Genomic DNA, 57,246 nt, shown 5'->3' with positions numbered 1-57,246 from the left:
TCTGTTACTCCAACATCAATAACTGCAGCTCCAAATAAATCAGGTTTTTGAATGATTGCCGCTGCTGTAATTAGCCCTCCATGAGATGCTCCTGTAATTGCAATCCTTTTTGGTTTTGTATATCCCTCATCAATCAAATATTCCGCAGCACTTGTAAAATCTAATATGGAATTTTTTTTATTTAATTTTTTTCCAGCTTCCCGCCACTTTTCTCCCAATTCTCCACCTCCTCTAACGTGAATATAAGCATAAGCGCCTCCATTTTCAATAAAATAAATTACACCAGGCTTATATGCAGGTTTTGCAATTTGTCCATATCCTCCATAAGTATTTAATAAAAAAGGGGTGTTGCCATTTTTAGGTAATGAATCTTTATAAACAATAAACATTGGAACTTTGGTCCCATCATGTGATGTGAAATTCTTTCTTAAAAACTTATATTTTTTGGCATCAAACCCAACTTCAACTTTTCCAAGATACTTAAAATTATAATTCTCTAAATCTAATTGACAAGTTACAGGTGGCACAGTGTATGAAGATAATTTAAAAAAGAATTTATTAAATTCTTTAGAAAAATTTAAACTACTTACGCTTAACCCTTCTGGTGTAACCACCTCCCCTAAAACTTTTGCATTATAATCTATTATTGAAATGAAAGATGATGTATTTGACTGATATGCAACTACAATCTTATCTTCCAGTAGTTCATAATCTGTAAATACTGCATTTTTATATATAGGGGTTAGTAATTTCCATTTTTTAGGTTGTTCTAACGGAAATGAAATAATGTATTTATTCTCTTTAATTTTAGTTAAGGCATAAACTGTATCTGATTTAAAACCAATAATATTAATATTGTACTTAATTTCTTCAAACATTGGCTTAAAATCATAATTTGATTCTTTTGGATTTAAATAATAAAAACTAAACTTTTCTTCAAACTTATTCGATTTTTTTATAATGAATAAGCTTTGTTTTGGAGTACCATAAATATTTAGCTCTTCTTGTTCACTATTTGTATTAAAAATTAATTGGTCTTCTAATTGTTCTGTCCCTAATTTGTGGTAATAAATACTTGGAAAATTTCTCTTCCCCAATGCTGAGGTGTATCTATATTTTTTATAAAAAAACCCTTGACCAAACCAATATATTTCCGACGTAATAATATGTTTTAGCGTTTCTTTAAAATAATGTCTATTTTTTAATTGCACTATTTTTAACTCTTTCCAATCACTTCCATTTCTATTGTATTGATAAGCTAAAAATCTTCCATCTTTTGAAGGGCTTAAAGATGTAAAAATTATATCATCTTTTTTTGAAATTGAGTTTGGGCTAATTAACCTTTCATATCCACCTTTTAAACCTTTAGAATAATAAATACAAGGTTTACTATCTGCTCCCGGATACATTAATGTAAAATATAATTTCTCGTTATCAATTGCTTTTGATTCTTTATCGTATTCCATATCGTAATACATGAATCTATTCATTTGCCTGTTTGCGCCAATTTTTCTGTTAATTTTATTTAAAAACTTTTCTGATAATTTATTTTGAAGGCGAACCCATTCTTTAACTTCAGGAGATTCTATTTCTTCTAACCACTGATAATCATCAACAATTTTTGTAGTATGATATTGGTTTTCAGTAGTTTTTTTTAAAGTATTTGGATATTTAATTTGAGCATTTACTATACTAACACTTAAAACTAAAAGCGAACTAACAATATATTTCGTAATGTTCATTTTGCAATTTTTATTCTAGCTAAATTAATCTAATAATCAAGGCATAAAGTTATTATTAATTACTCAAATTCACTTTATTTATTAGAGGTTTTTCTTATCAAAAAGAAGAATTTACTTAAGCTCTTTAAAAAAAATTGAAAGAAGTATATATAATAGTATTACCAATGGAATTGCAATAAATTGCAAACTAATAACTAAAATAATTGTCAGTATTAAAAATACATATTTAATCCTGTTGTTTTTCCAGCTATAATCTTTAAATTTTAAAGAAAATAAAGGAATCTCAGCATTCATTAAAAAACTTAAAACAGCTGTTAAACCAATTAAAAACCACTTGTTTTCAATTAGAGTTGTTGCAAATTCTAATGAACTATAATTTAATATTAATGGTAGCGATAAAACTACCAACGCTGCTGCAGGAGTCGGTAAACCAATAAATGAACTTGTTTGACGCTCATCAATATTAAACTTTGCCAATCTATAGGCTGCCGCCAGTGTAAATATCAATCCTAAAAAAGGAAGCAATTCAATATCTTCAGTTTTCCAAGAAACTATTTCAGTATTAAAAATTTCAATAGACTTTTTAGTTTGCAATAATTTATAAACTACAATTCCCGGAACTACTCCACTTGTAACAACATCTGCCAAGGAATCTAACTGTTTCCCTAATTCACCTTCAACGCTAAAAATACGTGCTGCAAATCCATCAAAAAAATCAAAAAATATGCCCAATAAAACAAGATAAGCGGCTAGTTCTAATTCGTTATTAACTGCAAAAATGACTGCAATAGTTCCACAAAGTAAATTTAAGAGCGTTAATAAATTAGGAATGTATTTTTTAAGCATCATCTTTTTTAAATTTTTGTAAATTTAGCAAATTGTTTTCAGTAAATTAATTTATACTTATTTTTTAATAGTTCGTGTCTATGCCAATAATTGAATCTAGCTACAAACCTTCTCTACTTTTTAAAAACACACATATAAATACTGTTTATAAAACATTATTTTATAATGGAAATAATAACTACAAGAGAGAAAGAATTTCAACCGATGATAACGATTTTTTAGATTTAGATTTTTCTACAAATAATGCGGAAACGCTCGTTATTGCAATGCACGGTCTGGAAGGAAGTTCAAAATCTAAATACATAATTTCAGTTGTTAATCATTTAAACAACAATAACATAGATTGTGTTGCTGTAAACTTTAGAGGTTGCAGCGGAGAGGATAACAATCATATTTATTCATACAACAGTGGTAAAACAGACGATGTAACATTTATTATTAACCATCTTTTAAAAAAATATACATATAAAAATATTGTGCTTTTAGGATATAGTATGGGCGGAAATATAACCTTAAAATATTTAGGTGAAACTGATGAAATTCCGAATCAAATTAAAGGTGGAATTGCAATATCTACACCCTGCGATTTAGAAGGGTCTTCAAATTCTTTATCAAACTGGTACAATGCAATATATTTAAATCGATTTATGATAAGTCTTAAAGAAAAGACGTTGGTAAAACTAGAGAAGTTTCCAGACTGCAAACTCGATAAAGATGCAATTGCTAATGCCAAAACATTTAGAGATTTTGACAATGCAGTAACTGCTCCGCTTTTTGGCTATAAAAACGCAAGTGATTATTGGTCACAATGCAGTTCTAAACAGTTTTTAAAAGACATTAAACTTCCTACCTTAATTATAAATGCCTTAGACGATTCTTTTTTATCTAAAAGTTGTTATCCGTTTAAAGAAGCATCAGCAAATAACAACATAACTTTTGAAGTTTCAAAATACGGTGGACACGTTGGTTTTAACTCTTCCTTTTTAGGTAAAGATTTATTGTGGAGCGAAAACAGAATTTTAAATTATATTAATCATATTATTTCTTAATAGTGAACGTTACTTTATAAAGTTTTTTTACTTTCGTTTAAAAATAAATCATCTTGAAAAAATATTTATTACTTATTTTATTTTCAACCCAAATAATTTCAGCACAAACTGTTCGTAAATATTCCAACGAATTTTTAAATATTGGTGTAGATGCAGCTGCTTTTGGTATGAGTAAAGCTGTTGTTGCCGCCAGTAAAGATGTAAACTCAATTTATTGGAATCCTGCGGGTTTAGTGAATATTAAAAATTACCAAGGTTCTATAATGCATGCTGAATATTTTGAAGGAATTGCAAAATATGATTATGCTGCATTTGCAATGCCAATTGATGAAAAAAGTGCAGTTGGAATAGCAATAATAAGATTTGGTGTTGATGATATTTTAAACACCACAGAACTTATTGATAATGAGGGGAATATAGATTATAACCGTATTAGTTTATTTTCTGCTGCCGATTATGCTTTAAATCTATCGTATGCCAGAAACTTAAATATTGAAGGGTTGAATGTAGGCTTAAATACTAAAATTATTAGAAGAATTATTGGGGAATTCGCAACTTCTTGGGGTTTTGGTTTAGATGCTGGAGTTCAATATAAAAAAAATAACTATAAATACGGGTTAATGGTTAGAGACATTACAACTACCTATAATTCTTGGAGTTTTGATGAAACAGAATTTGATAAAATACAAGATGCTATTCCAGACCAAAATCAAGAATTACCCGAATCTACAGAAATTACACTTCCAAAAGCACAAATTGGTGTGGCTAGAAAATTTAATATTTCCAAAGATTTTAATTTACTTTCAGAACTGGATTTAAACATGCGATTTACAAAAACAAACGATATAATTTCTTCAGACTTTGTAAGTGTAGCTCCTGCTTTAGGTTTTCAATTAGATTATACAGACTTGGTGTATTTAAGAGCTGGTATTGGCAATATTCAAAAAGAATTGCAATTCGATGCAACTACTGAAACTTCTGTTCAACCAAATTTTGGCGTGGGTTTTAAATACAAAGGAATTCAAATAGATTACGCTTTAACAAATATCGGTAGCGTGGGTGCAGCACTGTACTCAAATGTTTTTTCTATAAAAGTTGATTTTGAAAATTTTAGATAATTATGAATCCTAAATACACTATATTTTTAGTTTTATTATTTTTTTACATACCTTTTAATGCGCAAATAAACCTTTCAGAAAAAGCAACTATAAGTGTAGTAACTTGTGGTCCTGGCAGTGAACTATATTCAACTTTTGGGCACAGTGCTTTTCGCGTTTTCGACCCCATAAATAAGTTAGATAAAATATATAATTACGGAACTTTTAATTTTAATGCGCCTAATTTTTATTTGAATTTTGCCAAAGGAAAACTAACGTATCAATTATCAACTTCAAGATATGGTTTATTCTTACAAATTTATAATTATGAAAAAAGATGGGTTAAAACCCAAGAGCTAAACTTAAATAAAGAACAAGTACAAGCAACGTACAATTTTTTAGAAAACAATGCAAAACCATCTAACAAAGACTATCAATACGATTTCTTTTACAACAATTGCTCTACCAAAATAGAAGAAGTAATAAAAAGTATTTTAAAAGATAGTGTAGCATTTAATAATAACCATATTTCCACACATAAAACGCACAGAGATTTAATTGCAGATTATACTCAAAAACAAAAATGGGGGAAATTTGGTATTGATTTAGCTTTGGGTTCTGTTATAGATAAAGAAGTATCAAAAGACGATTATAAATTTTTACCAGATTATATTTTTTACGCTTTTGAAAATGCAACAATTACTACTAACAATGGAACACAACCTTTGGTTAATGAAACTAAAACAGTGCTAAACCCTAAAGAAAATGAGGTTTTAAAACCATTTAGTTTTATAACTACACCACTCTTCGCTATTGCTTGTATCAGTTTAATTATACTCTTTTTAAGCTATAAAAACTTTAAAAATAATAGCAGATCCAAATGGTTAGACTTTTCACTTTTCTTTATAACAGGAATTATAGGAATTGCTGTTTTATTACTTTGGTTTGCTACCGACCATACCGCAACGTATAAAAATTTAAATTTTTTATGGGCATTCGCACCCAATTTAATAGTTGCTTTTTATCTATTAAAATCTAAACTCCCAAAATGGATGTATTATTATAATGTAGGTTTAATTGGCCTAATTGCCGTAATGTTACTCGTTTGGATTTTTAAAATTCAAGTTTTTAATACTGCAATGCTTCCTTTATTAGTTGCATTACTAGTGCGCTATTTATTTTTAACCAACTATTTGAAAACTAAATTTTAGATACCGATTAGCGTCAATTAGAACTTGTTTGAGTTCCACGTAAAATTTTATCCATTTTACGTCCTTTTGCTAATTCATCTATTAGTTTGTCTAAATATCTTACTTGTTGTGTTAAAGGATTGTCTATTTCCTCTATGCGATATCCGCATATTACTCCTTTTATAAGCGCTGCATTTGAGTTTAAGGTTGCTTGTTTAAAAAATGTTTCAAATGTTACTTGCTTATCAATTAATTCTTGTGTTTTCTCTTTACTAAACCCTGTTAGCCAGGCTATAACTTGATGCAACTCTTTCTTTGTTCTACCTTTCTTCTCTACCTTTGAAAGGTAATGAGGATATACTGAGGAAAATTTCATTGTTGCAATGCGTTCATTATGTTTTGCTGTAACTTTCATTTTTTATATTGCTTTTTAATTCTAAACACAAGAAGCGGGCTTCTTGTACTTCAAATATATTTATTTTATAGTATTCAAATAGGCTTTTTTACTGACATAATAACAAAGGTTATCACTACTCGCCCAAATTATCTAGGTGATTAAAAATCAGTTTTCCATCCTTTTTCAACTGTATGTCGTTGCCTTTTCCTCTCAATTCAAAATGGTCATTTACATACCAAATACCAGATGCCGCTATTTTTCTAATAAGTGCTGTTTGTTCTCCTTTAAATTCAATGGTTACAATACTTCTTGCATTGTCAAAAGTCATTTTAAGTGTGTATCCGTTTTTATCTGTCAGCGATTGGGTTATGATATTGTCCGAATCCATTGACATTGTTTCGGTTTTTGTTGATTCTTGATTTACTTTTTTAGTTTTTTGATTGCATGCTATTATGAATACCATTGCAACTAAAGCAATTGTTAAAAGTTGTTTTGTCATTACTTTTTTTAATTATATTCTTTCCTTACTAAGGCATTCACACCAAAACAAGTATATTCCTTATTAGGAAATGAAACATCAAATGTTGTTTCTATTTCATTTTGAGAAACCTTTTTAATTGTCCAACGTGCTTTCCCTCCTAGTATAAAGCTTTCAATAATTTCTGTTTCAAAAACTAAGGTTGAATCATTTGAGAGCTCATTGTTTAAAATGTATTGATTTATATAGCCTTCATTATTAAATTGTCTGAAAACTATTGTATTTCTACTTTTGTCAAAACTTATAAATCCCTTGTCAATATGATGTTCCCCCTTTGGGATTCTTTTCAGTCGGCTCAAACCAAGATTCATTTTTTACTTCAATGTATTGTTCATTCATGACTAATTGAAAACTTGATTCAATCTTTGAAGTATCATCTCCAAAACCACTTCCTATTCCAGTCCAATTTCCAATGGTAAAGCTTAATTTATCAAAATGGTTACTTTGTCCAAAGGACAATGCAACTGTTAGTACTAATCCTACTATTGAAAATGCTTTTTTCTCATGACTAGGTTGTCTTTTAAGACTGTAAATTTTGTGTTTTTATTTTCTACGTTCGATTAATGTGTAACTACTTTCAGTCCAATAATTGAGGTAATTAATGTTGTAATAAAAAATAGTCTCCAAAATGTTGCGGGTTCTTTAAAAACCAGAATTCCAACCAAAACTGTTCCTACAGCACCAATTCCTGTCCAAACCGCATAGGCAGTTCCTATTGGTAGTTCTTGAGTTGCTTTTACAAGCAGCAACATACTTATTCCTAAACAAATCAAAAATCCAATAAACCAATAAGTTGTTTCAACTCCTGTTGATTCTTTTGCTTTTCCAAGACAAGCTGCAAAAGCCACTTCAAATAGTCCGGCAATTATTAATAGTATCCAATTCATTTGTTATTAATTTCTTTTTAAGTCTTCTGTTATATATGTTCTGCCCTAAAAAATAGCTCAAGTTAAAATTTTATTTTGCAATGCGTTCATTTTACATATTGACTTTCAAATTATTAAAGTTAATATATGATTTAGCTGTGTTGTTTGGAACTAAGTTAGCAAATATAAAACGAATAGAAAATGAAGTTCACCCAAAAGACTAGACAAATTTATAATTAATTTTAATAAGAATGAGCTCGATATTCAATCGGGCTCATTCTATTCTTTCATTATTATAATATTTTATGTACACTTTAATGTCTTTTTTCAATTAAGATATCGACTTATATCTATTTAGATAAAATAATTCAGATTTTAGAATCATTTAAGAATGGAAGTTTTAGTAGTTTCTTAAAAATTTAAAACCGTTTCAATGTACTTATAATTATGAATGAGAAATTAATAATTTAAATAATTTATTATTATGCAAATTTTCAAAATGTTTTTCATTATGCAGTTCGTCTTGAAGGGTGTCAGACAGTTCAAGTGCCGTTTTTATATCTTTTAAAGCTTCATCTTGCTTATCCAGTTTTGCATAAGCACAAGCTCTTTGCCAGTATGCCAAGGCGTACTCATCATCATGCTCAATAGCACTATTTGAAAGATTTAATGCCCAGCGTACTTCTCCTATTTCTAAAAGTGTATCAGCCTTATAGGTCATTGCTTCAATATCATTCGGTTTTATGTTTAGTATCTCATCATATATTAATATTTTATCCTCGTCACTTTTTTCTAGACCAGCACGCAACCATAAGGAGTGTATCGAATTTGTTTCTGTTATATTTTGTTGGGTTTCTATTATTACTTTTGAACGTTCGGTCATCTTCACCTCAATTTGCTGTAAACGTTTTTCATAATCTAGAGTAAGCGTCTGTATCTTTTTTGACATATCAATTTTTAAGCTTTTTTTGATATCGTTTAGCGAGCGCCAACCTAAAAGCACAAGCAAAGAAGCTGCTGCAGTAATAATATAAAATATATTATTTATTGTACTTGTTGTATATTCTATTGCTCTGTCTGATGACTCTAATTTAGCTTCAGAAATTTGTTTTGTGACTTGAGCTCTCAAACTCAGATTTTCCTGCCTTAAACTTTTTATTTCGTCAAGTATATACCTTTCAATAAACGGCTTGAATAAAGGCTCTTGAATAGTGTCAGCTTTATTAGTGTTTTTTGAAAATAAAACAAAAGGCATGATTAAAAATGTTAATGCTAAAAACAATTTTGACATAATATTAGTGTATTTTTTACATTATTAATTTCTCTGCAAGTATTATACTAATATTTAACATAGCCAATTTTTTCACCTACTTTCTTATCAGATGTAAAAGCTATTTGTCACTATACTCAGTTCAATGAAGTGCCTTTACACAAAGCTAAGGATGAAAGCCAAGCGGCATGTCTTCAATTAATTAGATTGATATTTACTTCAAACAAAGCACCGCTATAAAGAATAAAATATACGGCGAAAAAACCTTAGAAATCTCTTCTAAAGTGGTGTATCGTTCCTTAAATCGTTCTTTAAAATCAATTAAAAAGGAAATAGGTTTATTAGAAGATCGTTTGAATTCATTAGTTAAAGATTATCAACAAAAGCAATTGACTTTATTGAAAAGCATTCCAATAATGGGTAACAAAACAGCTATAATGCTTATAGTAATGACTGATGGATTTAATCGGTTGGAAAATTCAAAACAGTTGTGTATTTATGAGATTATATCCCCAACAATCAGACATTCAGGCAGAAGTGTTAGAGGAAAAAGTAGGATTGGTAAAATGGGCAATCAAAAAATGAGAAACTTATTATTCTTATGTCGTTTTTCAGCCTGTAGATACTATAAGCGCTGTAGAGAAATTTATGAGCGAGTTGTATTGAAAGGAAAAAGTAAATATTAACAAAAAAGTCTATTAAAAATTATAATAGATCTTAAATTATAATGTCGAAAAAATAATGAAGAATTTACTTATTTTTTAACTCAGTTATTTGTTGTGGTTAGTGGTTTTTTAGGATATCAATTAGTTTCGAGTTTATATAAATAGTTACTCTTCCCATTAATCAGTCGTATTAACAGTATTCAATAATCTATAATATTCACATTTATTCTCATTAATATATGAACTTAAATAAAGTATTGGGATATCTAATAATTCATTGATTATCAAATATAATATATTTAATAATCTGCCAGTTCTTCCATTCCCATCATAAAAAGGGTGAATGCTTTCAAATGGATGTTTGTCAGTTTGTATTTAGTTTAAATATAAGCATAAGTTTTATGAGGTATTGTGTGTAGTATTTTAAGTTTTACTTTCTCAATCTACTCAAATTTCAAATTCAATATCTCCATATCCAGGAACACAGTTAGAATCATTACAAGTCATAAACTCAATTTCTCCAATTATTTTGAAACGATTCTTATTATTCAGTTTAATTCTCTGTTTAAATGTAGTTTTAGTATCAAAATACTTAATTTTTAATTTAAAAACTGGGTCATAAATCGTGTGTCCTTTTTCCTCAGTTGTACTTCCAATCAATTCATAATTATTACTTTTTTCAAATATAAAAATAGTTGGAAGAGGTCCATCATCTGGCACATTTTGAGAGTATAAATGATAATTTTTTTCAATCGTTGCGTTAATTATCAAATCGTATTCAGTATCTGATATTTTTTTTGCTTCGGTTGTCCATTTTACAGGTTCAAGGATCTGAGAATAACTAATCGTTGTTATTAAGAGTAATAAAGTAAGTGTCTTTTTCATTCAATTTTGGGTAATTCTATAATTGTATTCTAATTTCTCAATTTATGTTAAAATCTGTTTTCGTATTACACACGACATTCTAGTATATGAAAAGTCCGTCTTTTTGTGCACAATTTTTTCAGTCGTGACTGATTGTTAAAAATAGGGCAGAACTCTAAGATAGTCAAATCTGGAGCATTTTTTATATGTGTTTTTTTGGGGCGTATTCAATCATTCAAAATTTATACTTACCTCCAAAATTTTCTTATACAAAATTGCTATAGAAATCAATTTTAGAATCCATATTTCCTAAAAGTTAAATTAATTCTTGGTTTTTTACAATTTAAATCTAGCGGTAAGGCATGTTCATATCGATCCTGGCACCCCTCTCCCATAATTAATAAACTGCCATTTTTTAATAGGATTTCATGTACTTTCTTGGTTCGTTTTTCTCTCAAATGGAATATTCTTTCCTCACCAATACTTACTGACGCAATATTAGTAGTATCGCCAAATGCAACTTGGTCAGAATGATAATCAATACCGGTATTTCCATCGGGATAGTAGATGCAAACACAAGTTTCAAATTTATGTCCTGTAAAACTTTCTATACGATCTTTTACTAATGTCATTTTATCCGACCATATTTGGTTTGGTCCCCATATTGATTCTGGAAATCTCTTTTCTTGAATTAAGTTTCTGTCAATGAACATCATCTTGCCATAATTTTCCTGATACCGTTCTCCATTTGCCATTTCCAAAGTAAACTTGCTGGTAAGTTTATTGTATGTCAATAATTCATTGTACAATTCAATAGATTCAGAAATATTCATAAATGAATCAAAATACTCAGCCTTACAGTTTAAATCTAATTTCATTTTTTCAGCTTAAAAGGTTCTAAATACCGTCTAATTACTTTGTCATTTCTATACATAATTTTTAAAATTATGTAGCCTTATTTCAGGACGGGTCAATAAGTTTGCCAACGGTTTAGAATAACCAAAGTTGTGTTTTGGTTATCGCAATTTTTCGTTTTATAAAACTAATAAAATTAGTATTAAGAAACATTCTATTCTACTAAATGCAACAATTTTGGTTATGCATTGTTGTAGCTAGTATTTTTTTAATCTTCTTTTATTCAATCTAATTATAGTTTTTAGAGATAGATTTAAAAATATTTCAGTCATTTTATATTTAACTTTGTGTTTATTGGCATCTAGATATAATTTCCTCTCATTTTTATCAATTTTTTCCTTTTGCTTTTGAATATCATTTTTCCATTCTTTTTGTTTTAAAAGATTTCCATTTTTATTATTTCCTGCAGCGTTAGAAACTAATATTTCCGTGTTTAAATTATTTATATGATTGTAAAGAATTGATAAATGTAAATTATAGTATTTTAAAAAGGAAAAATACTTTTTTTCTTTAATTGATTCAATAATTAATTCTCTTAAAATTATAGTTATATCATCCAAAACACTATGAACGGTTAAGATGTAATTTGAATACGCACTGCTTATATTTTTGTAACTTGGTTTAGTTAAATGGGTTAAAACTATATTCGAATTGTGATTACTTAAGTATCGCTTAAAATATTCTTTTTCAGCGGTGTTGAATCCATTAAAAGAATTAATAATTGGAATTTCATTTTTTTTGGTTTCTATTAAAAAGAATTTATGGGAGTATTTCATTTCCAATTCAAGCCATCTATTTCTTACTTTTAAATAGTTTCTCGTAAATACTTTACTTAAGTTTTCAATATATTGATATTCTCTTAAGGTTTTAGCAATATATTTTTTATCATCAAAAACTAATGATTTTCTTTTAGATAGTAAAAATAAAAATTTCTCAAGCTTTTTATCCTTTCCTATTTCTTTCAATTGGGAATCAAATATTAAATCTGTAATCTCAACAAGAGTAGCCCAATTATGGTCAAGTCTATTCCTTAATTGTACTTCTATAACTTTATTATCATTTGGAACTTGTATGTATAGATGAAGAGATTTATAACCGTTTTCTTTCGGAGTTTTAATGTAATCTTTTCGTTTTCTAACAATAAATATTTTTGAAATAAGTTTTTCTAATTTATAAACTTCTCTATCATTGTCAACTATACACCGACATCCTGAGATATCCCACATTCTAGCAAATAGTTGTTTTTCTTTCGTTTTTTTCTCTCTATTCAATTTACCAATTATAGTTTCAATCCTCTTTATTCGGTAAGTTATAATAGCGTTTTTATTTACTCTCTTGCTTAAGGAACATAAAGAATTAAATGTGGTATTTGTTGAGTCTTTAAATGATATTCTGTGCTCTTGAATTTGTTCTTTTGTGGTATCCTTTATTTCTGGGAATTCAAGTCTAATTTTATCTCCGAGTCTATTTATATCTCCATTGGTTTTCAATGTTTTGTTCATTTATTCAATAATTTTCATAGTATTTTTAATATTAGCTACAACTTGTTATAAAATCATATTACATACGTTTATCCCCAAAAAATTATCGGGATGAGGTGTATAAAAGTTTAAAATATTTATTGTAAAATCCATAGCATTTTGGAGTAACATTCAAATATAAAAAATTTAATCTAATATTAACACAACTATTGTAATTTTATAAAGCGCTGGTTTCTTTTCAAATAGTCATTTTTATACTTATTAATTTTATATTTTTTGCAGTAATAAGTGAACAAAAATATGCTTTAATAGTATAATTATACCCTTGCCAATTATTTATACTATAAATGTTGTATATCTATACGTATAAACGTTGTCATCTATACTATACATTTTATAATCTATACTATAAACAACATTAAAAATACTGGTATTTTTTACAAAAAAAACTAATATAGCTTTATAAAGTATGCTTTTAAAAGCTTTTATATTGGTAAAAATTAAATATGGTTTTAAGCATTCTATGCAATTATTTATGAATAAAAAACCAGTACCGTTTTTAAAACACTTTTAAAAAACAAAAACTCTTTTTAAAGAGTTTTTGAAGTTTGTTTTATAGTATGTTAAGATTTTGCGGTACACTTATATTTAGCGTAATGTTGCACCCACATTTTTTTCAAATGTTTGTTGCAATTTCTGCATAACCTTGTCTATTTGCTTATCGTTTAAGGTTTTGTTTTCATCTTGTAATAAAAAACTAACTGCGTACGATTTTTTTCCTTCCTCTAATTTATCACCTTCATAAACATCAAACAAATCAACTTGTTTTAGTAACTTCTTTTCTGCTTGAAACGCTAAATTATAAAGTTCGTTAAAAGTAACTTCTTTGTCTAGCAACAAAGAAAAGTCCCGTTTTACTGCTGGAAATTTAGGTAAATTAGAAACATTAATAGATGATTTTCCACCAACTTTTAAGATATTCTCCCAATTAAAATCTGCAAATAATACTTCTTGTTTTATTCCAAATTCTTTATTTATAGCTCGCTTTACTACACCTAAATCTACCAATTTAATCTTTCCTAAACTTAAGGTAATTCCTTCGGAGAAAACATCGTTTTTTGTAGGTATTGTTTTAAACTTATCAATTCCTAAACGTTGTAACAATGCAGTTACAATTCCTTTTAAATAAAAGAAATCAGATTTTTTTTGAACAACATTCCAACGTTCTTTTGCTCTTGCTCCAGAAACAAATAAGGTTAAATGCTTTTGTTCAGCATAACCGCTTTCAAACTTATGGTATGTTTTTCCAAACTCGAAGAATTTTAAAGCATTGTTTTTTCGGTTGATATTATAAACAACAGATTCTAATCCACTAAATAACAACGACTGACGCATCACATTTAAATCGTTGCTTAGGGGATTTAACATCACTACATTATGCTCTTCATTTAACATTTCAGACAATGAAACATAGTCTGACTTTGTTAAAGAATTTGCCATAGTTTCATTAAAACCTTGAGCAACTAATTGGTTAGAAATAACGTTTTCTATTTTTACATCATCAAATTCAGAAAAAGAAATTGAAGTATTTAATTTGTGCGAAAATTCTACATTGTTATAACCATAAACACGTAAAATTTCTTCAATAACATCGGCTTCTCTAGTAACATCTACACGGTACGCAGGAATTGTTAAACCAATACCTCCTTCGGTTACGCTATTGAACTTAATATCTAACGAAGCTAAAATATTTTTTACGGTTTCTTTTGGAATTTCAGCTCCAATTAAACGGTTCATTTTTTGATAAGACAAGAACACCTGAAAATCTTCAAATTTTACAGGATAAAACTCTGCAATTTCAGATGAAACTTTTCCGCCTGCAACTTCTAAAATTAAATTAGCAGCACGTCTTAAGGCATATTTTGTAATTGAAGGGTCGATTCCTCTTTCAAATCTAAAAGACGCATCGGTATTTAAGGCATGTCTTTTAGCAGTTTTTCTAATTGTAATTGGATTAAAATAAGCACTTTCTAAAAATATTGAAGTTGTATTTTCCGTAACTCCAGAATTTAAGCCTCCAAAAACACCTGCAATACACATTGGTTCTTCATTTCCATTACAGATCATTAAATCTTCCTCGTGCAATTCGCGTTCAACTTCGTCTAAGGTTGTAAATTTTGTTCCTGTAGGTAAGGTTTTTACAATAATTTTATTTCCTTTTACTTTTGAAGCATCAAAAGCATGCAATGGCTGACCTAATTCGTGCAGCACATAATTAGTAACATCAACAATATTATTTATTGGAGTTAATCCTATCGCTTTTAATCTATTTTGAAGCCAATCTGGCGAATCTTTAACTGTAATATCTGAAATAGTAACACCCGCATATCTTGGCGCTTTTTCTTCATCTTCAACTATTACATCAAATTTTAAAGTTCTATCATCTACATGAAAATCGCTTACCGAAGGAGAAATTAATTCTAAAGATATCCCTTTTTGAATAAGCCCTGCGCGTAAATCACGTGCAGTTCCATAATGGCTCATGGCATCTGCCCTATTTGGTGTTAAACCAATTTCAAAAACCTCATCTTTTTCAATATTAAAAACTGTAGCAGCTGGAGTACCAGCTTTTAAAGTTTCGTCCAAAACCATAATCCCATCGTGACTGCTTCCTAAACCTAATTCATCTTCGGCGCAAATCATTCCGTGACTTTCTTCTCCTCTAATTTTACCTTTTTTAATTTTAAAACCTTCACCATTAGCATCATACAACATTGTTCCAATGGTTGCAACCGGCACAGTTTGACCAGCAGCTACATTTGGTGCTCCACAAACTATTTGTACTGGTTCACCATTTCCTAAATCTACAATTGTAATTTTTAATCTGTCTGCGTTAGGGTGTTGCACGCATGTTAAAACTTTACCAATTACAATGCCTTCTAAACTTCCTTTAATAGATTCTACAGTTTCAAGACCCTCTACTTCAAGTCCTAAATCGGTTAACAATTCTCCTGTTTTTTCAGCTTCCCAATCAACCTTTAAAAACTGTTTCAACCAATTGTATGATATTTTCATCTTTAGATTTTATTTTTAACAAGATGCAAAGATAAACAAACCAACTTTAAACTTAAACCTTAAGCAACTTTTTTGATGGTTGTTTATAAATAAATTTAGCTAATATTAGACCAAATTGTACTGTTTTTACTAATTTCTTGGTAAGCAATTCTAATAAAATTGTTTTCAGGCAATTTTAATAAAGGATCTTTTGTGAGCACATCAATTGCAATAGCTCTTGCTTTTTTTAATAACTGTGTGTCTTTCACAATATCTGCAATACATAAATTTAACACACCACTTTGTTGGGTTCCCATTAAATTTCCTGGTCCTCGTAATTTTAAATCAACTTCTGCAATTTTAAAGCCATCACTGGTATCAACCATTGTATTTAAACGAATTTTAGCATCTGCAGATAGTTTAAAACTGGTCATTAAAATACAATAACTTTGTTCAGCTCCACGTCCTACTCTACCGCGTAATTGATGTAACTGAGACAAGCCAAACCGCTCAGCACTTTCAATAACCATTACACTTGCATTAGGAATATTTACTCCAACTTCTATTACGGTTGTTGCTACCATAATTTGAGTATCACCATTTATAAAGCGTTGCATTTCGTACTCCTTATCAGCAGGTTTCATTTTACCATGTACAATGCTAATTTGGTAGTTTGGCAATGGAAACTCACGTGCAATACTTTCGTATCCGTCCATTAAATCTTTATAATCCATCGCTTCAGATTCGTTAATTAACGGATACACAACGTACACTTGGCGCCCTTTTGCAATTTCTTCTTTTAAAAATTTAAATACAGATAATCGGTTCGCATCATATCTATGTGCTGTTTTTACTTCTTTTCTGCCTGGAGGTAATTCATCAATAACAGAAATATCTAAATCGCCATACACACTCATTGCTAATGTTCTTGGAATCGGAGTTGCTGTCATTACCAACACGTGCGGTGGTAATTGATTTTTTTGCCACATTTTAGAACGTTGGGCTACACCAAATCTATGTTGTTCATCAATTATTGCAATGCCTAGATTTTTAAACTTTACTTTATCTTCAATAAGCGCATGGGTGCCTATTAATATGTTTAATGTGCCATTTTCTAATTGTTCGTGTATAATTCTTCGTTCTTTTGTTTTTGTAGAACCTGTTAGCAATTTTATAGAAATATTTAAACCCTCTAACAATGCTACCAGCGAATTATAATGCTGTGTCGCTAAAATTTCGGTAGGCGCCATTAATGCTGCCTGAAAACCATTATCTAAGGCAATTAACATTGTTAACAATGCTACTATTGTTTTTCCAGAGCCTACATCTCCTTGCAGTAAACGATTCATTTGCGCATTAGAACCTAAATCTTTCCGTATTTCTTTTAGCACTCTTTTTTGCGCATTGGTTAAATGGAATGGTAGTTTATTAGTGTAAAAATTATTAAAATTATCGCCTACTTTTTCAAAATTGAAGCCTTTAATTTTCGACTTTCTAACTAATTTTTTTCGAATGAGTTGTAATTGAATAAAAAACAATTCTTCAAACTTAAGTCTAATTTGTGCTTTAGTTAATAATTCTTGATTTTGTGGAAAATGAATATTTAAAAGTGCTTCCTTTTTTGAAATTAAATGAAGTTCATTTATAATTGAAGCTGACAAGGTTTCTGTAAAATCACCTTGCACCTCTTCAAACAAATTCTGAATCATTTTAGACACAATTTTATTTGAAATTCCTTTGTTTGTTAATTTTTCGGTTGAAGGATAAATGGGCTGCATTGCCGTTCGCAAACTTTTTTTATAATCTACAAGCAATTCCATTTCTGGATGTGGCATAGAAAATAAGCCATTAAAAAAATTAGTTTTTCCAAAAATTACATACGGAGTATTAATTTTTAATGCATCTTTTATCCATTTTGCACCTCTAAACCAAACTAATTCCATGGTTCCAGTACCATCGGTAAAAGTTGCTGCCAACCTACTTCCACGCTTTTGTTGAACCGTTTTTATAGTGGTTATTTTTCCAATAATTTGAACTTCAGATGTGTTATTTTGAAGTTGATTTATCTTAAAAAACTGAGTTCTATCTATATACCTATTGGGAAAAAAATTAATTAAATCGCCAAATGTATGAATGCCTAATTCCGATTTAAGTAAAATAGCTCTATTAGGTCCAACACCTTTTAAATAAGCTATAGCAGTATTAAGTTTGTAGTTTGGCATTTTTTAAATGAAAGCACGAAGGTAATAATTAGATCAGCAATAAACAATCTCTAAATTTAAAGCCTAACTTCTTAGCTACAAATTATGTATCTTTGCAGCCTTAAATTTTTAATATGAGATTACACAGAAATTTAGTATTTACAGTTGTAGATGCCATAAAATTAATTTTTAATGAAGGAGAATATGCAGATAAAGTGGTTCAAAAAGCATTAAAACGCGATGCGCGTTGGGGAGCGAGAGACCGCAAATTTGTTGCAGAAACTATTTACGAAATGGTACGTTGGAAACGATTGTACAACGAAATAGCTGGAACAAAATCTCATTATTCAACAGAAAATGTTTGGAAAAACTTTGCTGTTTTTGCTATTTTAAAGGGTTATAAGTTACCAGATTGGAATCAGTTACAAGGAGTTCCAGAAAGAAGAATTAAAGGTAAATTTGATGAACTTCAAAAAGTTAGAGTCTTTAAAGAGTCTATTCCAGATTGGTTAGATGAGTTAGCTATAAAAGAATTAGGCGAAAAACACTGGTCTAAAGAAATTACGGCTTTAAATATGCAAGCTGAAGTTATTTTACGTACAAATACGCTAAGAACCAATAAAGCTTCACTTAGAAAAAAACTTGCCGATGAAGGAATTGCTACTACTTTTATTGATGGCTATCCAGATGCGTTAAAATTAGTGGAACGTGCCAATGTTTTTAAAACAAGTTGTTTTAAAGACGGACTTTTTGAAGTACAAGACGCTTCCTCTCAATTAGTGGCCGCTTTTTTAGATGTAAAACCTGGTATGAAAGTTATTGATACGTGTGCTGGTGCAGGAGGAAAAACATTGCATTTGGCTGCTTTAATGGAAAATAAAGGAAACATTATTGCAACGGATATTTACGAAAGTAAATTAAAGAAATTAAAAATTAGAACGCGGAGAGCTGGAGTTCACAATGTTACAACAAAGGTATTGGATTCTACAAAAGTACTGAAGAAAATGAAAGGTACTGCCGACAGAGTTTTAATTGATGCTCCGTGTAGTGGTATTGGAGTTTTAAAAAGAAACCCAGATAGCAAATGGAAATTAGAACCAGCGTTTGTTGAAAATATTATTAAAACTCAAGCCGAAATATTAGAAAACTATTCTAAATTAGTAAAAGTTGGCGGAAAGTTGGTATATGCAACCTGTTCTATATTACCTTCTGAAAATGAAAAACAAGTAAAGACTTTCTTAAAAAACAATCCTAATTTTACTATTATTAAAGACCATAAAGTATCTCCTTTTAAAACAGGTTACGACGGATTTTATATGGCATTGTTAACGTGTAACAGTTAGTTAACTAATAGTACTACTTATGGTTTGCTGCGCTGCTAGCATCAAAAACAAAGGATAGTTTGTTTTATAAAATAGAAAAAAAGGTTATGTAAAATTTATTTTTACATAACCTTTTTTAATCTAAAATTGACACTCCATTCAAATCTGTGGTGAGTATTTCACTCATATAATCAAAATAAGGTCGCATTGCTTTAAAACTAGCATTTACTTCATCCATAAAATTAGGTGCCAACACTTCTTTTTCGCTAAAATTACGCACTACAATAAACTGTTTCATTCTAATTAGGTCAATATCTTGATGTTCTTTATCAAAACCTCTTGGCGCAGTTTTTAAAGATTCGCCTTGTAATTTTTCAAAATGTTTCACAAATGTTTTGTCGCTTATTATTGCTCTAATTTCAGAAGTATCCATTTCAAATTCTTTTCTAATTCGCAATAAATCTTCTTTATTAGGTTGCCAAAATCCACCAGCCACAAAACTTCCTTCCGGACTAATATGTAAATAATAGCCACCTCTTAATCTATTGGTTGCTCTAGAAAATGATCCTGAAAAATGAATTTTATATGGAGTTTTATCTTTAGAAAATCGTACATCTCTATAAATTCTAAAAAACTTAAAAGCATCAATTGCATCATGCAATTTTAAACGTTCCATTAAAGTTTTATAAAATTCTTTAGTCTTTTTTTGTTCAATTTGAAATTGAGGTTTGTTTTCTGTAAACCAATCTCTATTATTATTTTCTTTTAAATTTTTTAAAAAAATGAATGTTGATTTATCTATGGTTATCATTTATATATATTTTAGAAATTTCAATGTACAAAAAGAGTTTTCAAAAACCTGAATTCAACCTACTATTTTTTCATTTTATACTTAATTTTGAGTAAGGTTAAAAAATGAAACTATTGTTAAAGTTCTTACTTCAAAATTGATATATATCATTTTATCAGTTTGCTTTTTTGGGTAACTTTCATAAAGATTTAATAAAAATATGAATAGAGGCATTTTATTTCTAATACTAATTATACTATTGATAAGCAGCTGTGGGTCGTTTGTTTATATTTCAAAAGCAGGCAACATTCCTCCTCCAGCATGGTATTATCCAAATAAGGTAGAAGCCATTAGATATATTTATTTTCCAGATTATGAAATTTATTATGATTTTTATTTGAATAACTACTTTTACCTCAACGATGGAAATTGGCTAAGTACTACTATTTTACCAAAAAGATTTTATGGAATTAATTTGCATAGAAGCAAACAGGTTAGAATTACAAATTATTATGGAGATGATCTAAAAAGATACCATTTAGAAACTATTATTAAACGAAGAAATTCTGATCCAAAACGGTATCATTAGTAGTTTAGATTTTAGTTAAAATTCAATATTTTTTATCTAAATTTTTAAATATGAAAATAGAGCATTTAGAAGAACGTGTTAATGATTATAAAAATTCTATTAAAACCGTTGTAGAAAAAAAAATATGTTGGCAAACGCAAACAAAAAATTTACTTATTGCTACGCTAAACACTATTACCAAAAAATATACTATTGGGTGGCGTGTTCAAGAGCTCAACTGGATAAACACCAACGAGGCGATAAATATAACATTAGAATCTTTTCCAGATGATTTAATTGAAAGTACAAATAAAATACCTTCTTACCAGTTTATAAAAGGAGGTTCTTTAGTGTTTTCACAATCGCATAATGGAGATGTAAATATTTTTATTCTATTCCCAATAGTTGAGAACGCAATAGACAACCATAATGAAACAGAAATAGAAACTTATGCACCAGAAACAATTAATGAAAAACTAATTATAGAAAAAGTAGACGAATTTTTAAAAGAAATGATAAATTGGGAAGTTCCTTCATTAAAAAACAAAGTGGGGTTTTAATTGTTGAGTTACTTTTTTTTAAGTGTAATACATGTAATTTCTGGGCGCATCCCTAGCCTGCCAGGATATCCCAACCAGCCTAAACCACGATTTACATATAAATATTGCTGTTTAACCTTATATAAACCTGCCCAATGTTTATATTTATATTTTATTGGACTCCATTTTTTACTTTTTATAGAAATACCTGCTTGCATACCGTGCGTATGCCCGGAAAGAGTTAGTGCGATATCGGTTTCTTCTAATACTTCTTTACTCCAATGTGATGGATCGTGAGAGAGTAATATTTTAAAGACCCCTTTAGGCACATTATGTAATGCTTTTTGTAAATCTCCATATTGTTTAAAAGGTGGCAGTCCCCAGTTTTCAACACCAACAATTGCAATATTGGTGTTTTTAAGTTTAACCAATTCCGATTCATTTAACAATAATTTAAAATCAATTTTCTTAAAAAAATAATGAAGTATTTCTTGATTTGTTAATTTAGCCTTTTCAGATTTCCAGAAACTGTAATCGCCATAATCGTGATTTCCCAATACTGCAAACTTACCTGTAGTTGCTTTTAATTGCTTAAAAACAGTGCTCCAACCTTTTAATTCCCAGGCATAATTGTTCACCAAATCTCCCGTAAAAAAAATAAAGTCGGGTTTTAACTCATTTATTGTAAGAATTGCCCTATCTAAAATATGATATCTAAAATTAAAACTTCCTAAATGAAGGTCTGAAATATGAACTATTTTTAAGCCTTCTAAATCATTTTCTAATTTTTTAAACCTAATTGTAACTTTATGTGTTTTAAAGCGATATAAGGCTCTAAAAATACTATAAACTATTATAAAAAAAGGTAAAAACCCAGCAAATAAACCAAGCAATGCCACAACAATTAAAGAAACTGCGTCAGATAAAAAAGTATTGGTAATATTAATTATGGTGCTAAAAATTATAAAAATAAATTTGGGGATTAAAGACGAAATTACCAACCCATACAACCAAGAAGTAATTAATTGTTTTCTGTGAGGATTAAATGCATTTAGGTTTACTTTTAAAAAAATAATTGAACTAATTAAACCTATAGTAAAGAGCCAAAAAAATATATAAATTAATATTTTTAAAAAAGAAAAAGGAATTAGTTGTGTTATAGAAAGCAACCAATAAAAAGTAACTACATCAATAATAAGAATTAACAAACACAATAAAATTATAATATAAAGTGGATAACTTCGCATACAATTTATGTTTTTTTACTTCTACGTTTATCTTTTATTGCCCAATAAATTCCTTTAACACCAGCTACCCAATTATCGTACATAAAAATAAGTGTAATTTCTTCAATAGTTTCTAATATTCCTATCACAATCATTACATAAAATAACCAATACACTGGTTCAAAAAATAACAACCAAAGTATAAAAGCACTTTGTACAATGGCAGATAATTTTGCTAAATATGTATGAAATGCTGTTGCCTTTCCATATTTTATAAAAGCAATTAACATTTGAATAAGGTAGGGAGAAAATGAAATAATTATTAACACATAATTGGTTTTAATAAAATCATACTCAAAAATTAAAATACCCACCAAACCAAGTATAAACGTAATTTGATCTCCAAAAGAATCTAACTGAGAACCTCTAGGGCTTGTAATTTGTAATTTTCTGGCAATAAAACCATCAATTGCATCTGTGCAGTAACTTATTAATAAAAACCACGTAAAAAGGTTTCTTTCATTTAAAATTAACATGACAATTAATAAAGGTGCAGCCGCAATTCTATAAAATGAAAACCAATCTGCAATATTATAATTTTTAAAGGTTAGCATTTCCTGTTTTTTTGTTTAATCACTCATTAGTTGTTTTAAATAGCACAATTGAAAATGATATTCAACATAAATTTAAAGCCTAATTCAACAATACAAAATGATAATTATCAATTAATTATTAAAATAAAGTACAAAACATTCTATAATTAACAATTTTTTTCCGAAATTTAAAGAAGTATTAAACTATTTATAATACTATGTTTTTTCAAAATCGAAATATTTTTAATATTCTTTTTGAAGCAATACCAGAAGGAGTAATTATTGTTGATGAGTCTCAAACTATTTTAGCGGCCAATTCATCAGCAGAAACAATGTTTGGTTATACTAACCAAGAACTTTCTAATAAAAAATTAGATGTTTTAATCCCTAAAAAATTCCATACTAACCATAAACATCATTTTTCTAATTTTATTAAAAGTAATAATATTAGAAAAACAACACACAATTCAAATTTAACAGGTATTAAAAAAAATAATAAACAGTTTCCTATTGAAATTGGTTTAAATCCATTTTCGGTTGAAAACAATAATTTTGTACTTGCTTTATTAATTGATATTACCGTAAGAAAACAAAATGAACTTAAAATTGAAACTTTAAACACACAATTAGAGCAAAAAGTAACACAAAGAACCTTACAATTAAAAAATACAATAAAACAATTAAAACTACTTAATTTAAACTATAAAAAAGAAATAGCTAAAAGAGTTGAAGCAGAAAATAAGATTAAACTTACTTTAAAAAAAGAGCAAGAACTTAGCAACCTTAAAACCAAATTCTTAACCTTAGTTTCTCATGAGTTTAAAACACCCCTAAGTGGTATTTTAACTTCAACTATGTTGTTAAATAAATACCAGCTAAAAAGTGAACAAAACAGAAGAGAAAAACATATAAAAACAATAGAAAGTAAAGTGCATTATTTAGATAATATTTTAAACGATTTTTTATCTGTAGAACGTTTAGATGCAAACCAAGTAAACTATAAAATCACAAAATTTAATTTAAGTAAAGTTATAAATGAAGTTATTTACAATACAAATATGCTCTTAAAAAATGGACAAAAAATTAACATACCCCATAACATCGATGACTTTATTTTAGAACAAGATGAAATTATTTTAGTACTAATTTTATCTAATTTAATGTGTAATGCTGTAAAGTATTCACCAGAAAATTCAACCATAATCATTAAAATAATTAAGAATGGAAAAAATATCTCATTTGTAATTATTGATAAAGGAATTGGAATCCCCTTAAACGATCAAAATTATGTATTTAATCGTTATTTCAGAGCTGAAAATGCACTCAATATCCAAGGCACCGGCATTGGTTTAAGCATTGTAAAAGCTCATGTAGAGAATTTAGGCGGAACCATAAGTTTTAAAAGTAAAGAAAACGAAGGTTCTGTATTTATACTTAAAATACCTATAATAAACAAGTTATGATAAAAGTATTACTAATAGAAGACGATACGGTTGTAAGAGAAAACACTGCTGAACTTTTAGAACTCGCGAGCTATACAGTAATTACCGCCGATAACGGAAAAACTGGAGTAGCCGAAGCTAAAAAACACCTGCCAGATATAATAATATGTGATATTATGATGCCCGAATTAAATGGCTATGGTGTGCTGCATATACTCTCTAAAGAAAAATCAACCAAACAAATACCTTTTATATTTCTTTCAGCTAAAACAGAATATAAAGATATTAGAAAAGGAATGGATTTGGGGGCTGATGATTATATAACAAAACCTTTTGATGAATCTGAAATTTTTAGCGCTATTGAAAGTCGTCTCGCAAAAGTAGCTATATTTAATGAAAATAGAGAAAAACAAAAAATTAAAATAACGACAGAAAATGTTGAAGAGTTTTTATTTCAACCAAATGAAATAAAAACAATAGATCAATTAAGAAGCTATTTTACAGAAAATGTTGAAGAGTTTTCATTTCAACCAAATGAAATTATTTATAATGAAGGAGACAACTCTAATTACGTTTACCTAATTAATACAGGGGTAGTTAAAACATATAAAATAGACGAACAAGGCAAAGAATTAATAACTTCTATTAATAAAGAGAATGATTTTTTTGGGTTTACATCATTTACACATAACATAAATTATAAAGAAGCTGCAGCTGCAATTGAAAATGTAACAACTTTTAGGTTAACAAAAAATGAACTGCAAAGTTTATTAGAAAAAAATCATTTTTTAACATTAGAATTAATAGATTATTTATCTGATAATGTATCTGAAATAAAAGAACATTTATTAGAAATGGCATACAGTTCCGTTAGAAGAAAAACAGCAAGTACGATTTTACAATTTTCAAAAAAAATAAAAAAATCTCCGACCGATAATCCTAAAATTTCGAGAAGCGATTTAGCAAGTATTGCTGGAATTGCAACTGAAACATTCATTAGAACACTTTCCGATTTTAAAAAAGAAGGTATTATAGAAATTGAAGGAAGAAACATAAAAATTATTAATCTTGATAAATTAAAAAAGATTAATTAGGTCAATATTTTGTTAGAATTGATAATTATCATTTAACACGTTGTTTTTCAGTCTTAAATTAGAGTATTCATTCAATACTTTATAAAGATGAAAAATATACTAATACCTACCGATTTTTCAGAAAACTCTTGGAATGCAATTAAATATGCTTTACGTTTTTTTAAAAAAACTCCCTGTAATTTTTATTTATTACACGTAACATTAATTCCAAATTATGCTGCCGGAGATGTGCCTATTATTCCAACAGAAACTGTACTCGAAAACACACTTTTAAAGCAAGCCAAAAAAGGATTAAAACAACTGCAAAAAAAGATTCAAGAAAATATTTCCAATCCAAACCATCACTTTTTCTCAATTTCTAAATACAATTTTTTTATAGATGCTATTAGAGAAGAAATAAAAGAAAAAAATATTGACTTAATTGTGATGGGAACCAAAGGTGCTTCGGGTTTGGCTGAAGTAATTATTGGAAGCAATACAGGCGATTTAATAACAAAAGTTAAATGTCCAGTTTTAATAATTCCCGAAAAAGCAGTCTTTAAAATTCCTGTAGAAATTGCATTTCCAACCGACTATAACATTTTCTACGAACCTACAATTTTAAAAAATATTTCTGAATTTATAAAAATGTATAACTCTTCAATTAGAATATTACATGTAACTAAGAAAAACGAAACATTGTCCGAATTTCAATTGGGAAACAGAGAATTTTTAAACGATTATTTTTTAGATGAAAACCATAGTTTCCATAGAGTTACTTCTAATAAAATTGAAAATGGTGTGCAGTGTTTTGTTGAAAGTAGAAATATTGATTTAATTATAATGGTTGCAAAAAACCTTAACCTTTTTCAACGTATTTTATTTAAACCTACTGTGGAAGAAATTAGTTATCATATAGAAATACCATTTCTTGTGTTGCACGAATAAATTTTAATATTATGGAACATATATCACTTTTTTTAGCAAAATTTTGGGGTTGGTATTTAATTATCTTTTTCTTTATTTTAAGTTTTAACCCAAAAAGAATTGTACAAATAATTAAAGATCTCGAAGATCAGAAATTTACAATTCTTATTTCATTTTTATCCATAATTATTGGGTTACTAAACATTTTATTCCATAATTTATGGAAAGGTGATTACAGATTAATTATAACGATAATAGGTTGGTTTGCTTTATTAAATGGACTGGCACTATTTATATTTCCAAAAAATACCATATCCTGGATAAATTATATGAATATAAAATTTGTACAAATTTTATATATCTTATTATTTTTTATTGGTGTTTTTTTATTAAGCATGGGGTACGGTATTATTTTCTTTTAATAAAATAGCTGATTACAATCATACTTATAATTGATGGCAATCATATTATTTTTAAAAACACCACCCTACTTTTGAGTAATCAATAAAAAAAGTTCATTGATAGTTAAATTAAACTTTTTTTAAAACATTTAATGTAAAAACATTTAAAAAAATTAAGGTTTTAAGAGCGTATTTATAGGTTATAATTTTAGTATTGTTTGTAAAAAAATCAGTTTTAAAGTTGTTTAAATGGATAGTTTACACTTAAAACCTTTTAAAAGAAACAGGAAGTTCTAACTTCCTGTTTCTCAAAAAAATAAAGAGTTTTAGTAATTTTTAATTAGTAGATTTTTAGAATAGCTAATTATTTAAGCTCTTTTAGAAGAAGTTGTCTAAAAAATTTAAGTAGTTATTTGGAGTAAAAAATCCGTTTTATATAAAGTTAAATTAATTTGCTGTTTCTATAAATAAAACGTTTTATACAACTTCTTCTTATAGTAATTGAAATGAATTAGAGAAAGTAGCGCATAAAGTGTTATGCAGAATATTAAAGAGTGTAAAAATACTATTTAATTGCATTTGTTTGGGTTAATTTTGGTATAAAATATATTCAAAATGGCAGCTTAAATGGTAGAATTAAACTCTTTAAAAGGAAGCAGGGAACGTAAAAAATTCCCTGTTTCTTATTTTAATTTAAAATATAAAACTATGAAAATTAACGTACAATTTGAAAAAATGCCAACCAATCAATCTGTTGAAAATCTGGCAATTAAAAAACTTCAAAAACTTAACAAAAAATTTGATTGGATTATTGCTGCAAAAACATTTTATAAGTTAGAAAAAGACCCAAAAGGAAAAGGGAAAATCTGCCGTATAGAATTAAGTCTTCCCGGACCAAAAATAGTTGCATTTTCTAACGAAGAAACCTTTGAAGAGGCTACAGACGAAACTATTCGCGATTTAAAAATACAGTTAAAAAAAAGAAAAGGTGAAATGAAACCCTTTGCTTAAAAATGAAGCTCATCTATTTTTAAATTTGCATTCGCTCGTTTTAACAAATCAATAACTTGAGTATCATCAACCTGTTTAAATTCTTCAAAAAATTGACCAACAGCCTGAAAACTTCTAGGTTCTAATAAACAAATAGTCATGTATACAGCAGATAAGGCTTTTATCCTTTTTAATGCTGAAGGAGGAGCTACTGGAAGGGCTACAATAATTTTTATAGGTGCTGCAATTTTAATTAGTTCTATACTTGCAATTAGGGTGTTTCCAGTTGCAACACCATCATCTACAATAATTACAGTTTTATTTTTTAAATTAATTGTTTTTTTTGAACCATAAAATAACTGCTGCCTTTGTTTTAAAATACCTCTTATTTTTTTAATCTCCTTTTCAATATATTTGTTTGAAATTCCCGGTACAGCCTCACTTAAAATATAACTATCTAAAGTTACCGCCCCTATTGCGTATTCCTTATTAAAAGGGTGTCCTATTTTTTTTGAAAGAACAATTTCTAATGGAAGGTTTAATTTTTTACAAATTTGGTAACCTACAGGAACACCTCCTCGAGGAATTGCTACAATTACAGTATCTTTTTTATTACTATAATTTACCAATTTATCAGCCAATAAAATACCTGCTTCTTCTCTATTTTTAAACATCATATATATTTATTAAACCAATCTCCGGAAAGTTTGGCTACAATTTCTAATTTACCATATTCTTCAAACAAATGAGAAGCTCCTTTAATAATTTTAAGTTCACAAATACCTGTTATTTTAGCTTTTGCAAGTTTATTTAATTCAATTACCGCTTTATCTTTTTCTCCAACTAATAATAAAGTTGGTGTTTTAACTTTGTCAAGTATGCCAAGTGCAAGATCTGGTCTACCTCCTCTTGAAACAATAGCTTTAATGTATCTATCATCAGACATACTCGCTGCAGTTAATGCAGAAGCCGCACCTGTACTAGCTCCAAAATAACAGATACTTAAATGTTTAGTTTCTTTATTAGAACGCACCCATTTAGTAACCTTGGCTAATCTTTCTGAAAGTAACTTAATATTAAATCTGTTTTCGTAAATAAGATCTTCTTTAGTTGTTAAAAGATCAAAAAGCAGGCTAGAAAAACCCATATTTAATAGCAAACCTGCAACATAATTATTTCTAATACTTAACCTACTACTTCCGCTTCCGTGAGAAAAAATAATAATTCCTTTACTATTATCAGCCAAACGTAAATTCCCTTTTAATTTAACGGAATCTATATTTAAATCTATTTCTTTATATATTTCTTTTATTGCATTCATTTTAAACTTTTTAGAACATAAAATTATGATATACTATCGATTTTAAATCTTTTGGTAATTCACTTCTAATATCTTCCAATTCACCTAGAGAAATAAATCTACGCAATAGAATAAATGTAGTGTGTATGTAGTTCTCTACCTGTTCATCATTTTCTAAATCATGGAAAGAAGTTATCCCATTAAAATCTCTAACCAAATCTATAAATTCTTCCATATTTTTTATCTTATTTTTCCTATGGCTAGACCATCCATTTACATAAACTGCCTTTAAAAACATTGGAAACTGGGCTATTAACTGCAAAGATTCTTGTATTGAAATAATTTCACGCAAACCGTGCAAAATAGATGTTAAAATTCTGCCTGCTTTATCTGTATCATTCTTAAGGTTTAATTCCTTAGCGTATTCTTTTAAAAAAGAATTCGCTTCTGCTGCAAATTGATTGAAATTTAGTGACATACTTTTTTTAAGTTAAAATTGATAAACATCCCATTTCATATCGTGTTTTTGAACAGCAACAATTCCTGGTGCAATAAATTTAGAATGAAATACTGGCGGTACTATAGATTTTCTTTTTTGCAAATTATACTTAAAAGGGTTTTCTAAATATCGTACTTTTTCACCCATAGTATTAATTACAAATTCTTCAATATTAGAAGAAATTATATCTTTATTTAAAAGCTTATTAAAACCAATAACCTCTTTAGATGGAGCAATAACTAGTGCATGTCCGTTTTTAAAATTAGTAGCGTTTAAAAATTGTGGTGCTATAACTATTGTACCCGTGTTATCTATATATCCAAAATAATAAATTTCATCAATTAGTTTTTTAATTAAACATCTATTATTTTTAAATACTGGATAAGAACTTGAATTGCCTAGATTATTTGTTACTACCAAATCACTTCTATAATCAATTACTAACTCACCTTGTTTATTAATAAAACCCCATTGATTGTTTTTTTGCACTGCAGCTAAATCTTCTTGAAATGGATAAACCTCATCAACATTACTCAATATTTGTGCAATACTTGAAGTGGCAATTTGAAGGAAAAAAAATATAATTAGTAAATTTTTCATGACACTTTATGTTTATATTTCCTATAAAGCTATATATAGCATTAAATTTTTAAAATGATTTTGCTCAATTTTAAAAAAAAATGTACAAGATTAAAGCAAAAAAATAAAGCTTATTAGTTTCTAGACTTGATGAATATCATTTTAGAATTAGGTATTCTAACGTAATTTAGAAAACCTTAATATAAGAATCATGGCAACCAATTTAAATTTTAGTAATAAAAATAAGGATGATTTTGTAGGTAAATTGGAAAATTGGGTTTCATATCTAACTTTTTTTAAAACTGAAATTGATTTTTTAAAAAAAATTATAAACACCTACCCTTTTTCAACAAATGCTAGAAACTTGTTTGAAAATATTCAAATATATAGTAAAAAATTAGATGATTTTAATTTTAATAGACTACTGATTTTAAAGAAATTAACCCTCGTAAATCAGGAAATTAAAAAAAATAAAAAAGAGAAAATTCATAAAAAAGATTCTCACCTAACAAATGAATTTAACCTACTCGAAGATGAAATACTAACTTTTATAAAGTCTTATAATAATTTAAAAAATACAGTTTACAACTATGTTTATGCACTATTACCAACTTAGTTTATTAAAAGCTAACACAAATACTATAAAATGATGCACATCATTTTTAATACACCAAATAGTTCTTAATTTTAGAATACATAATTTATTAAAAATATATAAAAATGACGACAATTTTAAAAAGTAAAAAAAGTGGGAGCTCAAATAATAAATCCATTGAAGAATTTCATGAAGATTCTAAAACGTGGCTCTCTGAAATTGATTTTATCAGTTATGAAATTCAATTTTTAAAGCATCTGTTAAGTGCAAAATATATTGACTTTTTAGATGCTGGATTATATGAACGCATTAAAGAAGTTACTAAAGAAATATTTGAAAAAAAGAATGATTGTGTAAGTCTTAAAGAAAAAGTGCTAAATCATGAAGTAAAAATATCCGATTTAGTTGATAGAGCTGATAAAAGCAAGGAAAACTTTTTAGAAACGCATAACAGTCTAGCTTTAAAAATAAACAAATTTATAAGTAGTTATAAATATTTAAAAATGCAAATATTTGAAATAGTAGAGAATACACTTGAAAAAAATAAGCAAAAGAAGTTAACTTAAAAAACTATTCTTGGTAAACCGGTAAAGAAAATACAAACTCACTACCTTTATTTAACGTACTCTTAACCCAAATTTTACCACCATTTTTTTCAACAAAATCTTTACAGAGAATAAGGCCAAGGCCAGATCCTTGCTCATTAGCTGTACCTATACCAGAGTTTTTGTTTTCAATATTAAATAAATCTTCCATATAAGCTTGGGTCATGCCTACTCCAGTATCTTTAATAGAAACAGTTGCAAAATTATCTTTAATACTTGAAGTTATATAAATTTCACCTTTAAGTTTTGTAAATTTAATTGCGTTAGATAGTAAATTTCTAAGAATTGTATTTAACATATTTACATCAGCATTTACAAACAAGTTATGATATACATTGTTGTAAATACTAATTTCTTTATTAATTGCCTGAATTTCAACCAAAGAAATAACATCTGAAACTTGTTTTACCAACTCTATTTTAACTGGTTTAAATTTTAGAGTTCCCGATTGTGAATTTGCCCAGATTAATAGGTTATTTAATAAATCTGAAGCCTTGGTTGTTGAACCTTTAATAATTTTTAAAAATTTGAGGCGTTTTTCTTCATCATAGGTCGCCATGTTTTCTATCAATAATTCTGTAAAACCTCTAATAGAATTAAATGGATTTTTTAAATCGTGGGCAATTATTGAGAAAAATTTATCTTTAGTATCATTTAATAATTTTAAATTATCTGTTTGAAGTTTAATTTCCCTATTCATTCTTTGAATTTGATAATTTTTAAATTCTAATAAATTATAGGCCTTCTTTTTTGATGTTTGTTGGTAAATTAAAACAATAACTAAAAAACCAAAAATTGAAATTGCAATAACTAAAAAATACATTATTTTCTTTTCATTTTCATTTTTTAATGAGAGTTCATTAATTTTGAAATTTGACTCCTCTAATTTATTTAAAGCATTAAACAATAGTACCTTTTTTCTTTTATTGGTTTTTAAAATAGTATCATTTATTACTGTGTATTGTTTTAAAATATCTAAGGCTTTTAACTTATTGCCTCTTTTTTCATATATAAACGACAAGTTTTTTAAATTATCTTTTTTTATATCTAACAAACCTAATTTATTAGATATATCAAGACTTTTATTCCCGTAAAATATTGCGTTATTATAATTCTCAATACTTTTCTCTAAATCTGATAGGTTTAAATAAATTATTGCTTTTAATCCTTCCTTATTTGTTAACTCTGTTGTTTTTTCAAGAGCTTTATTAAAATAAACTTTAGCATCATCATAGTTATTTAATTTCATATAATAATCTCCAATATTATTATAATTTAAAGCAATGCCTTCATTATCTTCAATAGACTCCTGTAATTCAATAGATTTAAAATAATATTCAACCGCATTAGAAGTAGCGTCTGAGTCTGTTATTGCATTTGCAATATTTGTATAGGTTAATGAAATGCCAAGGGTATCTTTTAAATTTATATAGATATCTAAGGCATCATTATAATATTTTTCAGCAAAATTATAATTTTCATTCTCATAATATAAATTTCCAATATCAACAAAATTATAAGCCTCTCCTTCTTTGTTATTCAATTTGCGGAAAAGAGTTAGAGATTTAAAATAATAATCAATTGCTTTATCTCCCTCTGTTAAAGTTGAATAATTATACCCAATTAAATTTTTAATTTGGGCTACCATTTTCAAATTGTTTAACGCTTCATAATGTATAAGTGCCTCGTTAAAATACTCAATGGCTTTATTAAATTTATAGGTTTCTTGATGATAATATGCAATATTAAACAAACATTCAGCTATTTGAGATTTAGAATCTATCCGTTTAGCCAATTCTAAAGCATTTTTATAAAAGTAATACGATGAATCTATTTCTTCCTTATAATAATGTTTATTTCCAATTTCAATAATTTCTGCAACTCGAATAGAATCTGCATTTTTATTATTAAGATTATTTGGAATATCTTTATTGTTACTTAAAAAAATAAAAGCACTGCTTTTAAAAGTAATTAAAAATAGAATTAAAAAAGCACTATTTTTTATCATTTATAGGGTGATATGACTAAAATTTAAATTAATGACTTCTTCTTTATTTTATTTAAAACTCAAATTTAATCTATTTTTTTTAAATACAATATTACTCGACCGAAATGTTAATCATCTAATAGACTAGGATTTATATCCAAAATGTTTTCTAAAGAATATTTAACTATAAATTCTCTTGTTAAATATTGGTTACCATTTAATTTTAAATTTTTATAAAATGTTATTAAATCTATTCTTTTAAATGCATTGAGCATTGGCTTAGATAAAGGCTTGTAGGTATAATGCCATGGCTCATATTTAAACCCTTTTCTTTCTAAATTATTAGTATAAACCAAATAAAACCCAAAAGATTCAGCGTTTTTATCCATCCATTCTTTTAATTCAAAATATGCACCATCCTTCTCATAATTAATTTTATTTAATAAATTACTAGGAGCTTGAACTGAGGCATCAATAATATCAATATCTGTTCCCCAATGATGCCTTGAAGAACCGGGAAGCGTAGAGTATTCAATTATTTTTTGTAATGCTTCATCTGGCATTAAACCCTGTGATATGTATGAATTGTATTTTCTATTCCAAATTTTTTTTTGGCGATTAAAGCTTCTGTAACCAGAAACAATTTTAATAGTAATACCTTCTTCTAAAGCTGCTTTTTTCATCTCTTGAAAAGCGTCAAAAGCTTCTTTTTGTAATTTAAAAGATGTTCCTACTAATGTTAAATCTCCTCTACCCGTTAATGCTTTTGCACTAAATTGATTTTGAGATAAAGTCTTAAAATTCATCATAAAAATAAAAAAACATAAAAAATATCGTAGCATAGTTAAGTTAAATATTTATACATACTATAATGACCTCCTATTAAAGGAATATCAAACACCTCTCCAAAAGTTTTAAAACCTTGTTTTTTATAAAAATCAACTGCAATTACACGTGCATTGCACCATAAACAGTCAATATTTAGTGGTTTTAAAATTTTTTCAGCCTTTATAATTAACTGTTTACCTATTCCAAAACCTTGATATTGCGTTAAAGTAGCCATACCTCGTAATTGGTATTGCAACCCTTTAAAGTTTCTATTTTTTACTTTCATAAAACTTGAAACAGCTATTAACTTATCCTCTTTAAAAGCTCCAAGATGAAAAGTATCCTTATCTAAATCTCCATTAAATTTATAAGGTAAATCTATATCTTTTCTTAATACTTCTAATCTAATAGCATAGGTTTCTTGTGCACTAATATTTTTAATTTCTATCATTTTAATTGTATAATAAACCTTGATTTAAAACTGTTTATAGTTTTCTATGAGTCAGCCACAAATTACCAGCCCTCAAAAGAATAACCCGGACAGCTAATTTAGTATTAAAAATAAACTTATTAAAGATAAATTAATTCAAATAATATTTAAAATAAACCTTAAAAAGGTATCACTTAAAAGTTTAAATTCTCTAACACAAAAAAAAACTAAATTTCTTAAAAAAACGTTTGCTAAAGTTAAAAAGGATTGTATATTTGCCTCACCAATTGCGAGAGTAGCTCAGTTGGTAGAGCTTCAGCCTTCCAAGCTGACTGTCGCCGGTTCGAGCCCGGTCTCTCGCTCAAAAAAAAGCCAAACATTTGTTTGGCTTTTTTATTTTAAACGATTTCCAAAAAGCAACAATAACACAATTGGTACTCCTAAAATTAAAACCGTAAAAGTACTATTCAAAAATACTTCTGGATACACTAATAGTGTTAAAGCAAAACCACCTATTGCGCCACCTAAATGCGCTGTATGTCCAATATTCCCCAATTTCTTTTTCATTCCATAAACAGAATAAAGTATATAACCAATTCCAAAAATGTAGCCTGGAATAGGTATTGGCAATGGAAAAATCATTAAACTCATTGATGGATTCAACAAAATAGAGCCATAAATTATACCAGCCACTGCTCCAGAAGCTCCAACAGCACTATAATACAATTCATTTTTATGATATGTTAGCGTTAAAAGACTTCCAGCAATTAAACTTCCAAAATAGAGTATTAAGAATTTAATAACTCCCAATTTTAATATTATTATTGGCGCAAAAATGTACAAAACATACATATTCAAAATTAAATGCAAGTAATCTACATGCAAAAACCCTGAAGTTAACATCCTAATTTTTTCACCTCTATTTATAGCTCCAATCTGAAATTTATACTTGTCAAAAAATATACGATCACTAAACCCCTTAATAGAGGCAATTACATTAGCAATAATTAGAATTAACAGTATTTTATCTATATTCATTTAAATTATTTTTAGACGATTGCACGAATGTATAAAAAATTGATGATATTGAATTAATTGTTCACCAAGAAACAAAAATTAAATGCGATATTTGCATCAATCAATATGAATTTACTTATTTACATACTCGTTTACCCAATAATTTGGTTACTTTCTATTTTACCTTTTAGAATATTATATATTATTTCTGATGGTCTTTATTTACTGGTATATTATATAATTGGTTATAGAAAAAAAGTGGTTTTTAATAATTTAAAACTTTCTTTTCCAGAAAAGACCGATAAAGAACTTGTGAAAATTAGCAAAGAATTTTACCGGCATTTTGTTGATGTATTTATAGAAATGATAAAATCGTTTACGGTATCTAAAGAAGCAATCTATAAACGATACAAATACCCAAATATTGATTTTTTTAAAGAATTGTATAAAGACGGGAAAAGTGTAGTTTTAGTTGGCCCGCATTATGCAAATTGGGAGTGGATAATGAGCGTAGATTCTTTTGTTTCTTATAAAGGATATGCCGCCTATACAAAAGTAAATAACAAGTATTTTAATAATAAAATATTAAAATCTAGATCTAAATTTGGAACTTCCCTAGTACAAACTTCAAAAATTATTGCTGAAATTAAATCCAATCAAAAAAATAACATACAAGCTATGTATGGTTTACTTAGCGATCAATCTCCACAATTAAAAAAGACTTTTTATTGGAATGAGTTTTTAGGCGTTAAAGTTCCTATTCATACTGGGGCAGAAATGCTTGCAAAAAGATATGATTTAAATATGGTATTTATGGATGTAAAAAAAGTAAAACGTGGCCATTATGAAACCACTTTTAGTTTAATTACAAATGACGCTACTAAATATGAAGATTACCAATTAACCGATATTTTTTTAGAAAAAGTTGAAAAACAAATTAGAACAAATCCAGCGTATTATTTTTGGACACATAAACGCTTTAAACACAAAGATAAAGCACCTGAATAAAAAAATTACAGTAAATTCCTATTAATTCGTAACAGCTAAATTATGAGTAAAAAATTTAAATATGAAGCAGACGCTTCGAGATATAACAAAATGAATTATAGAAGAACAGGAAACAGCGGTTTGTTACTTCCTGAACTTTCGCTAGGCCTATGGCATAATTTTGGCAGAAATGACGATTTTCAGAATGCAAGAAATCTACTAAAGTGTGCTTTTGATAATGGAATAACTCATTTTGACTTAGCAAATAATTACGGTCCACCGTACGGCTCTGCGGAAACAACTTTCGGAAAAATATTAAAAAAAGATTTCAAAAAATATAGAGATGAATTAATAATTTCTTCTAAAGCTGGCTACGATATGTGGGATGGTCCTTATGGTGATTTCGGTTCTAAAAAGTACCTAACTGCTAGTTTAGATCAAAGTTTAAAACGTATGGAACTAGATTATGTAGATATTTTTTACCACCACCGTCCAGATTATGATACCCCTTTAGAAGAAACTATGGGTACACTTGATTTAATGGTGAGGCAAGGTAAAGCATTGTATGTAGGTATCTCTAACTATCAACCTGAAAGAGCAGCAGAAGCTTTTAAAATTTTAAAAAAATTAGGAACTCCTTGTTTAATTCATCAACCAAGATATAATATGTTTGACCGATGGGTTGAAGACGGGTTGTTAGATTTGATTGAAAAAGAAGGAGTTGGTGCAATTGCTTTTTCTCCATTAGCACAAGGAATGCTTACTGACAAATATTTAAATGGTTTTCCTGAAGATTCTAGAGCTATAAAAGATGGACGTTATTTAAAAAAAGATCAAATAGAACAGCAACTTTCAAAAATTAAGCAATTAAATGAAATTGCTCAAAACAGAAATCAAAGTTTGGCACAAATGGCCATTTCTTGGATTTTAAAAGATGACAGAATTACATCTGTATTAATTGGAGCAAGTAAAACCGAACAAATTTTAGATAGTTTAAAGGCTATTAAAAATACTACTTTTTCAAAAGAAGAAATTGAAAAAATCTCAGAATAACTTATACACTGTACACAAATATAAAAACACTAAAAAAAGCGGCATAATTGCCGCTTCTTTTTATAATCTTTATTATTAAAATTTATTTAAACTCTAAAATTGTCTTTTTTATAATTGCAACACATTCTAACAATTGTTCTTTAGTCATTACTAGTGGGGGTGCAAAACGAATTATATTTCCGTGTGTAGGTTTTGCTAATAAACCATTATCTCTTAATTTAATACAAATATCCCAAGCTGTAGTGCTATCTTCAGTGTCGTTAATTAAAACTGCATTTAACAATCCTTTTCCACGAACTGCAGTTACCAAATTGCTTGAATCAACAATTTTTTGCATTTCACTTCTAAAAAGTTCACCTAAAATATTTGCATTTTCTGCAAGTTTTTCATCTTTAACAACTTCTAAGGCAGCAATTGCAACAGCACACGCCAAAGGATTTCCTCCAAATGTAGAACCATGTTGTCCAGGTTTTATAACATTCATTATCTCATTATTTGCAAAAACAGCAGAAACTGGATATACGCCTCCGCTTAAAGCTTTTCCTAAAATTAAAATATCTGGTTTAACTTCAGGTGTTCCCGAACAATCTTTATTTTCACAAGTACAATTACCGCAAGTTGCTAATAAGCGTCCAGTTCTTGCAACTCCTGTTTGAACTTCATCTGCAATAAACAGTACATCGTATTTTTCGCATAATGCTTTTGCTTTTGCTAGATATCCTTCAGAAGGGACATAAACTCCAGCTTCACCCTGAATTGGTTCTACTAAAAACCCTGCAATATTTTTGGTTGCTTTTAATACATTTTCTAACGCTTCTAAATTATCATACTCGATCTTTATAAACCCAGCCGTAAACGGACCAAAGTTTTTACGTGCATCTTCATCATTAGAAAAAGAAATAATTGTAGTTGTACGTCCGTGAAAATTATTTTCGCAAACTACAATTTGCGCTTCATTTTCCGGAATTCCCTTTTTCTCATACGCATATTTTCTACATAATTTTATAGCAGTTTCAACTGCCTCTGCCCCTGTATTCATTGGCAAAACCTTATCAAAACCAAAATAATCGGTTACGTATTTCTCGTAATTCCCTAAGACATCATTATAAAATGCCCTAGATGTTAGGGTTAATTTACTAGCTTGTTCTGTTAAAGCATTAATTATTGTTGGGTGGCAATGCCCTTGATTAACTGCGGAGTACGCAGATAAAAAATCATAATACTTTTTTCCTTCTACATCCCAAACAAATACACCTTCTCCTTTACTTAAAACTACAGGAAGTGGATGGTAGTTATGTGCTCCGTATTTGTTTTCTAAATCAATTGCTTGTTGTGATGTTAATTTTTCTGAAATCATCTCAATAAAATTCTAAATTATAAAATAATCAATTCCTCATTTAAGGAGAGAAATCATCCTAATTTCCTCGCAAATTACAAAATATTTTATGGATTCTTAAAACTTCAAAAAAGAAGTATTAAAACAAAGTAAAAATGTCGTAAAAATTACATAATGTTAAAATTATTTCGATAAATTTGTTATAAATTATAATTAAATTAAAAAAAATGAAAAAATCAGTTTTAGTGTTAGGTTTAGCTGCTGTAATATTTACAAGTTGCGGAGAAAAAAAGAAAGAAGAAGTTAAAAAAGAAGTTGAAACAAAAGTTGAAGCAGTAGAAGAAAAAGTTGCTGATGCTGGAGACAATATTGAATTAGGAAAACAATTATTTTCAGATAAAACATGTACAACATGCCATCAACCAGATGCGAAAGTTATTGGCCCATCAATTAAAGAAATTGTGAAAGTTTATGATGAACAAAATGGTGATCTTGTAAAATTTTTAAAAGGAGAATCTCCTGCAATTGTTGATACTGATCCAGGTCAAGTTGCAATTATGAAAGCTAACTTAGACGGTTTTGTAAAAGACTTAACTGGTGATGAATTAGCTGCACTTGCTGCTTACATGAGAAGTGTAAAATAACACACTAAACAATTTAATTAAAAGCATCTCTTTTCGAGGTGCTTTTTTTGTGTTAAAATATTACATTTGCAACATGGCAAGAAGAAAGAAACAACTTATTTTTGAAAACATTGAAGTAATAGATGCTGGCGCAAGAGGAAAAACTGTTGCAAAAGCACCTGACGGACGTGTTATTTTTTTAACAAACACAGTTCCAGGTGATATTGTTGATATTAGAACTGGTAAAAAAAGAAAAGCGTATTTTGAAGGTACTGCAATAAAGTTTCATAAATATTCAGATAAAAGAACAGAACCTGTTTGCGAACATTTTGAACATTGCGGTGGTTGTAAATGGCAAAATATGGACTATAAGCATCAACTTGCTTACAAAGAAAATGAGGTTAAAAACAATCTTATTAGAATTGGTCATTTAGAATTACCTGAAATTACTCCTATCTTAGGTTGCGAAAAAACCTACTTTTATAGAAATAAAATGGAGTTTTCGTTTTCAAATAGCCGCTGGTTAACCTTGGAAGAAATAAATTCTGAAGAAGAAATTGATAATAGAAATGCTTGTGGATTTCATATTTCTGGAATGTGGGATAAAATTTTAGATGTTTCTAAATGTCATTTACAAGAAGATCCATCAAATGATATTCGTAATTTTATTAAAAATTATGGAATAGAAAATGGATTGGAGTTTTACAATCCAAGAGAACAATCTGGTTTATTGCGAACTATTATGTTACGAATTTCTTCAACTGGAGAAATTATGGTTGTAATCCAATTTTTTAAAGAGGATAAATTAAAACGCGAAGGTTTATTAAATGCCCTTGCCCTAGAATTTCCTCAAATCACATCACTTCAATATGTAATTAACGGTAAAGGAAACGACACCTTATACGACCAAGATATTATTTTATTTAAGGGAAGAGATCACATTTTTGAAGCCATGGAAGGGTTGCAATTTAAAATTGGACCAAAGTCATTTTATCAAACAAATTCAACACAAGCTTACGAATTATATAAAATTACACGAAATTTTGCTAATTTAACAGGTAATGAAGTGGTGTACGATTTTTATACAGGAACAGGAACAATTGCGCAGTTTGTTGCAAAAAATGCTAAAAAAGTAATTGGAGTAGAATCTGTACCAGAAGCAATTGAAGATGCTAAACTAAATGCACAATTAAATAACATTGAGAACGTTGAGTTTTATGCAGGTGATATGAAAGATGTTTTTAATAATAGTTTTATAAAAAAACACGGACAACCAGATGTTATTATTACAGATCCACCAAGAGATGGAATGCATAAAAATGTGGTAGCAAAGATTTTGGAAATTTCACCAAAACGTATTGTTTACGTTAGTTGTAATTCGGCAACACAAGCACGTGATTTAAGTTTAATGAAAGATCAATACAACATTATTAAAACGCAAGCTGTAGATATGTTTCCGCAAACGCATCATGTCGAAAATGTGGTTTTATTAGAATTGAAAGGATCTTAAAGATATTTTAAAATTTTTACTACCGTAAAAATGCCGAAATACTATTGAATTAAAATAATTATGAAAAAATATAGTACATTAATAATTTTAGCACTTATCTTAATGTTAAGTTGTGAAAAAGATGACATTTGTTTGGAAAACACAACCCCCTATTTAATGCTTAAGTTTTATAATTTTGAAAATGATACACTTGTAAAAACTATAGATATAGATTCTATTAGAGTACTTAATAAAGAATTAATTTCTGATTATACCGCTAAATCTTTTGATTCAATAAGCATTCCTCTTGATATAAATCGATACAAAACAAGTTATCAAATAACATCTAAAAAAACAACAGATACTATTTATTTTAGTTACGATAGAAAAGATATATTTGTATCTAGATCATGTGGCTACAAAACTAATTTCGAAAATTTAGCCATTGATAGCACAACAAACAACTGGATAAAAGCATACAATATTAATACTACAATTATTGACAATGATACAACGGCACATATTAATATTTATCATTAGTATTCTAGTTCATTTTTCGGCAAATTCACAAGAGCAGAAACAAGAACAAGAAAAAGAACAAGATTCTGTTAAAACAAAAATTAATTATGCCATTAGAGTTGGTGTAGATATTAGTAAACCTATTATATCATTTTTAGATCAAGATTCTAAAGGATTGGAATTAACGGGAGATATGCGCATTGTAAACAATTATTTTGCAGCTGTTGAATTAGGTTTTGAAGATGTCTTAAAAACTGAAGATTATATAAATTTTACCACAAAAGGTTCTTATATAAAATTAGGCGTAAATTATAACGCCTACGACAACTGGATTGGAATGAACAACCAAATATATGTGGGAGCGCGTTATGCTTTTAGTTTTTTCGAACATACTTTAAACAGCTATACACCTAATGTTGATGGTACTTATTTTATTCCAGATTCCGTTAATGCAGGAACAAATTTTAAAGATTTAAACGCACATTGGTTAGAGTTTTTGTTTGGAATGAAAGTCGAAACTTTTAAAAATATATTTTTAGGTGCTCAGTTTAGTGTTAAAAAAATGATTAGCACCCAAGAACCTGAAAATTTTAAAAACTTGTATGTGCCAGGATTTAATAGAGTTTTTTCTAATGATTTAGGTATTGGTTTTAATTATACCATCAGTTATAATTTACCCATATTTAATAAGTACAAATAATTTTATTACTTTTATCTGTAAACATTTTTTTATGAACAATATACCTAGCGTGGATTTGTCAGACTTTTTAGCTGAAGATCCTTCAAGAAAGCAAAAATTTATTAAAGAAATTGGTGAAGCCTATGAAGAAATTGGTTTTGTAGCATTAAAAAGTCATTTTTTAACAGATGAATTAACTACAAATTTATACGCAGAGGTAAAACGTTTTTTTGAACTTCCTACAGAAATAAAAGAATCCTATGAAATTGAAGGTATAGGTGGACAACGAGGTTATACATCATTTGGAAAAGAAAGTGCTAAAGGTAAAAAACAAGGAGATTTAAAGGAGTTTTGGCATTTTGGACAAGAAGTAATTGGCAATGACACTTTAAAGACTCAATACCCTAAAAATGTTCTGGTTAAAGAGGTTCCAAATTTTAATAAAGTTGGAATGGAAGCCTATAAAAATTTAGAAAAAACGGCTATCTATGTGTTACGGGCACTTGCCTTATATATTGGTTTAGATGAATTTTATTTTGATAAATATGTAACTAATGGTAATAGCATTTTACGTCCGATACACTACCCTCCTATTCAAGGAGAACCAAAAGGAGCTGTGCGCGCAGCTGCACATGGAGACATTAATTTAATAACATTGTTAATGGGTGCATCTGCTGCTGGTTTAGAAGTACAAAATAAACAAGGTAAATGGATTCCAGTAACGGCTTTGCCAGAACAATTGGTAATAAATGTTGGAGACATGTTAGAACGCCTTACAAATAATAAATTACGCTCTACCATTCATAGAGTTGTAAATCCACCAAGAGAAGAATGGGGAAAATCACGATATTCTATTCCGTTTTTTACGCATCCAATTAGCGAAATGTCTTTAAACTGCTTACCAGAATGTATTACAGAAACCCACCCAAAAGTATATGACGATATTACTGCTGGAGCGTTTCTAAATGAACGTTTAAGAGAATTAGGCTTGATAAAATGATTTCAAAAAAAGTAATTTCATTTTTTACATTCGGAGTATTTTTAATAATTGTAGGTGCTATTTTAAAATTCACAAAAAATCCGCAAGCAAACTTAATTATGGCTATTGGTTTATTATTTGAACTTTTTGCTGCTTTGTTATTTATTTGGAATAAACTTAAAAAATAAGACTAGTTTTAGTATTTTTGTAAGTACAATTTTTGAATAAAAATGGGTAAAAAGAAATTAAATAGTCTTGAAGATTTAGGTGGATTTGTCTTTTCTACAAACAATGATTTTGACTTAAAAAAAGAAACTACTACTGAAACTTTAGCACCAAATAAACAATTTTTAGAAGCACACTTTTCTAACAAGGGAAGAGGTGGAAAAACAGTAACAGTTATTACTGGTTTTGAAGGCGCGGAAGCCGATTTAAAAGCCTTGGGAAAATTACTTAAAACTAAATGCGGCGTTGGTGGAAGTGTAAAGGATAATGAAATTATTATTCAAGGAAATTATAGAGATAAAATAATGCAACTTCTTAAAAAAGAAGGATATAATATAAAACGCGTTGGCGGATAGCTTATGAACAAAATAGCAGATTCAGAATTAATTTTAAATCCAGATGGTAGTGTTTACCACTTAAATTTAAAACCAGAAAATATTGCACACACTATAATTTTTGTGGGTGACCAAAATAGAGTTCCAAAAATTACAAAACACTTTGATTCTATAGAGTTTGAAACTCAAAAAAGAGAGTTTAGAACAATTACAGGAGTTTATAAAGGCATTAGAATGTCTGTAATTTCAACAGGTATTGGACCAGATAATATAGATATTGTACTGAATGAATTAGATGCATTAGTAAATATAGATTTAGAAACTAGAACGGTAAAAAAGCAACATACACAGTTAAATATTGTTAGAATTGGTACTTCTGGCTCTTTACAAAAAGACATTCCTGTAGATAGCTTTGTATTAGCAAAATATGGTTTAGGTTTTGATGGCATGTTACTTTCCTATGATTGTGACCACGTACTTGAAGCCGATTTTGAAAATGCATTTATAAAACACACTAATTGGAGCGACAGAAAAGCAAGACCTTATATTGTTAAAAACAGTACTGCTTTAGAAAAAAGATTACTGAGTAATAAAGTATTTGCTGGTGTAACCGCAACGGCTGGTGGGTTTTACGGCCCACAAGGAAGAGTATTAAGATTAGCAATTCAAGATCCTGAACTAAACAGTAAAATTGATAATTTTGAATACAAAGGTGTTAAAATAACGAATTTAGAAATGGAGACTTCCGCAATTTACGGCTTGTCAAAATTATTAGGACATAATGCCTGTTCTATGAATGCTATTATTGCAAATAGAGCCAACGGAACTTTTAGTGAAGACCCTTACAAACCTGTAGAAGAACTAATTATTTATACATTAGATAAACTTAGCTCGTAAAATATTTTGTATATTTCATCGTTGAAAATAATAAAACCCCTATTTAAAATGAAAAAATTTATAACTTCTATAATAGCAATTACGTTTACAATACTTTTGTGCGTTTCTTGTGGATCTTCAAAAAAAGGATGTGGCTTAACTGCTGATGCTTCTGTTATTGAGTCAACAACTATAGAAAATATTGTTGTAGCCCAAGCTAAGTAAGCTATATGTTAATACTTCTGCTTATTCCGAAAAAATATAATTTATGAATAAAGTAAGAATTTTAGGAATCATATTATTAATTTTAGGAGTATCTTTATTTCTAATATACGATAATAATGGAATTGACTTTGCTTTTGGATTTTTGTCTGCTTTAGGATTGGTTTTAGCCATATCAGGTACATTCAAAAACAATTCTCCAAAAAAAATATAATTTAGAAGATAAATATGATTAGAAATTATTGTTATTGGAAAATTTAAATTTTAGGATGTGAAAAATTCATAATTTAAACTACTAATAACTCAGCTAATTAAATTAGAATTCATTTTAAAATAGCTTCAAAAAATTAGCAATGAGTTTAATTACAATTAAAAAATCACATATTGAATCCGATTTACTAGTATTTAAAAGTAAATTAGAGTCCGAAGGAATAAAGTGTTCCTTAAAGAATGAATTTACAACTCAAATAATGAATTATCTACCATCTTTTGAAGTTGAACTTCAAATTTCAAGTTCAGATTTAGACCGAGCCAAAGAAATATTTAATGAAATGGAGCAAATCTAGAAACATTATTACAGATTGTTGTTTCTAAATTAACAGAATCTAAAAATAACATGCACTATTTTTTATCTCTTTGTTAACATTATTCCCTTTTATAAACCATAATAAATTGTATTTTTACAACTTAAAATAACTCAATATTCTTCTATGGGAAAAATTATTGCAATTGCCAATCAAAAAGGTGGTGTTGGTAAAACTACTACGACTGTAAATTTAGCAGCAGCTTTGGGCGTTTTGGAAAAAAAGGTATTGCTAATTGATGCAGATCCTCAAGCAAATGCATCTTCTGGACTTGGTATTATTGTTGAAGATGTTGAAATTGGTACTTATCAACTATTAGAACATGCGGCAACTGCTAAAGAAGCTATTATTCCTACAAATTCTCCTAATGTAGCTATTATTCCAGCACATATAGATTTGGTAGCTATAGAAATTGAACTGGTTGATAAGGACAACCGGGAGTTTATGCTGAAACAAGTATTGGAAGAAATTAAAGATGACTACGATTATATTCTCATAGATTGCGCACCTTCATTAGGCTTAATAACCTTAAATGCGTTAGTTGCAGCAGATTCTGTAATTATCCCAATTCAATGCGAATATTTTGCATTAGAAGGATTAGGAAAATTATTAAATACTATAAAAAGTGTTCAAAAAATACACAATCCAGAATTGGATATTGAAGGCTTATTATTAACTATGTACGATTCTCGTTTAAGACTTTCTAACCAAGTAGTTGATGAAGTTAAAAAACACTTTCAGGATATGGTGTTTAAAACCATCATTCAAAGAAATGTAAGGTTAAGTGAGGCTCCAAGCTATGGTGAAAGTATTATTGCTTATGATGCAACAAGTAAAGGTGCCATAAATTATATTAACTTAGCTAACGAAATTTTAAAACAACACGCTAAATAAATATGGCAAAAGCACTAAAAAAACAAGCACTTGGAAGAGGATTATCTGCCCTATTAAAAGAAAACACAGATACTATTAATTCGGCAAATGATAAAAATGCAGACAAAGTTGTTGGGAATATTATTGAAATTGAATTAGAAACGATTGAAGTAAACCCTTATCAACCAAGAAGTTATTTTAATGAAGAAGCATTACGAGAATTAGCGAGTTCAATTAAAGAGTTAGGTGTTATACAACCTATTACAGTTAGAAAATTAGAAAACAATAACTTCCAACTAGTATCAGGTGAGCGTAGATTTAGAGCTTCTAAATTAATTGGGAACAAAACGATACCTGCTTATATTAGATTGGCAAACGACCAAGAAATGCTAGAAATGGCATTGGTTGAAAACATCCAACGGAAAGATTTAGATCCTATTGAAGTTGCCTTATCTTACCAACGTTTAATAGATGAAATTGATTTAACACAAGAGGAAATGAGCCAACGTGTTGGAAAAAAACGTTCTACTATAACTAATTATTTGCGTTTATTAAAACTAGATCCTATAATTCAGACTGGAATGCGAGATGGCTTTTTATCTATGGGGCACGGGAGAGCACTAGTTAATATTGAAAATACAGAGGAACAATTAAGTATTTATGAAAAAATACTAGCACAAAAATTATCTGTTAGACAAACTGAACAACTAGTAAAGCAGCTTAAAGAAGGTATTGAAAAACCTAAAAAAACAATTACTAAAAATAGTGAAACTCCAAAATTTATTTCTAAAGGATTAAAAACTTTTAGCCAATACTTTGGACATAAAATTGACGTTAAATTATCTGGGGCTGACAAAGGAAAGATCCTAATTCCTTTTCATTCCGAAGAAGATTTTAATCGAATAAAAAAATTATTAGAATAGTGCTGTATAAAAAGTTTTATATTTTATTAGTTGCTAGTTTGTTTTTTACTATTGACTCTTTTTCTCAAGAAGATTTGATAATAAAAGCTAAAGACACGATTTATACCTCTCCAAATGAATTTGATATGTTATCTCCTGCAAGAGCTGCATTTTATTCTGCGATACTTCCTGGTTTAGGACAAGCCTACAATAAAAAATATTGGAAAGTACCAATTGTATATGGAGCATTAGGTACTGGTGTATATTTTTATGATAGAAACAATACCAATTACAATAGAGCACGCACTGCATACAAGTTAAGATTAGACGGAAAACCAAACGAATTTGATGGAGTTGGAGGGAATATATTTTTATCGGACGATGCACTTGTTAGAGCACAAAAATCGTACAAAAAAGATAGAGATTTATCTCTATTAGTAACGGTTGCTCTTTACGTTTTGCAAGTTCTAGAAGCCAGTACAAATGCACATTTATTACAACATAATGTTGATAATAACTTAACATTATCTCCACAAATTATTAAAGATGCTACCAACAACAAATCTGTAGTTGTAGCATCATTAAATTTTAAATTTTAAGATTAATACGAGCATGCTAAAAACTTATCGCACAACACAAATGATTCTTAGCAAACAGCAAGTGAGCATTAAAAAACAAATAAAATAAACACATGAAAATAGCTTTATTGGGTTATGGGCGAATGGGTAAAACAATTGAAAAAATTGCTTTACAACGAGGCCATAAAATAATTTTTAAGGTAGATGAAAACACCAAAGAGTACGATATTAAAACTGCAGATGTTGCTATAGATTTTAGTATTCCATCAGCAGCCTTTAATAATATTTCTAACTGTTTAAATAATGATGTTCCTGTAATTAGTGGAACTACTGGTTGGTTGGATAAATACCCAGCAGTTACTAAACTTTGTAATAAAAAAGATGGTGGTTTTATTTATGCTTCAAACTTTAGTTTAGGTGTCAATATTTTCTTTGAATTAAATGAGCAACTGGCAAAAATGATGCACCAATTAGAAGAATATAACATTTCTATGGAAGAAATTCATCATACTAAAAAATTAGATGCTCCAAGCGGAACAGCAATTACCTTAGCTAATGGAATTATAAAACACACCAATAAAAAAAGTTGGAACTTAAATGTAACAAATAGTGATTCTCAAATACCTATAATTGCGAAACGTATAGATGATGTTCCAGGAACTCATACTGTTGCTTATAATTCGGAAGTAGATTCCATTGAGATTAAACACACCGCACATAATAGAAGTGGTTTTGCGTTAGGAGCAGTAATTGCTGCAGAATGGTTATATGGTAAAACAGGAGTTTTTACTATGAAAGATGTATTGGGCTTAAAATAATATTAAAAATAGTTTATTATGACAATGATTGAATGGTTTATCTTTTTTCTAATAATACAAGTTATTCACTTTTTAGGAACTTGGAAATTATATATAAAAGCAGGTAGAAAATCTTGGGAAGCAATTATTCCAATCTACAACGCAATAGTTTTAATGAAAATAATTAAAAGACCTACTTGGTGGGTTATTTTATTATTTATTCCTATTATAAACTTATTAATGTTTCCTGTAATTTGGGTTGAAACTGTTAGAAGTTTCGGAAAATATAAAACTATTCACTCTATACTTGCTGTTGTAACATTAGGTTTTTATAGTTTTTACTTAAACTATATAGAAAATGTAACTTATATTGAAGACAGAAGTTTAAAATCTAGAACCGAACTTGGTGAATGGGTAAGTTCTATTATTTTTGCTATAATTGCAGCAACATTGGTGCATACCTATATTATGCAACCTTATACAATTCCTACCTCTTCATTAGAAAAATCGTTGTTAATCGGTGATTTTCTATTTGTAAGTAAATTTCATTATGGTGCAAGAACTCCTATGACAACTGTTGCTGCGCCAATGGTACACGATTCTTTACCTTTTATTGGCACTAAATCTTATTTGCAAAAGCCTCAATTACCCTATTTTAGAATTCCAGGTTTTCAAGATATTAAACGAAATGAAATTGTTGTTTTTAGCTGGCCTGTAGATACCGTTCAGCGCTTTTTTGATACTTCAAATATTCATATTAAAAAACCAATTGACAAAAAATCTAATTATGTTAAGCGCTGCGTTGCTATTCCCGGAGATTCTTTAGAAATTAGACAAGGATATATTTATATAAACGGAGAAAAAACTGTTTTGCCTGATAGAGCAAAAACACAATATATGCACAAAGTTGTTACTAAAGGACAACAATTAAGTGGAACTACTTTAAAAAGATATGGTGTAACAGAAGGTCGTAATTTTGGAGAATATTACAGCCTAAACCTAACAGATGAAAATGCTGCAAAACTTAAAAACAATCCACTTATTAAAAGTGTTACCAAACAACTAACTCCAAGCGGAACGTACAATTCAAGAGTTTTTCCACATAATGAACAATACCCTTGGTCCGATGATAATTATGGCCCTATTTATATTCCAGAAGCAGGAAAAACAGTTGCTTTAAATTCAGAATCATTACCATTTTACAAAAGAATTATTGAAGTGTATGAAAATAATAATTTAACGGTAAATGGAAATGAAATTTTTATAAACGGAAAAGTTGCTACTGAATATACCTTTAAACAAAATTATTATTGGATGATGGGAGATAACCGTCATAATTCTGAAGATGCTCGCTATTGGGGATATGTTCCTTTTGACCATGTTGTAGGAAAACCTGTATTTATTTGGTTCAGTTGGGATACGAATGGAGAAGGCATTACAGAAAAAATCAGATGGGATCGTGTTTTTACAACAGTACATGGTGAAGGAAAACCGGTATCGTATCTATATTATTTTTTAGGAGTTTTGGTACTTTGGTTTGGTTACAGTACATATAGAAAACGTAAAAGAGAAGAAGAATAAAATAAGTTAAAAGTCAAAAAGTCTAGGATCTAACATTTAAAGTATTGCCAGATTACTAGCTACAAAATACCAGATGCCAAAATCTATGATTTTATTGCAGCCAACTTATTTTTCACCTATAGTTCAATATGTAGCGATTTCTAAAAGCGAAAATATCTGTTTTGAGGTTGAAGATAATTTTCAAAAGCAGACCTATAGAAACAGGTGTTATATTTATACCGCAAATGGCACACATTTACTAAATGTGCCCATTCAACACAATAAAGGTATTAAGCAAAGAACAAAAGATGTAAAAATTGATTATAAAGACGATTGGAATAAATTACACTTAAAGACACTAATTACAGCCTATAGTTCCTCTCCTTTTTTTGAGTTTTATATTGATGAGTTACTTCCAATATTTAATAAAAAACACATTTTTCTATTGGATTTAAATCTATTAAGTCATCAAGTTATTATGGATGCCTTACAATTAGAAATTACCACCACTAAAACCAACGAATTTATAAAAGAAACCCCCTTAAATGATTTTAGAAAATTGGCTATTTCAAAAGGAGAACCAACATATAATTTAGAAAGATACATTCAAGTATTTGAGCAAAACCATGGTTTTATTTCAAATCTTAGTATTTTAGACCTAATTTTTATGGAAGGCCCAAACGCTTTGAATTATTTAGAATCTCAAAATTTTAATTTGTAATTTGGATATTCTTCGTTTTATTACACACTACCTAATGCACTTCATAGTGCCAGGGATTATTGCATATTTATTTTTTAGAAGTAACTGGAAAAAGGTTTGGTTTATTTTTATTTTAACAATGTTAGTTGACTTAGATCACTTGCTAGCAACTCCTATTTTTGAGGCTGAGAGGTGCAGTATAAATTTCCATCCGCTCCATTCATATTATGCTATTTCCATTTATTTTTTATTATTAATACCTTCTAAAACAAGAGTTATAGCTATTGGATTACTATTTCATATGCTTACAGATTTTACAGATTGCTTCTGGATTCAATAAGCTTAATTTTACAATATATTCAGTGAACTATTTGTACTAGCAATAACTATTTTTTACAAAATTAAATTCGTCTAAAATTTCCTTAACAATTACACCCGCAGGTTTTATTTCGTGAATTAAACCGGCAATTTGACCAATTTCTAATTCTCCCTTTTCTAAATCACCTTCAAACATTCCTTTTTTAGCTCTTGCCCTACCCAATTTTTCTTTCAATTGCTCAACAGTTGGATTTTGTTGGTACAACTCTTGAAGTTCCGTATAAAATTTATTTTTTATCAATCTAACTGGAGCCAATTCTTTTAAAGTTAATTGCGTATCACCGTCTTGCGCTTTTACAACTTCATTTTTAAAATTTATATGTGCCGAAGATTCGTTACTTGCAACAAATCTACTTCCAATTTGAACGCCATCAGCTCCTAAAACCATTGCAGCCAACATACCCCTACCAGATGCAATTCCTCCGGCAGCAATAACAGGAATAGTTAATTTTTCTTTAACCATTGGAATTAAAGTAAAGGTGGTAGTTTCTTCCCTTCCATTATGTCCACCAGCTTCAACCCCCTCTGCTACAACGGCATCAACCCCAGCTTGTTCAGATTTTACAGCAAATTTTACACTACTTACAACATGCACTACTGTAATTCCGTTTTCTTTTAAAAAAGGAGTCCATGTTTTTGGGTTTCCTGCTGAAGTAAATACTATTTTAACACCTTCTTCAACAATTATTTGCATAATTTCTTCAATATTAGGATATAACATTGGTACATTAACTCCAAATGGTTTATCTGTGGCTTTTTTACATTTTTGAATGTGTTCTCTTAAAATAGCTGGATACATAGAGCCCGCTCCAATTAATCCCAAACCACCTGTATTGCTAACTGCAGAAGCTAATCTCCAACCACTATTCCAAACCATTCCTGCCTGAATTAATGGATATTTTATATGAAATAATTCTGTTATGGTATTTTTCATGTATCTCTCTTATTGTTTTTTAACGGTCACTGCTGTTCGCCATCAATCATTTCGTTGGATAACAAACTTTTTAGCCTGCACGTTTTAATTAGTTTTTAAGAATTTTAAATGTCTTAACCTCATGATTATACTTAACTTGTAAAAAATATAATCCCTTCTTTAGGGAAGAAATATCAACCTTAGGATTTGATTTTAAAATTTTACGTTCAAAAATAACACCTCCCAAAACACTGTAAATAGTAACATTTAAGCCCATTATCTCTGTTGGAAAATTAAAGTTTACATTAGTTGAAATTGGATTGGGATAAAGGCTTACCAAATCTTCAAAATTAATTTCTTTTGAAAAAACACCTTCACAAGATATATTTGTTTTTACTTCAATTAAATCACCCTGCTTTACAGGTAATTCAAAAGCCATATTCATGGTTCTAATTTTTTCTATTCCATTTAAATAAACCTTAAACGGAGGTGTTCCTTTGTTTAAGGTTATTAAAGCAAATTTTGAAGAAACTTTAACTTTTCCAGAAACGGATTCGCCTTTTGCAATATTTACATTAAAACATTGATTAAAATTTTGATTTTCAATAGAAATACAAATTTCATAAGGCCCAACTGCTAAATTTGTTAGCGCTAAAGCATTTTCATCAGTAAATGAATAATTTGCTCCATTAATATTTGCAGTATAAATATAAGGTATAGTGGCAGAAATATTAATTTTTCCATTATTCTTGTCAATACAGGTTTCGTTAATCACTTCAATAATAAAATTATTTGAAGGCATATAAAAACATCCTGTTTCATCTACAACAGTTCCTTTTGGTGAATTTGGGCATGAATCAACTAAATTTTCTATTCCATCTCCATCGATATCATTATCATCAACATAATTAGTTTCAAAAATTGATTTGAAATTTGGAATACCATAACCTTCTTGATTGGTAAACGACGGAAATAGATGTGCAGACTCTTTTATTAATTGTGTAATTTCAGCATTCGTTTTATCCGGAAAAGCTTGCCATAGACAAGCAACAACACCTGCCAAAACAGGCGATGAAAACGAAGTCCCATTAGCTGTAACCACCCTTCCAGAAGTATTAATTAATGACGTAGCTTGTCCTTGTGCACAAACATCTGGTTTAATTCTATCATCTGAAGTTGGACCAAAAGAACTAAAAGAAGCAATATTTCCTGAAGCATTTACAGCTCCTACTGTTAAAACTGATGGTGCGTCGGCTGGTGCATTAATATTAGGCCAAGCAGTATCATTCCCTTCATTACCTGCTGCATTAACCAATATCATTCCACGAGAAAAAGCAATTTCAGCCCCTCTAGATATAAAAGTAGTTTTCCCATCCATATCACTGTAAGTATAATTATGTTCAGGATTATCAAAAAACACAGAGTAACCTAACGAAGTATTAATAACATCAACGCCTAAACTATCCGCTTTTTCAGCTGCTTCTACCCATAAACTTTCTTCTAGTTTAACTTCAACTGGTGCGTTTTCTGTTCTAAATAAATAAAAACTGGCATCTGGGGCTGTACCCACAAAACTTCTAGTCGCTCCATCAACTCCATCTTGTAAATAACCTGCAATTGTAGATAAGACCGAAGTTCCATGTGAATCTCCTCCATAAATATTAGTACTTCTATCTACAAAATCGTAACCTCCCAAAATTTGTCCGTTATCTATAATTCGTTTAAATGCTAGTATTGTATTTACATTGGGAAAACCTGCATCTAAAATTGCTATTTGCATTCCAAAGCCTGTAAAATCATTTTGATGCAACGTTGTACCCCCTAACATTAATAACTGATTTTCGGCATTTCCATACGTAAAACCTGTTGTAGTTTCTAATTGCTTTTTCTTAGTTCTTGGTAGTCGCTTAGAACTAATAATTGGCTTAGAAGCATTTAATCTTCTATTGGCATACTCAATAGAATCTACAATTAAAAAAGTTGCTAATTCTAAATTCAACAAGGCATCTATATTACTTTTTGTTCCTTGAATGTGCAGGGCGTTTAACCATTTAGATTTTGCTAAAATAGTTATTCCAGATGCATTTTTAATAGCAGAAATATATGACGATTCTATTGGGACATCTTTAAAATCTATAGCAATATTATAACGTGCTCTCCTATTTAAAGAGCGTTGACTTAACATAGTTAATGGAGCAGCATAAAACGAAGCTTCATTTGGTTTGTCTTTAAGATATACCCATGCATCTTCAACTTGCGAAAAAGCACTTGAAATTGGAAATAAAAACAATAATATAAAAATAGTATTTTTCAAAATTTTTAATTTATTACATACTGAAAAATACACAATTTTAATGATAAAATAATGTAATATCAATTATTTAACTAAGCAATTACCCCAGAACCCAACAATTCTTCATTTAGGTACCAAGCTACAAATTGACCTTCCGTAATAGCAGATTGTTTATTGCTAAACTCAACATACAATCCTGTTTCTACTTTGTATAAGACAGCCTCTTCTAATGCTTGCCTGTAACGTATTCTCGCTTTAACTTTTAAATGCTCTCCTGACTTTAATACTAAATCCGTTCGGATCCAATGCAACTCTTCATTTGAAACAAAAAGTACGTTTCTGTATAAGCCTTTATGATTTTTTCCTTCACCTACATAAATAACATTATCTACAACATCTGTATCAATAACAAACAACGGTTCTTTTGTTCCTCCAACAGCCAATCCCTTACGCTGACCTTTTGTAAAATAATGAGCTCCTTGATGTTTTCCTACAATTTTACCATCTAATAATGAATACTTATACTTTGTCGCAAAAAAAGCCAGTTCTTCTTCTTTTGAATAAAAATGTGGAATTTCTCGATTGTAAACTGGAGAATTTTCGGGAATTTGAACTATTACACCTTCTTTTGGTTGTAATTTTTGTTGTAAAAATTCCGGCAAACGCACTTTTCCAATAAAACATAATCCTTGAGAATCCTTTTTATCTGCAGTAATTAAATCTTGCTCAGTTGCAATTTTTCTAACTTCTGGTTTTGTTAATTCTCCAATTGGAAACAATGCTTTTGAAAGTTGTTCTTGGGATAATTGACATAAAAAATAAGACTGATCCTTATTTCCATCTTTTCCTGCAAGTAATTTATAAACAGGTTTTCCTTTATTTATTTCTTCACCCTTTCTGCAATAATGTCCTGTGGCAACATAATCAGCTCCAAGGTCTAAAGCTATTTTTAAAAAAACATCAAATTTAATTTCCCTGTTACACAATACATCTGGGTTTGGTGTGCGACCCATTTCATATTCCTTGAACATATAATCTACTATTCGCTCTTTGTATTGCTCACTTAAATCAACAACTTGAAAAGGAATTCCTAATTTATCAGCAACTAACATAGCATCATTACTATCTTCTAGCCAAGGACATTCGTTAGAAATAGTTACAGAATCATCGTGCCAGTTTTTCATAAACAAGCCAATAACTTCATAACCTTGTTCTTTTAAAAGATAGGCTGCAACACTACTATCAACACCTCCAGAAAGTCCAACAATTACGCGTTTCATTTTTAAAATTTTAGACTGCAAAGATACTGATAACTTTTAGTACCTAAAAAGTTAATTTTATTTTTACTTAAATTTAATATAAATATAAAACTATTAAAGTTTAAACTTATTAATGAAATAAATTAACAAAAAAAAAGCCTATCAAAAATGATAGGCTAGACATTAAAAAAGGTGAATTATTTATATTAAATAACTTTTACATTTACTGCGTTCATTCCTTTTCTACCTTCCTGTAAATCGAATTCAACTTCATCACCTTCGCGGATTTCGTCGATTAAACCAGAAATGTGTACAAAATGTTCGTTGTTCGAGTCGTCTTCTTTTATGAATCCAAATCCTTTAGCTTCATTGAAGAATTTTACTGTGCCTTTACTCATTATTAAAAATTTTAATTTATATATTATTTCGCAAATATAATCATTTTTATTTAACAACATTATTTTTAGTGTTTTATATAGTGCTTTTTAGAAGTCTTACAAACCATTTATTTATCTCATAATATTGTTTAACCACCTCTTTAAAATATTAAAATTTTGTTAAATGTTTTAAATTTTTAATTAAACAAAAAAATATTAAAATGAGTTCACATATACTTTAAAGTACTTAATTTTAGTGTTTTATATTTATTTTAGTTAATAAAATTAAATCCCAAAAAGAATCATGATAAATTTTTTTGTTTATTTTTTTTGTTATTTAGTTAAACATTATTAAATTTATTTATATATTTGTCGAAACTAAAACTAATTAAATCATGAAAAAATTACCTTACATTCTTACTTTTATTCTAACATTAATGTTATCTATAGGTTTAACTTCTTGTAATGACGATGATGATGACATAGTAAAAATTCCTGAAATAAAAACTATTGCTGATTTTGTTGTTGCGAATTCAGACAACTATAGTAGCTTATTAGCTGCTTTACAAAAAGCTAATTTAGTTGAAACTTTAAGTGGAGATACTATGTATACCGTATTTGCTCCTAATAACGATGCTTTTGCAGCTTTTTTAACAAGTGCTGGATTTGATTCTTTAGATGATGTTCCTGTAGATGTTTTAACTCAAATTTTATTAAATCACGTTGTTGCTGGTAATGTTCAGTCCGGAGATTTAGCTACTGGATATGTTAATTCACTTTCAACTGCAACTCCTAACGGTGCTAATATGAGTATGTATATAGA

Annotated in this window: 64 protein-coding genes, 1 tRNA gene and 1 pseudogene (1 of these 66 only partly in view); 36 read left to right on the top strand and 30 right to left on the bottom strand. The window is 28.6% G+C overall.

The genetic code is table 11. The features are described from left to right. Together IEW75_RS10465 and IEW75_RS10460 are read right to left on the bottom strand one after the other, a co-directional pair. Nucleotides 1–1,742: the 5' portion of a prolyl oligopeptidase family serine peptidase gene (locus IEW75_RS10465; RefSeq protein WP_134246384.1), read on the bottom strand. 367 nt of this gene lie to the left of the window's left edge; the window shows 1,742 of its 2,109 coding nt (coding positions 1–1,742); its start codon is at nucleotides 1,740–1,742; the stop codon falls past the left edge of the window. A 111-nt stretch (nucleotides 1,743–1,853) separates the two neighbouring features. Beyond that, nucleotides 1,854–2,591: a CDP-alcohol phosphatidyltransferase family protein gene (locus IEW75_RS10460; RefSeq protein ID WP_134246383.1), complete on the bottom strand. Its 738-nt coding sequence runs from the start codon at nucleotides 2,589–2,591 to the stop codon at nucleotides 1,854–1,856. 77 nt (nucleotides 2,592–2,668) lie between these two features. Between IEW75_RS10460 and IEW75_RS10455 the strand changes: the two genes are divergently transcribed. From IEW75_RS10455 to IEW75_RS10445, 3 genes are read left to right on the top strand one after another with little or no spacing between them, the layout of a single operon-like run. Next, on the top strand, nucleotides 2,669–3,637 hold the full coding sequence (locus IEW75_RS10455) for a YheT family hydrolase (protein ID WP_134246382.1): 969 nt from the start codon (nucleotides 2,669–2,671) through the stop codon (nucleotides 3,635–3,637). Between the two features lie 53 nt (nucleotides 3,638–3,690). Beyond that, nucleotides 3,691–4,755 carry a putative type IX sorting system protein PorV2 gene (locus IEW75_RS10450; RefSeq protein WP_229714438.1) on the top strand — a complete coding sequence of 355 codons (1,065 nt, stop codon included), beginning with the start codon at nucleotides 3,691–3,693 and terminating at the stop codon, nucleotides 4,753–4,755. Nucleotides 4,756–4,757: 2 nt separating this feature from the next. Then, nucleotides 4,758–5,945: a lipoprotein N-acyltransferase Lnb domain-containing protein gene (locus tag IEW75_RS10445; protein WP_134246381.1), complete on the top strand. Its 1,188-nt coding sequence runs from the start codon at nucleotides 4,758–4,760 to the stop codon at nucleotides 5,943–5,945. Nucleotides 5,946–5,958: 13 nt separating this feature from the next. On the opposite strand, the gene IEW75_RS10440 is transcribed toward IEW75_RS10445, so the two are convergent. The 6 genes from IEW75_RS10440 to IEW75_RS10415 form a co-directional block, all read right to left on the bottom strand. After that, a complete protein-coding gene (locus tag IEW75_RS10440; RefSeq protein ID WP_134246380.1) occupies nucleotides 5,959–6,339 on the bottom strand; it encodes a DUF2200 domain-containing protein in 381 nt (126 codons plus the stop codon). 115 nt (nucleotides 6,340–6,454) lie between these two features. Next, nucleotides 6,455–6,820 carry an MliC family protein gene (locus IEW75_RS10435; RefSeq protein WP_134246379.1) on the bottom strand — a complete coding sequence of 122 codons (366 nt, stop codon included), beginning with the start codon at nucleotides 6,818–6,820 and terminating at the stop codon, nucleotides 6,455–6,457. An 8-nt stretch (nucleotides 6,821–6,828) separates the two neighbouring features. Continuing rightward, the gene (locus IEW75_RS10430; protein ID WP_134246378.1) at nucleotides 6,829–7,170 is read right to left on the bottom strand and encodes a hypothetical protein; all 342 of its coding nucleotides are present in this window, start codon (nucleotides 7,168–7,170) and stop codon (nucleotides 6,829–6,831) included. Beyond that, on the bottom strand, nucleotides 7,115–7,318 hold the full coding sequence (locus tag IEW75_RS10425; RefSeq protein ID WP_134246377.1) for a hypothetical protein: 204 nt from the start codon (nucleotides 7,316–7,318) through the stop codon (nucleotides 7,115–7,117). Before IEW75_RS10425 ends, IEW75_RS10430 begins: the two co-directional genes overlap by 56 nt. 101 nt (nucleotides 7,319–7,419) lie before the next feature. Further along, nucleotides 7,420–7,746, bottom strand: a complete 327-nt coding sequence (locus IEW75_RS10420; RefSeq protein WP_134246376.1) for a DMT family transporter — start codon at nucleotides 7,744–7,746, stop codon at nucleotides 7,420–7,422. A gap of 424 nt (nucleotides 7,747–8,170) precedes the next feature. Continuing rightward, nucleotides 8,171–9,016, bottom strand: a complete 846-nt coding sequence (locus tag IEW75_RS10415; protein WP_134246375.1) for a tetratricopeptide repeat protein — start codon at nucleotides 9,014–9,016, stop codon at nucleotides 8,171–8,173. 263 nt (nucleotides 9,017–9,279) lie between these two features. Between IEW75_RS10415 and IEW75_RS10410 the strand changes: the two genes are divergently transcribed. Then, on the top strand, nucleotides 9,280–9,681 hold the full coding sequence (locus IEW75_RS10410) for a transposase (RefSeq protein WP_134246374.1): 402 nt from the start codon (nucleotides 9,280–9,282) through the stop codon (nucleotides 9,679–9,681). A gap of 165 nt (nucleotides 9,682–9,846) precedes the next feature. On the opposite strand, the pseudogene IEW75_RS10405 reads toward IEW75_RS10410, so the two are convergent. From IEW75_RS10405 to recG, 6 genes and pseudogenes are all read right to left on the bottom strand, one after another. Then, nucleotides 9,847–10,014, bottom strand: a pseudogene (locus IEW75_RS10405) (Fic family protein); the annotation flags it as partial. Nucleotides 10,015–10,107: 93 nt separating this feature from the next. Continuing rightward, a complete protein-coding gene (locus IEW75_RS10400) occupies nucleotides 10,108–10,545 on the bottom strand; it encodes a protein-disulfide reductase DsbD domain-containing protein (protein ID WP_134246373.1) in 438 nt (145 codons plus the stop codon). Between the two features lie 272 nt (nucleotides 10,546–10,817). Then, complete coding sequence (locus tag IEW75_RS10395) at nucleotides 10,818–11,402, bottom strand: alpha-ketoglutarate-dependent dioxygenase AlkB (protein ID WP_134246372.1); 585 nt, start codon at nucleotides 11,400–11,402, stop codon at nucleotides 10,818–10,820. Between the two features lie 234 nt (nucleotides 11,403–11,636). Further along, nucleotides 11,637–12,941, bottom strand: a complete 1,305-nt coding sequence (locus IEW75_RS10390; protein ID WP_134246371.1) for a RelA/SpoT domain-containing protein — start codon at nucleotides 12,939–12,941, stop codon at nucleotides 11,637–11,639. Nucleotides 12,942–13,568: 627 nt separating this feature from the next. Continuing rightward, nucleotides 13,569–15,995 (bottom strand): phenylalanine--tRNA ligase subunit beta, encoded by a 2,427-nt coding sequence (gene pheT, locus IEW75_RS10385; protein WP_134246370.1) that lies wholly within the window; start codon nucleotides 15,993–15,995, stop codon nucleotides 13,569–13,571. 95 nt (nucleotides 15,996–16,090) lie between these two features. Further along, nucleotides 16,091–18,196, bottom strand: coding sequence for an ATP-dependent DNA helicase RecG (gene recG, locus IEW75_RS10380; protein WP_134246369.1), 2,106 nt, complete (start codon nucleotides 18,194–18,196; stop codon nucleotides 16,091–16,093). Between the two features lie 113 nt (nucleotides 18,197–18,309). On the opposite strand from recG, the gene IEW75_RS10375 reads away from it, so the two are divergent. Continuing rightward, nucleotides 18,310–19,518: an RsmB/NOP family class I SAM-dependent RNA methyltransferase gene (locus IEW75_RS10375; protein ID WP_134246368.1), complete on the top strand. Its 1,209-nt coding sequence runs from the start codon at nucleotides 18,310–18,312 to the stop codon at nucleotides 19,516–19,518. Between the two features lie 115 nt (nucleotides 19,519–19,633). Here the strand turns inward: IEW75_RS10375 and IEW75_RS10370 are convergent, their stop codons facing one another. Beyond that, nucleotides 19,634–20,308 carry a DUF2461 domain-containing protein gene (locus IEW75_RS10370; protein ID WP_134246367.1) on the bottom strand — a complete coding sequence of 225 codons (675 nt, stop codon included), beginning with the start codon at nucleotides 20,306–20,308 and terminating at the stop codon, nucleotides 19,634–19,636. A gap of 199 nt (nucleotides 20,309–20,507) precedes the next feature. Between IEW75_RS10370 and IEW75_RS10365 the strand changes: the two genes are divergently transcribed. Together IEW75_RS10365 and IEW75_RS10360 are read left to right on the top strand one after the other, a co-directional pair. After that, entirely contained in the window at nucleotides 20,508–20,876 is a 369-nt protein-coding gene (locus IEW75_RS10365) for a hypothetical protein (protein ID WP_134246366.1), read from the top strand. Nucleotides 20,877–20,926: 50 nt separating this feature from the next. Further along, complete coding sequence (locus IEW75_RS10360; protein WP_134246365.1) at nucleotides 20,927–21,415, top strand: hypothetical protein; 489 nt, start codon at nucleotides 20,927–20,929, stop codon at nucleotides 21,413–21,415. An 8-nt stretch (nucleotides 21,416–21,423) separates the two neighbouring features. Here IEW75_RS10360 and IEW75_RS10355 read toward each other — a convergent pair whose 3' ends face one another. Together IEW75_RS10355 and IEW75_RS10350 are read right to left on the bottom strand one after the other, a co-directional pair. Next, a complete protein-coding gene (locus IEW75_RS10355) occupies nucleotides 21,424–22,641 on the bottom strand; it encodes a metallophosphoesterase (protein WP_134246364.1) in 1,218 nt (405 codons plus the stop codon). Between the two features lie 5 nt (nucleotides 22,642–22,646). Next, nucleotides 22,647–23,234, bottom strand: coding sequence for a CDP-alcohol phosphatidyltransferase family protein (locus tag IEW75_RS10350; protein ID WP_134246363.1), 588 nt, complete (start codon nucleotides 23,232–23,234; stop codon nucleotides 22,647–22,649). A gap of 197 nt (nucleotides 23,235–23,431) precedes the next feature. Here IEW75_RS10350 and IEW75_RS10345 point away from each other — a divergent pair, with 197 nt between their 5' ends. The 5 genes from IEW75_RS10345 (at nucleotide 23,432) to IEW75_RS10325 (ending at nucleotide 28,067) form a co-directional block, all read left to right on the top strand. Then, nucleotides 23,432–24,676 (top strand): PAS domain-containing sensor histidine kinase, encoded by a 1,245-nt coding sequence (locus IEW75_RS10345; RefSeq protein ID WP_134246362.1) that lies wholly within the window; start codon nucleotides 23,432–23,434, stop codon nucleotides 24,674–24,676. Then, the gene (locus IEW75_RS10340; RefSeq protein WP_134246361.1) at nucleotides 24,673–25,749 is read left to right on the top strand and encodes a response regulator; all 1,077 of its coding nucleotides are present in this window, start codon (nucleotides 24,673–24,675) and stop codon (nucleotides 25,747–25,749) included. Before IEW75_RS10345 ends, IEW75_RS10340 begins: the two co-directional genes overlap by 4 nt. 87 nt (nucleotides 25,750–25,836) lie before the next feature. Then, nucleotides 25,837–26,676 carry a universal stress protein gene (locus IEW75_RS10335; protein ID WP_134246360.1) on the top strand — a complete coding sequence of 280 codons (840 nt, stop codon included), beginning with the start codon at nucleotides 25,837–25,839 and terminating at the stop codon, nucleotides 26,674–26,676. Between the two features lie 11 nt (nucleotides 26,677–26,687). After that, nucleotides 26,688–27,077 (top strand): hypothetical protein, encoded by a 390-nt coding sequence (locus IEW75_RS10330; protein ID WP_134246359.1) that lies wholly within the window; start codon nucleotides 26,688–26,690, stop codon nucleotides 27,075–27,077. Between the two features lie 606 nt (nucleotides 27,078–27,683). After that, nucleotides 27,684–28,067: an HPF/RaiA family ribosome-associated protein gene (locus tag IEW75_RS10325; protein WP_229714437.1), complete on the top strand. Its 384-nt coding sequence runs from the start codon at nucleotides 27,684–27,686 to the stop codon at nucleotides 28,065–28,067. Here the strand turns inward: IEW75_RS10325 and IEW75_RS10320 are convergent. Genes IEW75_RS10320 through IEW75_RS10305 form a run of 4 tightly spaced genes read right to left on the bottom strand, consistent with a single transcriptional unit; the run spans nucleotide 28,064 to nucleotide 30,445 of the window. Next, the gene (locus IEW75_RS10320; RefSeq protein WP_134246358.1) at nucleotides 28,064–28,723 is read right to left on the bottom strand and encodes a phosphoribosyltransferase; all 660 of its coding nucleotides are present in this window, start codon (nucleotides 28,721–28,723) and stop codon (nucleotides 28,064–28,066) included. The genes IEW75_RS10325 and IEW75_RS10320 overlap by 4 nt on opposite strands. Next, on the bottom strand, nucleotides 28,720–29,367 hold the full coding sequence (locus IEW75_RS10315) for a dienelactone hydrolase family protein (protein WP_134246357.1): 648 nt from the start codon (nucleotides 29,365–29,367) through the stop codon (nucleotides 28,720–28,722). The genes IEW75_RS10320 and IEW75_RS10315 overlap by 4 nt, the downstream gene beginning before the upstream one ends. 10 nt (nucleotides 29,368–29,377) lie before the next feature. Continuing rightward, nucleotides 29,378–29,824 (bottom strand): DUF2267 domain-containing protein, encoded by a 447-nt coding sequence (locus IEW75_RS10310; protein WP_134246356.1) that lies wholly within the window; start codon nucleotides 29,822–29,824, stop codon nucleotides 29,378–29,380. 12 nt (nucleotides 29,825–29,836) lie between these two features. Further along, nucleotides 29,837–30,445, bottom strand: a complete 609-nt coding sequence (locus IEW75_RS10305; protein ID WP_134246355.1) for a WG repeat-containing protein — start codon at nucleotides 30,443–30,445, stop codon at nucleotides 29,837–29,839. A gap of 190 nt (nucleotides 30,446–30,635) precedes the next feature. On the opposite strand from IEW75_RS10305, the gene IEW75_RS10300 reads away from it, so the two are divergent. Beyond that, the gene (locus IEW75_RS10300) at nucleotides 30,636–31,040 is read left to right on the top strand and encodes a hypothetical protein (RefSeq protein WP_134246354.1); all 405 of its coding nucleotides are present in this window, start codon (nucleotides 30,636–30,638) and stop codon (nucleotides 31,038–31,040) included. A gap of 104 nt (nucleotides 31,041–31,144) precedes the next feature. After that, on the top strand, nucleotides 31,145–31,585 hold the full coding sequence (locus IEW75_RS10295) for a hypothetical protein (protein ID WP_134246353.1): 441 nt from the start codon (nucleotides 31,145–31,147) through the stop codon (nucleotides 31,583–31,585). A gap of 4 nt (nucleotides 31,586–31,589) precedes the next feature. Here IEW75_RS10295 and IEW75_RS10290 read toward each other — a convergent pair whose 3' ends face one another. From IEW75_RS10290 to IEW75_RS10280, 3 genes are all read right to left on the bottom strand, one after another. Then, nucleotides 31,590–33,632, bottom strand: coding sequence for a tetratricopeptide repeat-containing sensor histidine kinase (locus IEW75_RS10290; protein WP_134246352.1), 2,043 nt, complete (start codon nucleotides 33,630–33,632; stop codon nucleotides 31,590–31,592). A 107-nt stretch (nucleotides 33,633–33,739) separates the two neighbouring features. Then, a complete protein-coding gene (locus tag IEW75_RS10285; protein ID WP_229714436.1) occupies nucleotides 33,740–34,420 on the bottom strand; it encodes a M15 family metallopeptidase in 681 nt (226 codons plus the stop codon). 35 nt (nucleotides 34,421–34,455) lie between these two features. Further along, nucleotides 34,456–34,890, bottom strand: coding sequence for a GNAT family N-acetyltransferase (locus tag IEW75_RS10280; protein WP_134246351.1), 435 nt, complete (start codon nucleotides 34,888–34,890; stop codon nucleotides 34,456–34,458). Nucleotides 34,891–35,158: 268 nt separating this feature from the next. Here IEW75_RS10280 and IEW75_RS10275 point away from each other — a divergent pair. After that, a tRNA-Gly gene (locus IEW75_RS10275) sits at nucleotides 35,159–35,231 on the top strand. A gap of 31 nt (nucleotides 35,232–35,262) precedes the next feature. Here the strand turns inward: IEW75_RS10275 and IEW75_RS10270 are convergent. After that, nucleotides 35,263–35,907, bottom strand: a complete 645-nt coding sequence (locus IEW75_RS10270; protein ID WP_134246350.1) for a rhomboid family intramembrane serine protease — start codon at nucleotides 35,905–35,907, stop codon at nucleotides 35,263–35,265. A gap of 105 nt (nucleotides 35,908–36,012) precedes the next feature. Between IEW75_RS10270 and IEW75_RS10265 the strand changes: the two genes are divergently transcribed. Both IEW75_RS10265 and mgrA read left to right on the top strand, forming a co-directional pair. After that, nucleotides 36,013–36,894: a lysophospholipid acyltransferase family protein gene (locus tag IEW75_RS10265; protein ID WP_134246349.1), complete on the top strand. Its 882-nt coding sequence runs from the start codon at nucleotides 36,013–36,015 to the stop codon at nucleotides 36,892–36,894. A 42-nt stretch (nucleotides 36,895–36,936) separates the two neighbouring features. After that, the gene (mgrA, locus tag IEW75_RS10260) at nucleotides 36,937–37,926 is read left to right on the top strand and encodes an L-glyceraldehyde 3-phosphate reductase (protein WP_134246348.1); all 990 of its coding nucleotides are present in this window, start codon (nucleotides 36,937–36,939) and stop codon (nucleotides 37,924–37,926) included. Nucleotides 37,927–38,008: 82 nt separating this feature from the next. On the opposite strand, the gene rocD is transcribed toward mgrA, so the two are convergent. Further along, entirely contained in the window at nucleotides 38,009–39,283 is a 1,275-nt protein-coding gene (rocD, locus tag IEW75_RS10255) for an ornithine--oxo-acid transaminase (RefSeq protein WP_134246347.1), read from the bottom strand. Nucleotides 39,284–39,489: 206 nt separating this feature from the next. Between rocD and IEW75_RS10250 the strand changes: the two genes are divergently transcribed. The 18 genes from IEW75_RS10250 to IEW75_RS10165 all read left to right on the top strand — a co-directional run bounded on the left by IEW75_RS10250 (nucleotide 39,490) and on the right by IEW75_RS10165 (nucleotide 51,543). After that, a complete protein-coding gene (locus IEW75_RS10250) occupies nucleotides 39,490–39,906 on the top strand; it encodes a c-type cytochrome (protein ID WP_134246346.1) in 417 nt (138 codons plus the stop codon). A gap of 73 nt (nucleotides 39,907–39,979) precedes the next feature. Continuing rightward, nucleotides 39,980–41,395: a 23S rRNA (uracil(1939)-C(5))-methyltransferase RlmD gene (gene rlmD, locus IEW75_RS10245; RefSeq protein ID WP_134246345.1), complete on the top strand. Its 1,416-nt coding sequence runs from the start codon at nucleotides 39,980–39,982 to the stop codon at nucleotides 41,393–41,395. Nucleotides 41,396–41,455: 60 nt separating this feature from the next. Beyond that, the gene (locus IEW75_RS10240) at nucleotides 41,456–41,914 is read left to right on the top strand and encodes a DUF6452 family protein (protein ID WP_134246344.1); all 459 of its coding nucleotides are present in this window, start codon (nucleotides 41,456–41,458) and stop codon (nucleotides 41,912–41,914) included. Then, nucleotides 41,880–42,593: a DUF6048 family protein gene (locus IEW75_RS10235; protein WP_134246343.1), complete on the top strand. Its 714-nt coding sequence runs from the start codon at nucleotides 41,880–41,882 to the stop codon at nucleotides 42,591–42,593. The genes IEW75_RS10240 and IEW75_RS10235 overlap by 35 nt, the downstream gene beginning before the upstream one ends. 31 nt (nucleotides 42,594–42,624) lie before the next feature. Further along, complete coding sequence (locus tag IEW75_RS10230; protein ID WP_134246342.1) at nucleotides 42,625–43,572, top strand: isopenicillin N synthase family dioxygenase; 948 nt, start codon at nucleotides 42,625–42,627, stop codon at nucleotides 43,570–43,572. Beyond that, entirely contained in the window at nucleotides 43,569–43,739 is a 171-nt protein-coding gene (locus tag IEW75_RS10225; RefSeq protein WP_158283744.1) for a hypothetical protein, read from the top strand. The genes IEW75_RS10230 and IEW75_RS10225 overlap by 4 nt, the downstream gene beginning before the upstream one ends. Before the next feature lie 42 nt (nucleotides 43,740–43,781). Then, on the top strand, nucleotides 43,782–44,132 hold the full coding sequence (locus tag IEW75_RS10220) for a translation initiation factor (RefSeq protein ID WP_134246341.1): 351 nt from the start codon (nucleotides 43,782–43,784) through the stop codon (nucleotides 44,130–44,132). A 3-nt stretch (nucleotides 44,133–44,135) separates the two neighbouring features. After that, the gene (locus IEW75_RS10215; RefSeq protein ID WP_134246340.1) at nucleotides 44,136–45,008 is read left to right on the top strand and encodes a nucleoside phosphorylase; all 873 of its coding nucleotides are present in this window, start codon (nucleotides 44,136–44,138) and stop codon (nucleotides 45,006–45,008) included. A gap of 48 nt (nucleotides 45,009–45,056) precedes the next feature. Then, the gene (locus IEW75_RS10210; protein WP_158283743.1) at nucleotides 45,057–45,212 is read left to right on the top strand and encodes a hypothetical protein; all 156 of its coding nucleotides are present in this window, start codon (nucleotides 45,057–45,059) and stop codon (nucleotides 45,210–45,212) included. 43 nt (nucleotides 45,213–45,255) lie between these two features. After that, nucleotides 45,256–45,423 (top strand): hypothetical protein, encoded by a 168-nt coding sequence (locus IEW75_RS10205; protein ID WP_188704040.1) that lies wholly within the window; start codon nucleotides 45,256–45,258, stop codon nucleotides 45,421–45,423. Between the two features lie 139 nt (nucleotides 45,424–45,562). After that, entirely contained in the window at nucleotides 45,563–45,775 is a 213-nt protein-coding gene (locus IEW75_RS10200) for a putative signal transducing protein (protein WP_134246339.1), read from the top strand. Between the two features lie 144 nt (nucleotides 45,776–45,919). Continuing rightward, entirely contained in the window at nucleotides 45,920–46,687 is a 768-nt protein-coding gene (locus IEW75_RS10195; protein ID WP_134246338.1) for a ParA family protein, read from the top strand. Nucleotides 46,688–46,689: 2 nt separating this feature from the next. Continuing rightward, the gene (locus IEW75_RS10190) at nucleotides 46,690–47,589 is read left to right on the top strand and encodes a ParB/RepB/Spo0J family partition protein (protein ID WP_134246337.1); all 900 of its coding nucleotides are present in this window, start codon (nucleotides 46,690–46,692) and stop codon (nucleotides 47,587–47,589) included. Further along, entirely contained in the window at nucleotides 47,589–48,167 is a 579-nt protein-coding gene (locus IEW75_RS10185; RefSeq protein WP_308423326.1) for a DUF5683 domain-containing protein, read from the top strand. Before IEW75_RS10190 ends, IEW75_RS10185 begins: the two co-directional genes overlap by 1 nt. 92 nt (nucleotides 48,168–48,259) lie before the next feature. Continuing rightward, nucleotides 48,260–48,964, top strand: a complete 705-nt coding sequence (gene dapB / locus IEW75_RS10180; protein ID WP_134246336.1) for a 4-hydroxy-tetrahydrodipicolinate reductase — start codon at nucleotides 48,260–48,262, stop codon at nucleotides 48,962–48,964. Between the two features lie 18 nt (nucleotides 48,965–48,982). Next, the gene (gene lepB, locus IEW75_RS10175; protein WP_134246335.1) at nucleotides 48,983–50,524 is read left to right on the top strand and encodes a signal peptidase I; all 1,542 of its coding nucleotides are present in this window, start codon (nucleotides 48,983–48,985) and stop codon (nucleotides 50,522–50,524) included. A 73-nt stretch (nucleotides 50,525–50,597) separates the two neighbouring features. Further along, a complete protein-coding gene (locus IEW75_RS10170; RefSeq protein WP_229714435.1) occupies nucleotides 50,598–51,224 on the top strand; it encodes a WbqC family protein in 627 nt (208 codons plus the stop codon). Nucleotide 51,225: 1 nt separating this feature from the next. Then, nucleotides 51,226–51,543 carry a DUF6122 family protein gene (locus IEW75_RS10165; RefSeq protein WP_308423325.1) on the top strand — a complete coding sequence of 106 codons (318 nt, stop codon included), beginning with the start codon at nucleotides 51,226–51,228 and terminating at the stop codon, nucleotides 51,541–51,543. A gap of 36 nt (nucleotides 51,544–51,579) precedes the next feature. On the opposite strand, the gene IEW75_RS10160 is transcribed toward IEW75_RS10165, so the two are convergent. From IEW75_RS10160 to IEW75_RS10145, 4 genes are all read right to left on the bottom strand, one after another. Next, complete coding sequence (locus IEW75_RS10160) at nucleotides 51,580–52,515, bottom strand: NAD(P)H-dependent flavin oxidoreductase (protein WP_134246333.1); 936 nt, start codon at nucleotides 52,513–52,515, stop codon at nucleotides 51,580–51,582. Between the two features lie 88 nt (nucleotides 52,516–52,603). Next, nucleotides 52,604–54,808: a S8 family serine peptidase gene (locus tag IEW75_RS10155; protein WP_134246332.1), complete on the bottom strand. Its 2,205-nt coding sequence runs from the start codon at nucleotides 54,806–54,808 to the stop codon at nucleotides 52,604–52,606. Between the two features lie 71 nt (nucleotides 54,809–54,879). Continuing rightward, nucleotides 54,880–56,067, bottom strand: a complete 1,188-nt coding sequence (gene mnmA / locus IEW75_RS10150; RefSeq protein WP_134246331.1) for a tRNA 2-thiouridine(34) synthase MnmA — start codon at nucleotides 56,065–56,067, stop codon at nucleotides 54,880–54,882. A gap of 185 nt (nucleotides 56,068–56,252) precedes the next feature. Beyond that, a complete protein-coding gene (locus IEW75_RS10145; RefSeq protein WP_134246330.1) occupies nucleotides 56,253–56,444 on the bottom strand; it encodes a cold-shock protein in 192 nt (63 codons plus the stop codon). 374 nt (nucleotides 56,445–56,818) lie between these two features. Between IEW75_RS10145 and IEW75_RS10140 the strand changes: the two genes are divergently transcribed. Continuing rightward, the coding region (locus IEW75_RS10140) for a fasciclin domain-containing protein (RefSeq protein WP_188704038.1) at nucleotides 56,819–57,246 on the top strand (428 nt) is incomplete at its 3' end.

It is taken from the genome of Lutibacter litoralis (assembly GCF_014646675.1).
GTDB classification, from domain to species: Bacteria; Bacteroidota; Bacteroidia; order Flavobacteriales; family Flavobacteriaceae; genus Lutibacter; species Lutibacter litoralis.
Note: the sequence above shows the minus strand (reverse complement) of the source record. Positions and strands in the feature narration are given on the sequence as shown.

Excerpts from the sequence above, each read along its gene's own strand:
- IEW75_RS10460 (WP_134246383.1), bottom strand. The coding sequence starts at position 2,591 with ATGATGCTTAAAAAATACATTCCTAATTTATTAACGCTCTTAAATTTA.
- IEW75_RS10455 (WP_134246382.1), top strand. The coding sequence starts at position 2,669 with ATGCCAATAATTGAATCTAGCTACAAACCTTCTCTACTTTTTAAAAAC.
- IEW75_RS10445 (WP_134246381.1), top strand. The coding sequence starts at position 4,758 with ATGAATCCTAAATACACTATATTTTTAGTTTTATTATTTTTTTACATA.
- IEW75_RS10440 (WP_134246380.1), bottom strand. The coding sequence starts at position 6,339 with ATGAAAGTTACAGCAAAACATAATGAACGCATTGCAACAATGAAATTT.
- IEW75_RS10435 (WP_134246379.1), bottom strand. The coding sequence starts at position 6,820 with ATGACAAAACAACTTTTAACAATTGCTTTAGTTGCAATGGTATTCATA.
- IEW75_RS10430 (WP_134246378.1), bottom strand. The coding sequence starts at position 7,170 with ATGAATCTTGGTTTGAGCCGACTGAAAAGAATCCCAAAGGGGGAACAT.
- IEW75_RS10420 (WP_134246376.1), bottom strand. The coding sequence starts at position 7,746 with ATGAATTGGATACTATTAATAATTGCCGGACTATTTGAAGTGGCTTTT.
- IEW75_RS10415 (WP_134246375.1), bottom strand. The coding sequence starts at position 9,016 with ATGTCAAAATTGTTTTTAGCATTAACATTTTTAATCATGCCTTTTGTT.
- IEW75_RS10400 (WP_134246373.1), bottom strand. The coding sequence starts at position 10,545 with ATGAAAAAGACACTTACTTTATTACTCTTAATAACAACGATTAGTTAT.
- IEW75_RS10395 (WP_134246372.1), bottom strand. The coding sequence starts at position 11,402 with ATGAAATTAGATTTAAACTGTAAGGCTGAGTATTTTGATTCATTTATG.
- IEW75_RS10390 (WP_134246371.1), bottom strand. The coding sequence starts at position 12,941 with ATGAACAAAACATTGAAAACCAATGGAGATATAAATAGACTCGGAGAT.
- pheT (WP_134246370.1), bottom strand. The coding sequence starts at position 15,995 with ATGAAAATATCATACAATTGGTTGAAACAGTTTTTAAAGGTTGATTGG.
- recG (WP_134246369.1), bottom strand. The coding sequence starts at position 18,196 with ATGCCAAACTACAAACTTAATACTGCTATAGCTTATTTAAAAGGTGTT.
- IEW75_RS10375 (WP_134246368.1), top strand. The coding sequence starts at position 18,310 with ATGAGATTACACAGAAATTTAGTATTTACAGTTGTAGATGCCATAAAA.
- IEW75_RS10370 (WP_134246367.1), bottom strand. The coding sequence starts at position 20,308 with ATGATAACCATAGATAAATCAACATTCATTTTTTTAAAAAATTTAAAA.
- IEW75_RS10365 (WP_134246366.1), top strand. The coding sequence starts at position 20,508 with ATGAATAGAGGCATTTTATTTCTAATACTAATTATACTATTGATAAGC.
- IEW75_RS10360 (WP_134246365.1), top strand. The coding sequence starts at position 20,927 with ATGAAAATAGAGCATTTAGAAGAACGTGTTAATGATTATAAAAATTCT.
- IEW75_RS10355 (WP_134246364.1), bottom strand. The coding sequence starts at position 22,641 with ATGCGAAGTTATCCACTTTATATTATAATTTTATTGTGTTTGTTAATT.
- IEW75_RS10350 (WP_134246363.1), bottom strand. The coding sequence starts at position 23,234 with ATGCTAACCTTTAAAAATTATAATATTGCAGATTGGTTTTCATTTTAT.
- IEW75_RS10345 (WP_134246362.1), top strand. The coding sequence starts at position 23,432 with ATGTTTTTTCAAAATCGAAATATTTTTAATATTCTTTTTGAAGCAATA.
- IEW75_RS10340 (WP_134246361.1), top strand. The coding sequence starts at position 24,673 with ATGATAAAAGTATTACTAATAGAAGACGATACGGTTGTAAGAGAAAAC.
- IEW75_RS10335 (WP_134246360.1), top strand. The coding sequence starts at position 25,837 with ATGAAAAATATACTAATACCTACCGATTTTTCAGAAAACTCTTGGAAT.
- IEW75_RS10330 (WP_134246359.1), top strand. The coding sequence starts at position 26,688 with ATGGAACATATATCACTTTTTTTAGCAAAATTTTGGGGTTGGTATTTA.
- IEW75_RS10325 (WP_229714437.1), top strand. The coding sequence starts at position 27,684 with ATGGTAGAATTAAACTCTTTAAAAGGAAGCAGGGAACGTAAAAAATTC.
- IEW75_RS10320 (WP_134246358.1), bottom strand. The coding sequence starts at position 28,723 with ATGATGTTTAAAAATAGAGAAGAAGCAGGTATTTTATTGGCTGATAAA.
- IEW75_RS10315 (WP_134246357.1), bottom strand. The coding sequence starts at position 29,367 with ATGAATGCAATAAAAGAAATATATAAAGAAATAGATTTAAATATAGAT.
- IEW75_RS10310 (WP_134246356.1), bottom strand. The coding sequence starts at position 29,824 with ATGTCACTAAATTTCAATCAATTTGCAGCAGAAGCGAATTCTTTTTTA.
- IEW75_RS10305 (WP_134246355.1), bottom strand. The coding sequence starts at position 30,445 with ATGAAAAATTTACTAATTATATTTTTTTTCCTTCAAATTGCCACTTCA.
- IEW75_RS10300 (WP_134246354.1), top strand. The coding sequence starts at position 30,636 with ATGGCAACCAATTTAAATTTTAGTAATAAAAATAAGGATGATTTTGTA.
- IEW75_RS10295 (WP_134246353.1), top strand. The coding sequence starts at position 31,145 with ATGACGACAATTTTAAAAAGTAAAAAAAGTGGGAGCTCAAATAATAAA.
- IEW75_RS10290 (WP_134246352.1), bottom strand. The coding sequence starts at position 33,632 with ATGATAAAAAATAGTGCTTTTTTAATTCTATTTTTAATTACTTTTAAA.
- IEW75_RS10285 (WP_229714436.1), bottom strand. The coding sequence starts at position 34,420 with ATGATGAATTTTAAGACTTTATCTCAAAATCAATTTAGTGCAAAAGCA.
- IEW75_RS10280 (WP_134246351.1), bottom strand. The coding sequence starts at position 34,890 with ATGATAGAAATTAAAAATATTAGTGCACAAGAAACCTATGCTATTAGA.
- IEW75_RS10270 (WP_134246350.1), bottom strand. The coding sequence starts at position 35,907 with ATGAATATAGATAAAATACTGTTAATTCTAATTATTGCTAATGTAATT.
- IEW75_RS10265 (WP_134246349.1), top strand. The coding sequence starts at position 36,013 with ATGAATTTACTTATTTACATACTCGTTTACCCAATAATTTGGTTACTT.
- mgrA (WP_134246348.1), top strand. The coding sequence starts at position 36,937 with ATGAGTAAAAAATTTAAATATGAAGCAGACGCTTCGAGATATAACAAA.
- rocD (WP_134246347.1), bottom strand. The coding sequence starts at position 39,283 with ATGATTTCAGAAAAATTAACATCACAACAAGCAATTGATTTAGAAAAC.
- IEW75_RS10250 (WP_134246346.1), top strand. The coding sequence starts at position 39,490 with ATGAAAAAATCAGTTTTAGTGTTAGGTTTAGCTGCTGTAATATTTACA.
- rlmD (WP_134246345.1), top strand. The coding sequence starts at position 39,980 with ATGGCAAGAAGAAAGAAACAACTTATTTTTGAAAACATTGAAGTAATA.
- IEW75_RS10240 (WP_134246344.1), top strand. The coding sequence starts at position 41,456 with ATGAAAAAATATAGTACATTAATAATTTTAGCACTTATCTTAATGTTA.
- IEW75_RS10235 (WP_134246343.1), top strand. The coding sequence starts at position 41,880 with ATGATACAACGGCACATATTAATATTTATCATTAGTATTCTAGTTCAT.
- IEW75_RS10230 (WP_134246342.1), top strand. The coding sequence starts at position 42,625 with ATGAACAATATACCTAGCGTGGATTTGTCAGACTTTTTAGCTGAAGAT.
- IEW75_RS10225 (WP_158283744.1), top strand. The coding sequence starts at position 43,569 with ATGATTTCAAAAAAAGTAATTTCATTTTTTACATTCGGAGTATTTTTA.
- IEW75_RS10220 (WP_134246341.1), top strand. The coding sequence starts at position 43,782 with ATGGGTAAAAAGAAATTAAATAGTCTTGAAGATTTAGGTGGATTTGTC.
- IEW75_RS10215 (WP_134246340.1), top strand. The coding sequence starts at position 44,136 with ATGAACAAAATAGCAGATTCAGAATTAATTTTAAATCCAGATGGTAGT.
- IEW75_RS10210 (WP_158283743.1), top strand. The coding sequence starts at position 45,057 with ATGAAAAAATTTATAACTTCTATAATAGCAATTACGTTTACAATACTT.
- IEW75_RS10205 (WP_188704040.1), top strand. The coding sequence starts at position 45,256 with ATGAATAAAGTAAGAATTTTAGGAATCATATTATTAATTTTAGGAGTA.
- IEW75_RS10200 (WP_134246339.1), top strand. The coding sequence starts at position 45,563 with ATGAGTTTAATTACAATTAAAAAATCACATATTGAATCCGATTTACTA.
- IEW75_RS10195 (WP_134246338.1), top strand. The coding sequence starts at position 45,920 with ATGGGAAAAATTATTGCAATTGCCAATCAAAAAGGTGGTGTTGGTAAA.
- IEW75_RS10190 (WP_134246337.1), top strand. The coding sequence starts at position 46,690 with ATGGCAAAAGCACTAAAAAAACAAGCACTTGGAAGAGGATTATCTGCC.
- dapB (WP_134246336.1), top strand. The coding sequence starts at position 48,260 with ATGAAAATAGCTTTATTGGGTTATGGGCGAATGGGTAAAACAATTGAA.
- lepB (WP_134246335.1), top strand. The coding sequence starts at position 48,983 with ATGACAATGATTGAATGGTTTATCTTTTTTCTAATAATACAAGTTATT.
- IEW75_RS10170 (WP_229714435.1), top strand. The coding sequence starts at position 50,598 with ATGCCAAAATCTATGATTTTATTGCAGCCAACTTATTTTTCACCTATA.
- IEW75_RS10160 (WP_134246333.1), bottom strand. The coding sequence starts at position 52,515 with ATGAAAAATACCATAACAGAATTATTTCATATAAAATATCCATTAATT.
- mnmA (WP_134246331.1), bottom strand. The coding sequence starts at position 56,067 with ATGAAACGCGTAATTGTTGGACTTTCTGGAGGTGTTGATAGTAGTGTT.
- IEW75_RS10145 (WP_134246330.1), bottom strand. The coding sequence starts at position 56,444 with ATGAGTAAAGGCACAGTAAAATTCTTCAATGAAGCTAAAGGATTTGGA.